General features: G+C 57.6%; 45 protein-coding genes and 1 pseudogene (1 of these 46 running past the window's edge). 16 read left to right on the forward strand and 30 right to left on the reverse strand.

The annotated features are described in order from the left end of the window. Nucleotides 1-16 precede the first annotated feature (16 nt). On the reverse strand, nucleotides 17-1,306 hold the full coding sequence (locus EHO01S_RS14615) for an alpha/beta fold hydrolase (RefSeq protein ID WP_024524662.1): 1,290 nt from the start codon (nucleotides 1,304-1,306) through the stop codon (nucleotides 17-19). Nucleotides 1,307-1,362: 56 nt separating this feature from the next. Beyond that, nucleotides 1,363-2,274, reverse strand: coding sequence for an AraC family transcriptional regulator (locus EHO01S_RS14620; RefSeq protein ID WP_024524663.1), 912 nt, complete (start codon nucleotides 2,272-2,274; stop codon nucleotides 1,363-1,365). A gap of 209 nt (nucleotides 2,275-2,483) precedes the next feature. On the opposite strand from EHO01S_RS14620, the gene yqhD reads away from it, so the two are divergent. Further along, complete coding sequence (yqhD, locus tag EHO01S_RS14625; protein ID WP_024524664.1) at nucleotides 2,484-3,641, forward strand: alcohol dehydrogenase; 1,158 nt, start codon at nucleotides 2,484-2,486, stop codon at nucleotides 3,639-3,641. 64 nt (nucleotides 3,642-3,705) lie between these two features. Here yqhD and alr read toward each other — a convergent pair whose 3' ends face one another. The 6 genes from alr to EHO01S_RS14655 all read right to left on the reverse strand — a co-directional run bounded on the left by alr (nucleotide 3,706) and on the right by EHO01S_RS14655 (nucleotide 9,637). Further along, complete coding sequence (alr, locus tag EHO01S_RS14630; protein WP_024524665.1) at nucleotides 3,706-4,797, reverse strand: alanine racemase; 1,092 nt, start codon at nucleotides 4,795-4,797, stop codon at nucleotides 3,706-3,708. Nucleotides 4,798-4,936: 139 nt separating this feature from the next. Next, entirely contained in the window at nucleotides 4,937-6,349 is a 1,413-nt protein-coding gene (dnaB, locus tag EHO01S_RS14635) for a replicative DNA helicase (RefSeq protein ID WP_024524666.1), read from the reverse strand. Between the two features lie 179 nt (nucleotides 6,350-6,528). Then, nucleotides 6,529-6,915, reverse strand: coding sequence for a NirD/YgiW/YdeI family stress tolerance protein (locus EHO01S_RS14640; RefSeq protein WP_024524667.1), 387 nt, complete (start codon nucleotides 6,913-6,915; stop codon nucleotides 6,529-6,531). Nucleotides 6,916-7,273: 358 nt separating this feature from the next. Then, nucleotides 7,274-7,492: an envelope stress response protein PspG gene (pspG, locus tag EHO01S_RS14645; RefSeq protein WP_024524668.1), complete on the reverse strand. Its 219-nt coding sequence runs from the start codon at nucleotides 7,490-7,492 to the stop codon at nucleotides 7,274-7,276. A 214-nt stretch (nucleotides 7,493-7,706) separates the two neighbouring features. Further along, nucleotides 7,707-8,744 (reverse strand): tRNA dihydrouridine(20/20a) synthase DusA, encoded by a 1,038-nt coding sequence (gene dusA, locus EHO01S_RS14650; RefSeq protein ID WP_024524669.1) that lies wholly within the window; start codon nucleotides 8,742-8,744, stop codon nucleotides 7,707-7,709. Nucleotides 8,745-8,911: 167 nt separating this feature from the next. Continuing rightward, entirely contained in the window at nucleotides 8,912-9,637 is a 726-nt protein-coding gene (locus EHO01S_RS14655; protein ID WP_024524670.1) for a tetratricopeptide repeat protein, read from the reverse strand. 462 nt (nucleotides 9,638-10,099) lie between these two features. Here EHO01S_RS14655 and zur point away from each other — a divergent pair, with 462 nt between their 5' ends. Further along, nucleotides 10,100-10,576, forward strand: coding sequence for a zinc uptake transcriptional repressor Zur (gene zur / locus EHO01S_RS14660; RefSeq protein WP_024524671.1), 477 nt, complete (start codon nucleotides 10,100-10,102; stop codon nucleotides 10,574-10,576). A 23-nt stretch (nucleotides 10,577-10,599) separates the two neighbouring features. Here zur and dinF read toward each other — a convergent pair whose 3' ends face one another. The 4 genes from dinF to dpiB form a co-directional block, all read right to left on the reverse strand. After that, on the reverse strand, nucleotides 10,600-11,934 hold the full coding sequence (gene dinF, locus EHO01S_RS14665; protein WP_024524672.1) for an MATE family efflux transporter DinF: 1,335 nt from the start codon (nucleotides 11,932-11,934) through the stop codon (nucleotides 10,600-10,602). Nucleotides 11,935-12,073: 139 nt separating this feature from the next. Further along, nucleotides 12,074-12,682 (reverse strand): transcriptional repressor LexA, encoded by a 609-nt coding sequence (gene lexA, locus EHO01S_RS14670; protein ID WP_024524673.1) that lies wholly within the window; start codon nucleotides 12,680-12,682, stop codon nucleotides 12,074-12,076. Nucleotides 12,683-12,812: 130 nt separating this feature from the next. After that, nucleotides 12,813-13,499, reverse strand: a complete 687-nt coding sequence (gene dpiA / locus EHO01S_RS14675) for a two-component response regulator DpiA (protein WP_024524674.1) — start codon at nucleotides 13,497-13,499, stop codon at nucleotides 12,813-12,815. Further along, nucleotides 13,492-15,135 carry a sensor histidine kinase DpiB gene (dpiB, locus tag EHO01S_RS14680; RefSeq protein WP_024524675.1) on the reverse strand — a complete coding sequence of 548 codons (1,644 nt, stop codon included), beginning with the start codon at nucleotides 15,133-15,135 and terminating at the stop codon, nucleotides 13,492-13,494. The genes dpiA and dpiB overlap by 8 nt, the downstream gene beginning before the upstream one ends. 385 nt (nucleotides 15,136-15,520) lie before the next feature. On the opposite strand from dpiB, the gene citC reads away from it, so the two are divergent. Genes citC through EHO01S_RS14715 form a run of 7 tightly spaced genes read left to right on the forward strand, consistent with a single transcriptional unit; the run spans nucleotide 15,521 to nucleotide 22,248 of the window. Continuing rightward, nucleotides 15,521-16,597: a [citrate (pro-3S)-lyase] ligase gene (gene citC, locus EHO01S_RS14685; RefSeq protein WP_024524676.1), complete on the forward strand. Its 1,077-nt coding sequence runs from the start codon at nucleotides 15,521-15,523 to the stop codon at nucleotides 16,595-16,597. Next, nucleotides 16,594-16,893 (forward strand): citrate lyase acyl carrier protein, encoded by a 300-nt coding sequence (citD, locus tag EHO01S_RS14690; protein WP_024524677.1) that lies wholly within the window; start codon nucleotides 16,594-16,596, stop codon nucleotides 16,891-16,893. Before citC ends, citD begins: the two co-directional genes overlap by 4 nt. Further along, complete coding sequence (citE, locus tag EHO01S_RS14695) at nucleotides 16,890-17,786, forward strand: citrate (pro-3S)-lyase subunit beta (RefSeq protein ID WP_024524678.1); 897 nt, start codon at nucleotides 16,890-16,892, stop codon at nucleotides 17,784-17,786. The genes citD and citE overlap by 4 nt, the downstream gene beginning before the upstream one ends. Nucleotides 17,787-17,796: 10 nt before the next feature. Beyond that, nucleotides 17,797-19,317 carry a citrate lyase subunit alpha gene (gene citF, locus EHO01S_RS14700; RefSeq protein ID WP_024524679.1) on the forward strand — a complete coding sequence of 507 codons (1,521 nt, stop codon included), beginning with the start codon at nucleotides 17,797-17,799 and terminating at the stop codon, nucleotides 19,315-19,317. A gap of 3 nt (nucleotides 19,318-19,320) precedes the next feature. Beyond that, nucleotides 19,321-19,872 carry a citrate lyase holo-[acyl-carrier protein] synthase gene (gene citX, locus EHO01S_RS14705; protein WP_035370711.1) on the forward strand — a complete coding sequence of 184 codons (552 nt, stop codon included), beginning with the start codon at nucleotides 19,321-19,323 and terminating at the stop codon, nucleotides 19,870-19,872. Beyond that, a complete protein-coding gene (gene citG / locus EHO01S_RS14710) occupies nucleotides 19,850-20,761 on the forward strand; it encodes a triphosphoribosyl-dephospho-CoA synthase CitG (protein ID WP_370447919.1) in 912 nt (303 codons plus the stop codon). Before citX ends, citG begins: the two co-directional genes overlap by 23 nt. A gap of 29 nt (nucleotides 20,762-20,790) precedes the next feature. Then, nucleotides 20,791-22,248, forward strand: coding sequence for an anion permease (locus EHO01S_RS14715; protein WP_035370713.1), 1,458 nt, complete (start codon nucleotides 20,791-20,793; stop codon nucleotides 22,246-22,248). 82 nt (nucleotides 22,249-22,330) lie between these two features. Here the strand turns inward: EHO01S_RS14715 and EHO01S_RS14720 are convergent, their stop codons facing one another. After that, a complete protein-coding gene (locus tag EHO01S_RS14720) occupies nucleotides 22,331-22,699 on the reverse strand; it encodes a diacylglycerol kinase (protein ID WP_024524683.1) in 369 nt (122 codons plus the stop codon). A gap of 125 nt (nucleotides 22,700-22,824) precedes the next feature. Between EHO01S_RS14720 and plsB the strand changes: the two genes are divergently transcribed. Beyond that, nucleotides 22,825-25,281: a glycerol-3-phosphate 1-O-acyltransferase PlsB gene (gene plsB / locus EHO01S_RS14725; protein ID WP_024524684.1), complete on the forward strand. Its 2,457-nt coding sequence runs from the start codon at nucleotides 22,825-22,827 to the stop codon at nucleotides 25,279-25,281. 52 nt (nucleotides 25,282-25,333) lie between these two features. Here the strand turns inward: plsB and EHO01S_RS14730 are convergent, their stop codons facing one another. The 6 genes from EHO01S_RS14730 to malK all read right to left on the reverse strand — a co-directional run bounded on the left by EHO01S_RS14730 (nucleotide 25,334) and on the right by malK (nucleotide 32,799). Continuing rightward, nucleotides 25,334-27,010, reverse strand: a complete 1,677-nt coding sequence (locus EHO01S_RS14730; protein ID WP_024524685.1) for an OFA family MFS transporter — start codon at nucleotides 27,008-27,010, stop codon at nucleotides 25,334-25,336. A gap of 291 nt (nucleotides 27,011-27,301) precedes the next feature. Then, entirely contained in the window at nucleotides 27,302-28,165 is an 864-nt protein-coding gene (ubiA, locus tag EHO01S_RS14735) for a 4-hydroxybenzoate octaprenyltransferase (protein ID WP_024524686.1), read from the reverse strand. Between the two features lie 25 nt (nucleotides 28,166-28,190). Next, entirely contained in the window at nucleotides 28,191-28,697 is a 507-nt protein-coding gene (gene ubiC, locus EHO01S_RS14740; RefSeq protein ID WP_024524687.1) for a chorismate lyase, read from the reverse strand. 549 nt (nucleotides 28,698-29,246) lie between these two features. After that, nucleotides 29,247-30,173, reverse strand: a complete 927-nt coding sequence (gene malM, locus EHO01S_RS14745) for a maltose operon protein MalM (RefSeq protein WP_024524688.1) — start codon at nucleotides 30,171-30,173, stop codon at nucleotides 29,247-29,249. A 109-nt stretch (nucleotides 30,174-30,282) separates the two neighbouring features. Continuing rightward, the gene (locus EHO01S_RS14750) at nucleotides 30,283-31,557 is read right to left on the reverse strand and encodes a maltoporin (RefSeq protein WP_024524689.1); all 1,275 of its coding nucleotides are present in this window, start codon (nucleotides 31,555-31,557) and stop codon (nucleotides 30,283-30,285) included. 132 nt (nucleotides 31,558-31,689) lie between these two features. Then, nucleotides 31,690-32,799 carry a maltose/maltodextrin ABC transporter ATP-binding protein MalK gene (gene malK / locus EHO01S_RS14755; protein WP_024524690.1) on the reverse strand — a complete coding sequence of 370 codons (1,110 nt, stop codon included), beginning with the start codon at nucleotides 32,797-32,799 and terminating at the stop codon, nucleotides 31,690-31,692. A 492-nt stretch (nucleotides 32,800-33,291) separates the two neighbouring features. Between malK and malE the strand changes: the two genes are divergently transcribed. The 3 genes from malE (at nucleotide 33,292) to malG (ending at nucleotide 37,100) form a co-directional block, all read left to right on the forward strand. Further along, the gene (gene malE, locus EHO01S_RS14760; protein ID WP_024524691.1) at nucleotides 33,292-34,485 is read left to right on the forward strand and encodes a maltose/maltodextrin ABC transporter substrate-binding protein MalE; all 1,194 of its coding nucleotides are present in this window, start codon (nucleotides 33,292-33,294) and stop codon (nucleotides 34,483-34,485) included. 138 nt (nucleotides 34,486-34,623) lie between these two features. After that, complete coding sequence (gene malF, locus EHO01S_RS14765) at nucleotides 34,624-36,195, forward strand: maltose ABC transporter permease MalF (RefSeq protein ID WP_024524692.1); 1,572 nt, start codon at nucleotides 34,624-34,626, stop codon at nucleotides 36,193-36,195. 14 nt (nucleotides 36,196-36,209) lie between these two features. Then, entirely contained in the window at nucleotides 36,210-37,100 is an 891-nt protein-coding gene (gene malG / locus EHO01S_RS14770; RefSeq protein ID WP_024524693.1) for a maltose ABC transporter permease MalG, read from the forward strand. A 68-nt stretch (nucleotides 37,101-37,168) separates the two neighbouring features. Here malG and psiE read toward each other — a convergent pair whose 3' ends face one another. Continuing rightward, nucleotides 37,169-37,576 (reverse strand): phosphate-starvation-inducible protein PsiE, encoded by a 408-nt coding sequence (psiE, locus tag EHO01S_RS14775; protein ID WP_024524694.1) that lies wholly within the window; start codon nucleotides 37,574-37,576, stop codon nucleotides 37,169-37,171. Between the two features lie 238 nt (nucleotides 37,577-37,814). On the opposite strand from psiE, the gene EHO01S_RS14780 reads away from it, so the two are divergent. Continuing rightward, a complete protein-coding gene (locus EHO01S_RS14780; protein WP_024524695.1) occupies nucleotides 37,815-39,062 on the forward strand; it encodes a dicarboxylate/amino acid:cation symporter in 1,248 nt (415 codons plus the stop codon). A 68-nt stretch (nucleotides 39,063-39,130) separates the two neighbouring features. Here EHO01S_RS14780 and pgi read toward each other — a convergent pair whose 3' ends face one another. After that, entirely contained in the window at nucleotides 39,131-40,780 is a 1,650-nt protein-coding gene (gene pgi / locus EHO01S_RS14785) for a glucose-6-phosphate isomerase (protein WP_024524696.1), read from the reverse strand. Between the two features lie 834 nt (nucleotides 40,781-41,614). On the opposite strand from pgi, the gene lysC reads away from it, so the two are divergent. After that, nucleotides 41,615-42,976, forward strand: coding sequence for a lysine-sensitive aspartokinase 3 (lysC, locus tag EHO01S_RS14790; RefSeq protein WP_024524697.1), 1,362 nt, complete (start codon nucleotides 41,615-41,617; stop codon nucleotides 42,974-42,976). Between the two features lie 50 nt (nucleotides 42,977-43,026). Here lysC and metH read toward each other — a convergent pair whose 3' ends face one another. The 9 genes and pseudogenes from metH to nudF all read right to left on the reverse strand — a co-directional run bounded on the left by metH (nucleotide 43,027) and on the right by nudF (nucleotide 56,165). Beyond that, entirely contained in the window at nucleotides 43,027-46,707 is a 3,681-nt protein-coding gene (gene metH, locus EHO01S_RS14795) for a methionine synthase (protein ID WP_024524698.1), read from the reverse strand. 274 nt (nucleotides 46,708-46,981) lie between these two features. Then, on the reverse strand, nucleotides 46,982-48,403 hold the full coding sequence (ftsP, locus tag EHO01S_RS14800; RefSeq protein WP_024524699.1) for a cell division protein FtsP: 1,422 nt from the start codon (nucleotides 48,401-48,403) through the stop codon (nucleotides 46,982-46,984). A 45-nt stretch (nucleotides 48,404-48,448) separates the two neighbouring features. After that, the gene (locus EHO01S_RS14805; RefSeq protein WP_024524700.1) at nucleotides 48,449-49,192 is read right to left on the reverse strand and encodes a 1-acylglycerol-3-phosphate O-acyltransferase; all 744 of its coding nucleotides are present in this window, start codon (nucleotides 49,190-49,192) and stop codon (nucleotides 48,449-48,451) included. Nucleotides 49,193-49,282: 90 nt separating this feature from the next. After that, nucleotides 49,283-51,559 carry a DNA topoisomerase IV subunit A gene (gene parC / locus EHO01S_RS14810; protein ID WP_024524701.1) on the reverse strand — a complete coding sequence of 759 codons (2,277 nt, stop codon included), beginning with the start codon at nucleotides 51,557-51,559 and terminating at the stop codon, nucleotides 49,283-49,285. 185 nt (nucleotides 51,560-51,744) lie between these two features. Further along, nucleotides 51,745-53,640: a DNA topoisomerase IV subunit B gene (gene parE / locus EHO01S_RS14815; RefSeq protein ID WP_024524702.1), complete on the reverse strand. Its 1,896-nt coding sequence runs from the start codon at nucleotides 53,638-53,640 to the stop codon at nucleotides 51,745-51,747. Nucleotides 53,641-53,743: 103 nt separating this feature from the next. After that, nucleotides 53,744-54,325: an esterase YqiA gene (gene yqiA, locus EHO01S_RS14820; protein WP_024524703.1), complete on the reverse strand. Its 582-nt coding sequence runs from the start codon at nucleotides 54,323-54,325 to the stop codon at nucleotides 53,744-53,746. 2 nt (nucleotides 54,326-54,327) lie between these two features. Next, the gene (gene cpdA / locus EHO01S_RS14825) at nucleotides 54,328-55,155 is read right to left on the reverse strand and encodes a 3',5'-cyclic-AMP phosphodiesterase (protein WP_024524704.1); all 828 of its coding nucleotides are present in this window, start codon (nucleotides 55,153-55,155) and stop codon (nucleotides 54,328-54,330) included. Between the two features lie 149 nt (nucleotides 55,156-55,304). Next, a pseudogene (locus EHO01S_RS19435) lies at nucleotides 55,305-55,406 on the reverse strand (DUF1249 domain-containing protein); the annotation flags it as partial. Nucleotides 55,407-55,532: 126 nt separating this feature from the next. Next, complete coding sequence (nudF, locus tag EHO01S_RS14835) at nucleotides 55,533-56,165, reverse strand: ADP-ribose diphosphatase (RefSeq protein ID WP_024524705.1); 633 nt, start codon at nucleotides 56,163-56,165, stop codon at nucleotides 55,533-55,535. A gap of 215 nt (nucleotides 56,166-56,380) precedes the next feature. Here nudF and tolC point away from each other — a divergent pair, with 215 nt between their 5' ends. After that, on the forward strand, nucleotides 56,381-57,671 hold the 5' portion of the coding sequence (tolC, locus tag EHO01S_RS14840) for an outer membrane channel protein TolC (RefSeq protein ID WP_024524706.1). Its footprint extends 134 nt past the window's final position; 1,291 of the gene's 1,425 nt are visible here — the first part of the coding sequence; it begins with the start codon at nucleotides 56,381-56,383; the stop codon falls past the right edge of the window.

Genomic DNA, 57,671 nt, shown 5'->3' on the forward strand with positions numbered 1-57,671 from the left:
CTGAGGGAGCCGTTTTTTATCCTGCGAAGACACCGCGCTCAGCCATCATCTCGCGTAGCCGAGTGAACACCGGTCCGGCACGCAGGCCATTGTGCTGATACTCGCTGGTGATCCAGGTTTGCAGATTACCGATTTGTGCCGCGCTCTCCAGCGATAGCGTCACATCGACATACATGTCGTGGTAATACACCGCCGCCATCACTGGCACCGAGTTGTTACGCAGGCGCGTGACATCGTACAACGCAGGCCAGACTTCGCGCTCGGCCAGCAAGGACGCCGCCGCTCGGAAGGGACGCAGCGACTGCATCTGTTCGAACATCCAAGGATAGATCATCTCACCACTCAACAACGGCGAGGCGAGATCAGGCGAAAAGGCCGGTAAGGTATCGCGTACCCGCTGCGCAGCCCAGCGGGTCGCACCGCTGCTATCATCGGCATAGATGCTCTCATGCAATACGGCATACAGTGGATTATCGGCGAAGCCGCTGCGCTGCATTACCTGATTGAGAAAAGTATCGCTCAGCTCTCCCTCGGCGTTGAAGGCCTCGTCGAACAGCCACAATAGGCGCTCATCGCCCTCGCTCATCCCCAGATCCAACCCCAGAGTCAGCAGACGCTCCACGCTGAGCAGATCGCCATCGGGCAGATAGACCGTCTGATCACGCAACAGGGCGACGATGCGGTCGAGTTGCGCGCGCGCCTGAGGATAGCGGCTAAAGAAGCGCTGGTTGCAGCGTGCCAGTTGGCGGTAAGTCGCGCCATAAAGGCGCTCGGCGTCGGGAACGAGCGCAGGTAGGCCCCCGGTGATGTAACAAGCGTGCAATCCCTGCGGCGCCAAAGAGAGGTAGCTAAGGGTAATGAAACCGCCATAGCTCTGGCCCAACGTCGTCCAGGGCCGACCGCCGAAGCAATGCAGGCGTAGGTACTCCGCATCACGGACGATGGCGTCGGCACGGAAATGGCTCAAGTACTCCGCTGCCTGGGACGGGGTCATATCGCGTAATGTGCTGGCTTCGACCCGACTGCTGTTGCCCGTACCGCGCTGATCCATCAAGATCACTCGGTAATCGCGTAACGCCTCCGCCAACCAGCCGCTACGGCTGGTTGGCCGCGGGCACTTACCACCCGGGCCGCCCTGGAGAAACAACAGACAAGGCAACGCCTCCGTCTCACGCGCCAAGTCGCACAGCTCACGGGCGAATAGGGTGATACGCCGCCCGTCATCAGGATCGCGCCAATTCAGCGGCACCTCGACACGGTATTCACGCACCGCCATGCCCGGCAGCTTAAACGCTCGTTCAATCATCTTAAGACACTCCTTGGCTGGCGGGACGCACACCCGTACCGCTCCCGCGCCTTAGCTTACAGTTCCGCGATGGGGAGGCCACCGTTGCGATAGCGACTGGCCTGATCGCTGGGGGTATTGCCGAAAAACCGTTTGTATTCACGGCTAAACTGCGACGGGCTTTCGTAACCCACACGATTCGCCGCCGTGCTGGCCTTCAGGCCATCGTGCAGGATCATCATGCGCGCCTTGTGCAGGCGATAGGACTTAATGTACTGCAACGGCGAGGTGGCCGTCACCGCCTTAAAGTTATGGTGAAATGACGAAATACTCATATTGACCGACTGAGCCAGACTGTCGATGTTCAGGCTACTGGCATAGTTCTGCTCAATCATGCGCAACGCCTTAGCAATCTGGCTAAAATGACTGTGGCGGCTGGCCAAGGCGAATAACGCATCTCCCCCCGTACCACACAGGGCGTGGAATAGCATCTCACGCACGATCTGGGGGCCAAGTACTCGAGCGTGCAGCGGGCTCGCCATCGCCTCCACCAGGCGTTCACAGGCGCACAGCATCGCTTCGTCCAACGCCACCGAGCGTACTCCATCGGCCTGCGGGCGCGCAGTGGTGTGCAACCCGTCACCGATATCCATCAACAGATCCTGTAACATTTGCATGTCAACCCGTAGCGCCAAGCCAATCAACGGCTCCTCCGGCGTAGCAAATGTCTCGCACTCGCACGGTAACGGTAGCGTCATCAGCAAGTAATTGCTGGGATCATAGTGAAATACTCGCTCCCCCAAATAGCCGACTTTACGCCCCTGCAATATAATGATCAGGCTAGGCTGATACATGACCGGCGTACGCGGTTGATGTGCATTGACATAGATGAGGTTAACATGCTCGACCGGCGAGGGCTTGACCCCCGGTTGCTGATGCAGGCGTTGTACCTGCGCGGCCAACTGTTTCCATCTATCGTCGATAACCATGTAACGCTCCCATCAAATTCACTTTATTTGGCAATGATTTTGCCATTTTGATACATTTTTCTACAGCGTCTTGCAGGAATAGGCAAGCAACCAACAGAATTGGGCATTGAGCCGATTGCCCAAGGCGCTCACAATAACACTCAAATTCCATCCCGGTGCTGACGCCGGACATATTCATGCTTTTTAGCAATACGAGTGAGGGTTGCATCATGGAAAACTTTGTTCTTCATACCCCGACGAAGATCCTGTTTGGCCGCGATCAAATTGCCAAGCTGCGCGACGAAATCCCGGAACAGGCACGCGTACTCATCACCTATGGCGGGGGGAGCATCAAGCGTAACGGCGTGTTAGATCAGGTTCACGCTGCGCTTCACGGTCGTCAGGTCTTCGAATTCGGCGGTATCGAGCCAAATCCACACTACGAGACCCTGATGCGAGCGGTCGAGATGGTGCATAACGAAAAAATCGACTACCTGCTGGCCGTCGGCGGCGGCTCCGTCATCGATGGAACCAAGTTCATTGCCGCTGCCGCCGATTACGTCGGTGATCCGTGGCATATCATGGAAACCGTCGGCAGCGATGTCAGCCGTGCCATTCCGCTAGGCGTGGTACTCACCCTGCCCGCTACCGGCTCCGAAATGAACATGGGGGCGGTGATTACTCGTAGCGAAACGGGCGATAAGCTGCACTTTATGTCGCCGCATGTCATGCCACGCTTCGCCATCCTTGATCCGCAAGTCACTTACACGCTACCCGCGCGTCAGATCGCCAACGGGGTGGTCGATGCTTTCGTCCATATCGTCGAACAGTACTTGACCTATCCGGTGGATGCCCGCGTACAGGATCGCTTTGCCGAGGGGCTGCTGCTGACGTTGATCGAAGAGGGGCCGCGTGCATTGCAAGAGCCAGAAAACTATGCAGTACGCGCCAACATCATGTGGTGTGCCACCATGGCGCTCAACGGCCTGATCGGTGCCGGGGTTCCGCAAGACTGGTCGACCCATATGCTCGGCCACGAACTGACCGCCATGCATGGGCTGGATCACGCCCAGACCTTAGCCATCGTGTTGCCGAACGTTTTGCAGCTGAAACGCGATAAGAAACATGCCAAGTTGTTGCAGTACGCCGAACGGGTCTGGAACATTCACAACGGCAGCGACGATCAACGCATCGATGCCGCTATTGCCGCCACTCGGGCATTCTTCGAGCGGATGGGTATCAAGACCCACCTGAGCAATTACGGCCTGGATGGCAGCAGCATCCCCGCCCTGCTCGATAAACTGCAAGCGCATCAGATGACCGCCTTAGGGGAGCATGGCGACATCACGCTGGAGCAGAGCCGCCAGATCTACCAAGCCGCTCGCTAAACGGTCACACCAAATGCAACGGGCCGGCAATTGCCGGCCCGCTCTTTATTTCCACCACGGCGTATCACGCCTCGTCGCCGATATACTCCATAGCAACGCGTGAGGTTAGCTTGGTGATCAGCTCATAGGCGCTGATGCCGGTGCACGCCGCCACCTTCTCGACCGGCAGTCCCGGCCCCCACATGATCACCTTATCGCCTACCCGATCCTGCGCCTGTGGCCCGAGATCGACAGAGATCATATCCATCGAGACCCGTCCGACGATCGGCACTTCACGTCCATTGATCAGCACCGGCGTTCCCGACGGTGCGCTGCGCGGGTAACCATCGCCATAACCGATCGCCACCACACCGAGTCGGGTATCGCGCTCGGCCACCCAGGTGCCACCATAGCCGACGGGTTCGCCAGCCTTATGTTCGCGTACCGCGATCAGGCTAGACTGTAGGGTCATCGCCGGTTGCAGACCGTAATGGTCGGCAGCCAGAGCCAGATCCGCTTGCGGTGAGACGCCATACAGGATGATCCCCGGGCGGACCATGTCGCGATGCGACTGCGGCCACAGCAGAATGCCGCCAGAGGCGGCGATGGATTGCTCGCCCGGCTTACCCTGGACGAAGGCGTCGAAGCAGGCCAGTTGGGCCTCGGTACGCCCACACAGCGGCTCATCGGCTCGGCTGAAGTGGCTCATAAAGTTTACCGGCTGTGCCACATTGGGACAGGTACAAAGCCGCTGGTAGAAAGCTTCAGCCTGCTCTGGGCGTACCCCGAGGCGATGCATACCGGTGTCCAACTTCATCCATACCTTAACCGGGCGTTCTAACTGGGCCTGCTCCAACGCCTGCAACTGCTCTTCGCTGTGCAGCGCGGTTTCGATATTATTCGCCACCAAGACCGGTAAATCGCTGGCGGAGAAAAACCCCTCCAATAGCAGGATCGGTTTGACGATCCCACCGGAGCGCAGCATCAGGGCTTCGCCGATACGCGCCACACCGTAGCAGTCGGCCTGATGCAGAGTATTGGCGGTCTCCAACAGACCATGTCCATAGGCATTGGCCTTCACCACGGCGATAAGACGACTGTGCGGCGCAAACGTGCGGATCTGCTGAAAGTTATGTCGCAGAGCGCGGCGATCAATGAGGGCGGTTGCCGCTTTCATGTTGCTTCCTTGATTCCATTAATGAGCTGAGTTAACGATCGGGTCGGGCGTTCGGCGCCCGGCTCATGAAATTATTCCCACTGGCCGCACACGCACCGGCCTAGGGTGGATGCATCTGGCCGCCTAGGCGATCAGGCGATTAATCTTCATCGTTATAGGCCGGGCCGGCGTAGTTATCAAAGCGCGACCATTGGCCGTTAAAGGTCAGACGTACCGTGCCGATGGGGCCGTTACGTTGCTTACCGAGGATGATCTCGGCGATCCCTTTCAGATCGCTGTTCTCGTGATAGACCTCATCACGGTAGATAAACATGATCAGGTCGGCGTCCTGCTCAATAGAGCCGGATTCGCGCAAGTCGGAGTTGACCGGGCGCTTGTCGGCTCGTTGCTCCAACGAACGGTTGAGCTGCGAGAGCGCCACCACCGGCACCTGTAGCTCCTTAGCCAACGCCTTGAGGGAACGGGAAATCTCGGCGATCTCCAGAGTACGATTATCCGACAGCGACGGCACGCGCATCAGTTGCAGGTAGTCGATCATGATCAGGCTAAGGCCGTCGTGCTCGCGGAAAATGCGCCGCGCGCGCGCGCGCACCTCCGTCGGCGTCAAGCCTGAGGAGTCGTCAATGTACATATTGCGCTTCTCCAGCAGCAACCCCATGGTACTGGAGATACGTGCCCAATCCTCATCATCCAACTGACCGGTACGGATGCGCGTCTGATCGACGCGAGACAATGACGCCAACATACGCATCATGATCTGTTCGCCGGGCATCTCCAGACTGAAGATCAATACCGGTTTCTCCTGGGTCATCGCCGCGTTTTCGCACAGGTTCATCGCGAAGGTGGTCTTCCCCATCGACGGACGTGCCGCCACGATGATCAGATCGGACTTTTGCAAACCGGCGGTCTTCTTGTCCAGATCTTGATAGCCGGTGGAGACCCCGGTTACCCCATCATGCGGGCGCTGATACAGCTGTTCGATGCGCGAGACCGTGTCTTCCAGGATGCGGTCGATACTCTTCGGCCCCTCATCCTTGCTGGCACGGTTTTCGGCGATCTGGAACACGCGTGACTCAGCTAGATCCAGCAGATCTTCACTGCTGCGCCCCTGTGGATCATAACCGGCGTCGGCGATCTCATTGGCAACGGCGATCATTTCACGTACCACCGCCCGCTCACGCACGATGTCGGCATAGGCGTTAATGTTGGCGGCGCTAGGGGTATTCTTCGCCAGTTCAGCCAGGTAGGCGAAACCGCCGACATTCTCCAGATGACCCTGCTGCTCCAGCGATTCAGAAAGGGTGATCAGATCGATTGGCCGCCCCTGTTCCAGCAGACGCTGCATCTCGCCAAAAATCAAGCGATGCGGACGGCTATAAAAGTCATTGCCCACCACACGCTCGGCCACATGATCCCAGCGCTCGTTATCCAGCATTAAACCGCCCAGAACGGACTGTTCAGCCTCCAGAGAATGCGGAGGTAGCTTGAGGCCCTCCATCTGGCGATCGCGGGGAGTCTCGCGGGATTTGTTGCCGGGATTATTGCCTGCCATAGTGGAAATGCTTTACCTGTTGTGAGCTTTAGACGCGCGACAGTATAACCAATGCCAGCGCCGGACGCATGGAGTAAGTCGTAAGCAACAACAAGAGAAGCACGAGGAGAGCGGAGAGGCCCGCACCGAACGGCGCGGGCCGGTTAGTATGGCGAGCCGCGAACGACGCCACATCAGGATCAGCGCAACACCTCCACGCGATCCACATCGACGCTGACGCGCTCAGCGACATCCTTATCCACCGAGCCGTACAGGCGCAGGCGCGTCTGCGGCGTGGCGCTCACCCCCCACCATGCCTCCTGATCGATCTCGACCATCACATTCCCTTTCGCGTCTTGAAACAGGTAATGCTCGCCCCCCAGACTGCTCACGATACGCCCTTCCAAGACAACCGGTTTATCGTCCTGCATCCAGCTATAACCATTAATCTCAGCGCTATTTACCGCCCCGGTGACGGGGCCGCTAAATCCCCCTGGGCCATAATTCGGCGCGCTGTTGTTGGTGAACGCGGCGCTGGCATTAACGCTAACCAGTAAGACCAGTGCACTGAGGCTGAACTTATACATAGCTATCATCGAAATCCTATTTTTATATTAATAACAAGACGATGTAATTATCCCCACTCATCCTTAACAAATTATTAAGCCGCACGACGAACGCACTGGAAATTATCTGATTTTACTGCCCTGACATCAGCACCATGACACCGTTAGGCGATGTAAAATTAAATCCAGCCAGGTCATATGATGCGAGGACGTCGCTCACGCCAAGCGGCGTATCCTTACGCCTAATTAATTTTTTATGAAAATACTATTACGTTAATTTATTTTATAAATTAATTAATAAAGACGGCGGGAAATATGACGGGAGAGGCCAACAAAATAATCAATCGATGCGCCTCGACTCAGGTCTAGGCGCACACCATTAGCGTGATTGTTGCGGTTTCTGCCAGGCGCGGTATAGCCATACGACGACCAAGAGTAACGCCAGCCAGGGTAATAGCTTAATCGCCAGCACAAACAGGCCACCAAACAGCCAAAACAGTATGGCAAACACCGCCAATACGATGAACACGCCCAGCAACGAGATACCTGCCAGCAACATCAACACCACGAATCCCAGAAACAACATCACTTCAAACATCGCACGCGCTCCACTTAGCGTCCTCAGATATCATGGCTGGATGAATTCAAAAATCGTGCCAAGCTGAGTATATTCATTAACTCATTGAGTTCACAACTATCTGGCCGATATGGACACGACAGAGAACGCTCTGGCATGGTCAGGCTCACCAATGATTAGGCAATTTGACTGGCGGTCATCCGCCCCACGCAGTCCACGGCGGCGGACTCCGGAATTATGCCTCCCGCCGCTCGACGAAACGCAACGCCTGTTCGACCACCGAACAATCCGCCCCCGGACGGTGAGCGTTTTCGCTCAGGTGACGACGCCACTGGCGTGCGCCGGGGATCCCTTGGAACAAGCCGAGAATATGGCGAGTAATGTGGCCTAGGTAGGTCCCCTTGGCCAGCTCACGCTCAATATAGGGATAGAGCGCGCGCACCACCGCGATGCTGTCGGGCACCACGGCCTCGGCAGCGAACAGTTGGCGATCGACCTGTGCCAGCATGCCGGGATTATGATAGGCCTCACGTCCCACCATCACCCCATCGACATGACACAGGTGCGCCTGCGCCTGCGCCAGACTCGTCACCCCCCCGTTGAGGGCGATGGTCAACTGGGGAAAATCCTGCTTGAGCCGATACACCCGCGGGTAGTCCAACGGCGGCACCTCGCGATTCTCCTTGGGACTCAATCCCGACAGCCACGCCTTGCGCGCATGGACGATAAAGGTATCGCACTCCCCCTGCCCGGCAACGGTGCCGATAAAGTCACACAGAAACGCATAGCTGTCCTGCTCATCGATGCCGATGCGGGTCTTGACCGTCACCGGGATCGATACCACATCGCGCATCGCCTTAACACACTCCGCTACCAGTTGCGCCTCCCCCATCAGACAAGCGCCAAAACGGCCATTCTGCACCCGATCCGACGGGCAGCCGACATTCAGGTTGATCTCATCGTAGCCACGCGCTTCCGCCAGCGCCGCACAATGGGCCAGATCCGCCGGATTGCTGCCGCCCAACTGCAACGCCAGCGGGTGCTCCTCTTCGTTATAGGCCAGATAGTCGCCCTTACCGTGGATGATGGCGCCGGTGGTCACCATCTCGGTATACAGCAGCGTCTGACGGCTCAGTAAACGGTGAAAGTAGCGGCAATGACGATCGGTCCAATCGAGCATCGGCGCGATGGAGAAACGCTGAGAAGAAAATTTCCTCGAGCCCTTACGCTCATGGGGTACGGTCGCTGGTTCAATGTGTTGTGCCTGAGTCATTACTCGCTGTCTTCCACTATCATGCAGAGTCTAATTGCCTACCGTCGCCCCAGGGCGCCGGATGCCGCCCGGGGATCGCGCGGGCGGCGATTCTAGCATATCCGCACAGAAAAACCGCAGCGCGCCGATCCCTCGCAAGCAGGCCACGATCCGCAGCGCCTCAGCAACTAGCCCTCCCACCTGCTGCCGCTAAATCGCGATTCGCTCCCTTCCCCCTCGCCCCACGCGCCCTCACGCGCATCGCCGCGGCTATCGCTCGGCAGCAGGAAAATATCCCGGATCAAATCGGTACGGTTAGGATCGAGCCCCAACTTTTTGCTCAAGGCCCGCTTACAGTAGACCACGGCCTGCTCATGCATCCCCAGCAGGCGAGCGGTAGTAGCGATATTATTCCGATAATAAAGACTGATGAGTACCGAGGCTTCACGCAGGGTCACACCCCGCTGATACAGTGTCATAAAACCGAACGCATTCAGGCGCTCCCGTAGCGATCCCCGCTCGCCGCTGTAGACTGGCACTCCGCGCGAATAGGGCAAAAAACACAGATCCAGCGGGTGAAAATTACGCCGCTGCGTATGACGATAAAACGAATCGTAGCTAAAAGCGTAGGTTCCGGGGAAAAAACGGCTAACCAGCTGGGTTAGGTAACTCTCTCGTCGGTTGATGATGATCACCGGTAGCGCACTATGGCGACGAATATCATCCATGGCATGCAATAAGCCTTCACGCCGCCGATCGGTCATCAACAGCATACCGGGCGGGGCGCTCGCGGCATCCCCCCACGCAGGCAACTGCGAAAAATCGGCCAAGGGCATAATCGTATAATGCCGCTGATAAATCGCGCAGACGGCCTGGCGTAAAGGCCAATTGTCGATCGCCACGATGAGATCCATGTCCGTTGTTATCCTTTCCGTCGTCTGCGCACGGCAAGCGTGCATGCGGTGCCACACCTTCGCCGATATAACATTCTACTTGGCGTTCCGAGCCATGACGTCATGTCACAGCACGATCCCGTTTCCACCTCACGCTCACGCTCGACAGATCCAGGCAGAAAACCGGCATTCAGGCAGGACAGGAAAAATTACCGTGTCATCCGACGCTCGTCTGCCCACATGGTGAGGCACCAATGATATTTAGGACAAGCAAACAGCATAACTGACCCTCAACCGGTGACTGACGCTAGTCCCACGGTCGGATACATTGCGGTTATCTATGTGTGAAGGGGGAAAACGGTGAACACGTGCTCCATCGCCACGCTCCCGCGCGACTGACGCAACGTCGACGATGGCACCCATTACAGGGACTCGCCTAACTGTGATAAAATAACGTCACGCTACTGGCAGGAAACCGTACTCATGACCACCCCGACTTTGCAGCGACTGTTAACCCAGGCCGAACAACTCTGCCGACAGAGGAATGTCCGCCTAACGCCACAGAGGATGGAGGTGCTGCGCCTTATGGCCGCCCAGCAAGGCGCCATCAGCGCCTATGATCTGCTCGATCTGCTGCGCGTCTCCGAGCCTCAAGCTAAACCGCCGACCATTTATCGCGCACTCGACTTCCTGCTGGAACAGGGCTTCATTCACAAGATCGAATCCACCAACAGCTACGTGATGTGCCACCATCTCGACGAGCCTAGCCATATCTCGGCGTTACTCATCTGCCACCGTTGCGGTCAGGTGCATGAACGCCCAGCGGATGCCCTGCAACAGCAGTTGGCGATCTTGGCACAACAGGCCGGCTTTAGCGTACAACACAGCGTGATCGAGGCACACGGCCTCTGCCATGACTGCACGCAAACCCCAACGGAAACCGAAGCGACGTCAGGCTGAGGCCGTACAACACCCGCACACTCCTACGGTGCCACGGCGGGGGAAAACCAGCTGCCCGCGCGCCAGCAACGCCGCCAGATCAGCCACAACGACAGCCCTCGCAGTGTGAGAAAGACCGCCAATGCCAACCACAACCCCTGATTGCCCAGCCAGGGCACGCTCAGCAACGCCACGCCATAGCCTAACGCCGCCAGCACCATGCTGTTACGCATATCGGCGCCACGCGTCGCGCCGATGAAGAGCCCATCTAACAGGTAACACCACACCCCGAGTAACGGCAATACCATCTGCCAGGGCAGGTAAACCCGCGCCAATGCGCGCACTTGTGGCAAGGTAGTCAATAGATCGATGATGGCGCGGCCAAATAGACCATAGCTGACCGCAAACAATAGGGCGACCAGGCCGGCCTGACGACAGGCGGCGCGCCACACCTGTTGTAATCCAGCGGTATCGCGCGCGCCATAGGCGCGTCCCGAGTGCGCCTCAACCGCATAGGCGAAACCGTCAAGAGCGTAAGCGGTGAAAGTCAGCAGATTCATCAGCACCGCATTCACCGCCACCACGCCAGCGCCTAGGCGGGCGCCGATCACCGTCAGCGAGGCGAAGCAGATCTGCAACAACAGAGAGCGCAACATGATATCGCGGTTCAACGCCAGCAGGCGGCGCAGATCGCCACGCCAAGCGTGCTGGAAATGCACGCGTCGTAACCCACGTTGTCGCATGACGTGTAGCAACAACGCCCCCCCCAATAATAACGTGGCGTAGTCGGCGATCAGCGTAGCCCAGGCCGCCCCGGCTACCTTCCATCCCAAACCGACCACCAGCCAGAGATCCAATACGATATTGACCAGATTTCCCGTGACCAGCAGTATGACCGGCGCTCGGGCATACTGTACCCCCAATAGCCAGCCGAGGATCACCAGATTGGCCAAGGTGGCTGGCGCGCTCAACCAGCGAATGCGCATGAATAGCTGGGCCTGTGCCTGAATCGCCGCCTCGGCACCGACCATCCGTAGTACCAGGTCGCTCAACGGGCCACGCAACGCGACGATCACACCACCAGCCAGTAACGCCATGATCAGCGGCTGCACTAACGCCCGAGCCAGGGCGGGACGATCATCCGCACCGTATGCCTGGGCACATAGCCCGGTGGTACTCATACGCAAAAACAGCAGTAACATGAACAGAAAGGTCGTCGCCATGCTGCCCACCGCCACCCCACCTAGGTAAACGGGTGAGTCCAAATGGCCGATCACCGCCGTATCCACCAAGCCGAGCAGCGGTACCGAGACATTGGAGAGGATCATCGGCAGCGCTAAGCGCCATAATGCCTTGTCCGCTTGCGGAAAACCTTGCATCACACCCCCTTATCGCTGCGGGCCGCCTATGCCCACGATGAGACCCATAAAAAACCCCGCGTACTCGATGTCCGCGGGGTGAGAAAATGACGAAACGCATCGGCCTAACCGAGCCGGGAAGGGCCAAGGCCGACGTGATTTAGATCCAGTCGCCGTTACGGATCACGCCGACCGCCAATCCCTCGATGGTAAAATTCTGCTCGCGCAGATCAACCACGATAGGCTGAAAGTCGCTATTCTCTGGTAGCAACTGCACCACATTACCTTGTTTTTTCAAGCGTTTTACTGTGACTTCGTCTTCGATGCGCGCCACAACCACCTGGCCGTTGCGCACATCCTGCGTCTTGTGTACCGCCAGCAGATCGCCATCCAGGATACCGATGTCTCGCATCGACATCCCATTCACCCGCAAGAGAAAATCAGCGCTGGGTTTAAACAACGACGGATCAACCTGGTAATAGCCTTCGATATGTTGCTGCGCCAACAAGGGTTCACCTGCCGCGACTTGACCGATCAACGGCAGACCCGACTCGTCCTCCATCAGTAGACGAATACCACGGGAAGCCCCTGAGACAATCTCGATCACCCCTTTGCGCTGTAACGCTTTCAGGTGTTCCTCTGCCGCATTGGGTGAGCGGAAGCCGAGGCGCTGGGCGATCTCGGCACGCGTCGGCGGCATGCCGGTTTGCTCGATATGATCGCGAATCAGATCATAGACCTGCTGCTGCCTGGCCGTTAATGCTTTCATTCCGCCCCCTGTTCGTTTATACAGTTTTGCTGTGAGTATATACAGGTGGCGGATAATTTAAAACCGTGAAATACATAAAACAACGCGCTCTGGGTGCGATCCCGCGCGAACCTCTGCCGGAGTAGGAACATCAATTCTTACTCTGCGCACGATAGATTCGCTGTGGGCGCCCCACCTTACCGTAGACAATCTCTGCCACAATCTGCTGGCGCGCGGTGCAGAACTCCAAGTAACGACGCGCCGTAGTCCGACTCAACATCAAGCTCTGCGCCACGCTCTCTGCGGTGTGGCGCGCTTGCTCATCGACGAATAGGGCCTGTACCTTCTCCAGCGTCAACGCATCGATGCCCACTGGCAGATCCTCTTTACTGTCGCCACGCGCATAAGCGTTATACATGCTATCGATCTGACGTTGGCTGGCATTCTGATGCCCGCTGAGCATGGCATGACGCTGCTGATAACGCTCCAATGTCTGGCCTAACCGTTCGTAAGCGATGGGTTTAATTAGGTAATCGAAAGCACCACCGCGCACCGCCTCGGAAACCGTGTCCATATCGCTGGCAGCGGTCGTCAGTACCACACCGCCGGGATAGCGTTGTTGAGCCAACTCATGCAGTAGCTGTACACCGACACCGTCGGGCAAATAATTATCCAACAGGACTAAATCCGGGTGAAAGCTTTTAATCATCGCCCGGGCTTGCGCCAGATTACCGGCCAGCCACAGTTGGTCGCAGCAAGGGTGATTACGAATAAACTCCGCGTGCATCTCAGCCAGCGGAGTCTCATCCTCGACGATTAATATATTGATTTTATTCATGCTCACTCTTCACCTTCGGGATAAATACAGAAAATAGGGTGCCATAGGGCTGGTTATCCTCCAGCGTAATGGTGCCACCGCAACGTCCCACATAGCGGGCGATAAGATAGAGGCCGATGCCATGTTCCCCCGGCTCCTCTACCTTGCTACTGACGCCCTGCTCAAAAATTTTATCTTTCAACGTATCCGGCACACCACATCCTTGGTCAGCCACCTCGATAATGACCTCCGCCCCCTCATCCGACAAGTACACCTCAACACACCCATTGCCTGCGGGGTTCTTCAGACTGGCATCGAAGGCGTTATCCAACAGGTTGCCGATTACCGCCGCAAATTCTGTACTATCTAAACCGGCGGGCAGGGCATGCAACTGGCTACCTTCGACAATCGTCAAGGTCAGCCCCAACTCGCGCGCCCGATGCACTTTACCAAATAACAGGCCGGCGACCACCTTATCGCTAAAGGCATCACGCAAATGATCGATCAGTTGCTGTTGCTCCTGCGAGGCACCACGCACCATCTCTAATGCGCGGTCATATTCCTTCATCTGTAACAGCCCGCTGAGTGTCGACATCCAGTTGAGATGCTCATGACGCACGGTGCGTAGGCTATCGACATACTGCCGGATCTGTGTCAATTGTGCATTCAGCGTATTAATATCATCTTTACTACGGAAACTAATGATCGCGCCAAGCAGTGTATCGCCGTCGCCAGAACGGATGGTGGCCCGGTTGGCTATCACATTCAGACCATTAAAGGTCAGAATCGCGTCGCGCCGATCCTCATCGATACGATCGGTAAAGAAAGCCGCTGGCGCAACGACCTGACTAATTGGCAGCCCCAGCCACTGGCGTCCAGGGGCGCTCAGCCCCAACATTTTGCGGGCATTGCGGTTTATTGCCGTGATCTGCCCCTCAGGATCGACCGCGATCAAGCCCTCGAACACCGCGCCAAACAGCGCCTCCATCTGACGCACCACTTGCGCTATCTGGCGGGGCTCCATCCCCATCATCTGACGACGGATATGGCCGGCAAATAACCAAGAGAGCAGCATCATCAACACCAGAACCCCGACAAAGACTCCCGCCATCGGCAGCAAGAAGTCGAGCCGCCAACTGTCGATCTTGCTCACCAGATAGCCGAGGGAGACGACGCCGATCACTTTTCCTTGGTGATCGAAGATGGGCGTCTTGGCGCGCATCGCCATGCCCAACGAGCCTTTGCCGGAAATGAAGTAACTCTCTCCGCGTTCGAGAGCGCCCGGCTTGTTAAATTGCATCTTGTAGCCGATCTTGGCCGGATTCGGATGGTACAAGCGAATCGCGTTACGATCGCCGATGACCACATAATCGAAGTCGGTCCCCGATCCCAAACGATCGGCAATCTGCGCCAGACGGTGAATATCGCGATCCTTCACCCCCGCGATGATGCTATCCATCGAAGCGATAATCTTGGCCTGATTCATCGCCATGTCCCGCACCTGTCTCGTCATGTAGTCTTCAAAACTCGCAGACAAGTATTTCCCCAATGCGGCGAACAGACAGCAAGAAACTAACAGGAGCAGGAGGAAGATACGTAATGGGAACGCCATGCGACGGAAAAAATTGACCGCGTTACTCTTTGGCATTCTTACCATCGTCATCTCACCTTTTAATACATTTCGATTACCTTTAATCCCCTCAAATGTAACCGATTTGTTTCCAGTTAAACTGTTCATAATGTTTTTCTACGTCGCAGATTATCGCTATTAAACTAATTACGCAAATAAAAACCAGCGAATAAAATTCTTTATTTAAAATTACGAAAATAAAAACTATTAAGGTAATTTAAAACTGCTTTCCGTTTGTGAATTAGGTCAAAAACTCCTGGCTAATTACTAACTAGGATTAATTTAACCACAGCCGATGGTAATAAAAACAGGTGAAAAGTTTTATTACTATAGGTTGAACATGAAAAGTTAGTAAGTTGATAAAAGATACATTTATTTAACTTAGCCATGCTAATGCAGCGCAGGGATCCCTATGTTCAGCAATACTGTTTTCACCCAGGTTAAGCGCTCTGAGCAAAAAAGGATTGCCGCTATCACTCAGTTTCTGCGTGAAAATGGGCTTAATATAGATACTTCTGTAGAAGTATTTATTTGCGCGAAACGCGATAACAAAATTATCGCCTGCGGTGGTCTCGCTGGCGATATCATAAAATGCGTCGCCATCAGTGCATCAGCCCGTGGCGAGGGATTAGCCCTTACGCTGGCGACCGAACTCGTCAATTTGGCTTATGATTTAGGTCGAAACAATCTTTTTATTTATACAAAAGAAGAAAACGAAGCGATGTTTCGCCAATGCGGATTCGCCACCATTACCCGCGTACCTGGGATTATGGTGTTGATGGAAAACAGTAAAGTCCGCTTACAACGTTATGCCGAAAATTTAGCAACGCTACGCCACCCCGGGAAAAAAATTGGCGCTATCGTGATGAACGCCAATCCGTTCACCAACGGGCATCGCTATCTCGTCCGCCAGGCGGCCAGTCAGTGCGACTGGTTGCACCTCTTTCTGGTTCGCGAAGACACCTCGCGCTTTTCTTATGAGGATCGTTTGGCGCTGGTTCGTGAAGGGGTGGGTGATATCACCAACCTCACGCTACACTCCGGCTCCGAATATATTATCTCGCGCGCCACCTTCCCTTGCTATTTCATCAAAGAGCAAGGCGTGGCCGACAACTGTTACACCGAAATCGATATCAAGATATTCCGGCAGTATCTGGCGCCAGCGCTGGGCATCACCCACCGCTTTGTCGGGACAGAACCCTTCTGCCCGGTTACCGCCAAATACAATCAGGATATGCGTTACTGGCTGGAGACACCGGCGTTGCCCTACCCGCCGATCCATCTGGTTGAAGTGGCTAGGCTGACCTATCACAACACCCCCATTTCTGCCTCCTGGGTACGCAAGCTGCTGGTACGCAAAGATCTTCCGGCAATCACCCCACTGGTACCCGAAGCGACCCGCGCCTATCTGGCGCGCCTGATCGCCACGATGCCCGCGGGTGTCGAGCGCCGCCCCCAGGAATCCGTCTTAGTTACAGGTGACAAATGAAAATAAACCACGCAGCCGTCGCAGGCACCCTTGAGTCGAGCGACGTGATGGTGCGCATCGCGCCCATTGAAGACGACCAGGCCCTCGACCTGCAAATCAGCAGCAGCGTCGAAAAACAGTTTGGCGACGCTATCCGCGCCACCGTAATGGAAGTGCTCAACCAGCACCAGATCCGAGGCGTACAGCTGATCATCGACGACAAAGGCGCTCTCGACTGTGTCCTACGCGCCCGTCTGGAAACGCTGTTGGCGCGTGCCGCCGACCTGGTCAGCTTGCCTTGGGAGGATCGCGCATGACACCGCAACAGAAAACCCGTACCCGCCGCAGCATGCTGTTCGTGCCCGGCTCCAACGCCGCCATGCTAAGCAACGCCTTTATCTATAAGGCCGATGCCTTGATGTTCGATCTGGAAGACTCCGTGGTACTGCGTGAGAAAGATGCCGCACGTCGCCTGGTCTACCATGCACTGCAACATCCGCTGTACCACGACATTGAAACCATCGTGCGCGTCAACGCCTTGGACTCCGAGTTCGGCGTCGCCGACCTGGAGGCTGTCGTCCGGGCCGGGGTCGATGTGGTACGTCTGCCCAAGACCGATAGTGCCGAAGATGTTATCGCCATCGAAAATGAGATCGCGCGCATCGAACGGGCCTGTGGACGTGAAGTGGGTAGCACCGGTCTACTGGCCGCGATCGAATCCGCCCAAGGTATTACCCAAGCCGTCGCCATCGCCCACGCCTCACCCCGTCTCATCGGCATCGCGCTCGGTGCCGAAGACTATGTACGCAACCTACGTACCGAGCGTTCCCCGGATGGGATCGAACTGCTGTTCGCCCGTTGCAGCATTCTGCAAGCCGCTCGCTCGGCCGGCATCCAGGCCTTTGACACCGTCTACTCCGACGCCAACAACGACGAGGGCTTCCTGCGCGAGGCCGCCCACATCAAACAGCTGGGCTTTGACGGTAAGTCACTGATCAATCCGCGTCAGATCGAGTTGCTGCACAACTTGTATGCCCCGACACAAAAAGAGGTTGATCACGCGCGCCTGGTCGTTGACGCCGCCGAAGCCTCCGCGCGCGAAGGGCGCGGCGTGGTTTCCCTGAACGGCAAGATGGTCGATAGCCCGGTTATCGAACGCGCGCGTCTGGTGCTTTCCCGCGCGGCGCTTTCCGGCATCCGTGAAGAATAAGGCGATAAAGATGACACAAGATACCCAACGAAACGCCCGCGTAACCGCCTTTAGCCAGCAGGATGGCGCGTTGCCGGCATTTAACGACGTCCGCAAGGCAGATTATCAGCAACAGCGTCCGCGCGATCGCAAACTGTGTGCGGATCTGCAAGAGGCTATCCGGCGCAGCGGACTGCGCGATGGCATGACCATCTCCTTCCATCACGCTTTCCGTGGCGGCGATTTGACCCTGAACCAGGTGATGGATGCCATCGCCGCCATGGGATTCAAAGATCTGACCCTGGCCTCCAGTTCCCTAAGTGACTGCCATGCGCCATTGGTCGGCCATATTCGTAACGGCGTGGTGCGCAAGATCTACACTTCCGGGCTGCGTGGCCCGCTGGCCGATGCCATCTCCCATGGTCTGCTCGACGAGCCGGTTCAGATCCACTCCCATGGTGGTCGCGTTCACCTGATCAATAGCGGTGAACTGAACATCGACGTCGCCTTCCTCGGGGTACCCGCCTGTGACGCCTTCGGTAACGCCAATGGCTACACCGGCAATGCCTGCTGCGGCTCGCTGGGCTATGCGCGCGCCGACGCTGAGGCCGCCAATAAAGTCGTCCTGTTGACCGAAGAGATCCTGCCTTATCCGCACAACCCGGCTAGCCTGAGCCAAGATCAAGTCGACCTGATCGTCCAAGTCGACCATGTCGGCGATGCCAGTAAGATCGGAGCCGATGCCACCCGTATGACCTCCAACCCGCGCGAGCTTTTGATCGCCCGAAGCGCAGCAGAAGTAATCGCTCACTCCGGCTACTTTAACGAAGGCTTCTCGTTGCAAACTGGCACCGGCGGTGCCTCACTGGCGGTCACGCGCTTCCTCGAAGACAAGATGCGCCGCGCCAACATCCGCGCCGACTTCGCTTTGGGCGGCATCACCTCTACCATCGTCGATCTGCACGAAAAGGGCTATATCCGTAAGTTGCTCGACGTACAGAGTTTCGACCGCGCCGCCGCGGGCTCTCTGGCACGCAATCCGAACCACATCGAAATCAGCGCTAACCAGTATGCAAACTGGAGTTCCAAAGGCGCCGCCGTCGATCGGCTTGACGTGGTGGTGCTGAGTGCGTTGGAAGTGGACACTCACTTCAATGTTAACGTACTGACCGGATCCGACGGAGTACTGCGCGGCGCCTCCGGTGGTCACTGCGATACCGCCATCGGCTCTGCGCTCTCCATCATCGTGGCGCCGCTGGTACGCGGACGTATCCCGACTATCGTCGATAACGTGCTGACTTGCGTCACGCCGGGCTCCAGCATCGACATCCTGGTCACCGACCACGGTATCGCCGTCAACCCGGCGCGTCCGGAGCTGGCACAGCGCCTCAGCGATGCCGGCATGCCGCTGGTCAGCATCGAGTGGCTACGTGATCGTGCCCTCTCTCTGACCGGTAAACCGAAGCCGATCGCCTTTACCGATAAGGCGGTCGCCGTGGTGCGTTATCGCGACGGCTCCGTCATCGACGTGGTTCGCCAGGTCAAGGAATAAGCGATGATGCCCCTGCTCCCCGATTTGGCGACCAGCCATACCGTCACACTACCGGAACTGCTCCTCAGCCGTGAATGCAGGCAGTCTCGGCAAGCGGCATGGCTGGCACGCCATACCTGTACGCTGATCTCCTTCACCGTGGTCGCTCCCGGCCCGGTCAAGGACAGCGCCCTGACCCGCCGGATCTTCAATGCCGGCATCGACGCGCTAAACCAACTGGCGCAGCGTCAGGCATGGACTATCAGGGAGCAGTGCTCACTGGACTTAGCCACCGGCCCGGAAGGGCTGATGGCCATCGCCGCGCCAGCCGACGCGGTCAAACGGGCCACCATGGACTTAGAGCAGGCCCACCCGCTGGGCCGGCTATGGGATCTCGATGTGTTGACCCCCAGCGGACAGATTCTGTCGCGCGGCGACTATCAGTTGCCCGTGCGCCGCTGCCTGATTTGCCAGCGTCCCGCCGTGTTGTGCGCCCGTGAGCGCCGCCACAGCGTGATCCAACTCATCGCTCATATGGAGGCATTAGTTAATGATGCCGCACCTATCGCTCTCTAACACCTCAGCGAATACGCTCGAACGCCTCTGTGCCCACGCAGGCGAACTGGGTTGGCGTGCCATGCTGGCCGAAGTCAACCTGACGCCGAAGCCAGGCCTGGTCGATCGTCACAACAACGGCGCTCACTATGACATGGCGCACAGCGACTTCTTGCGCAGTGCCGATGCCATCGCGCCGTGGCTGCCCCGCTTCGTCGAATACGGCGCCAACAGCGCCGCCCTGCAAGCCAGCGATGCGTTACCTGGATTGCGGGCGATCGGCCAAGCCTGTGAAGCAGACATGTTCCGCGCCACCGCCGGGGTCAATACCCATAAGGGCAGCATCTTTTCTCTCGGCTTACTGTGCGCCGCCATGGGGCGTAGCCACCAGCACGGCCTCGCCCTCACCCCCGAACGCTTATGCAGCTATGCGGCGCAATTCTGCCGCGGCCTGGTAGCTCGGGAGCTGGTCGCGTTGCCTGCTGGACAGGCCAGCACGGCCGGCCAACGTCTTTTTGTCTCTCAAGGCATCAGCGGTGCCCGCGGCGAAGCCGAGGCGGGCTATCCCCTAGTGATACAACTGGCGCTTCCCCATTACCGGCAGTTGCTGACCACCGGACGTGATCCGGAATTGGCCTTGCTCGAAACCCTGCTGCTGCTAATGGCCCATAACCAAGACACCAATGTCGCGGCGCGGGGCGGTATGACTGCCCTGCGCTGGATGCGGCAACGCGCCGCCGCATTGCTGGCAAGCGGTGGCATCCGCACGCCAGACGATCTGCTGGCGCTACAGCGTTTTGATGAAGAGTGCATCGGCCGCCATCTGAGCCCGGGCGGCAGCGCGGATCTTCTGATCCTGACCTGGTTTCTGGCTCACCTCTGTTACCCGATTTTGCAAGCTGAACATTAAAAATATCATCCTTACCGGAGTCATCAGTTATGTCCAAAGAGAAAATAGGGAAACTACTCGCGCCCCTCGTGGTGATGGGGATTATGTTTATGATCCCAGTCCCCGATGGCATGCCGCCGCAGGCTTGGCATTACTTTGCCGTGTTTGTCGCCATGATCGTCGGCATGATCCTCGAACCCATCCCGGCAACCGCTATCAGCTTCATCGCCGTGACCATCGTGGTCCTCGGCAATCAGTTCTTGCTGTTCAACCCCAGCGAATTGGCCGATCCTGCCTTTAACGCCAGTAAACAAGCGTTGAAATGGGGGCTAGCTGGCTTCTCTAGCACCACCGTGTGGTTGGTGTTCGGCGCCTTCATTTTTGCCTTGGGATATGAGGTCAGCGGCCTGGGGCGGCGTATCGCGCTGTTACTGGTCAAATTCATGGGTAAGCGAACGCTCACTCTTGGTTACGCCATCGTCATCATTGACATCTTGTTAGCCCCTTTTACACCGTCCAATACCGCGCGTACCGGTGGCACCGTCTTCCCGGTGATCAAAAACCTGCCGCCGCTGTTCGACTCTCACCCCAACGATCCCTCCTCACGTCGCATCGGTAGCTACCTGATGTGGATGATGGTGATCAGTACCAGCATCAGCTCCTCCATGTTCGTGACCGGGGCTGCGCCGAACGTGCTGGGTATCGAATTCGTGAACAAGATCGCCGGCATCCAGATCTCCTGGACTCAGTGGTTCTTAGGCTTCCTACCGGTCGGTTTGCTGCTGCTGGTGGTGGCACCGTGGCTCTCCTACGTGCTGTATAAACCGACCGTTACCCACAGTGAACAGGTCGCGACCTGGGCCGGCGGCGCGCTGAAAGAGATGGGGGCCTTGACCCGTCGCGAAATCACGCTGATCTGCCTGGTGCTGTTGAGCCTGGCGCTATGGGTCTTCGGTGGGAAATTCATCAACGCCACCGCCGTGGCGTTGCTCGCCGTCGCCCTGATGCTGGCGTTGCACGTGGTGCCTTGGAAAGACGTCACCAAGTACAGCGGCGCCTGGAACACCTTGGTCAACTTGTCTACCTTGGTGGTGATGGCTAACGGCCTGACCCGTTCCGGCTTCATCGAGTGGTTTGCTAAAACCATGAGTGTTCATCTGGCTGGATTCTCGCCGACCGCGACGGTGATCGCTCTAGTACTGGTGTTCTACTTCGCCCACTATCTCTTCGCCAGCCTGACGGCCCACACCGCAACCATGCTGCCGGTGATCCTGGCGGTCGCTCAGAGCATTCCGGGCGTGCCGATGGATCAACTGTGCCTGTTGTTGGTGCTGTCCATTGGTCTGATGGGCTGTTTGACGCCATACGCGACGGGCCCGGGGATCATCATCTACGGCTGTGGCTACGTGAAGTCGAAAGACTACTGGCGTCTGGGGGCTATCTTTGGGGTGATTTACATTACCGCTCTGCTGGCCATCGGTTGGCCGATCATGGCGCTGTGGAACTGAGGCGCTAGCACACACCCTCACAAGTTAACGCATCGAACCCCCTGCCCAGCGCAGGGGGTTATTTTTTTATCGGGCTCGACCATCAAGATCCGTAATGGCTCCACAAAATGCTGCCCCAAGCGAACAACGCCAACCATAAGGCGATAAACACCGCCGCCGATCCCATATCCTTGGCTCGACCAGACAGTTCGTGACGCTCGCTGCCGATACGGTCGACTACCGCCTCGATGGCGCTGTTGACAATCTCCAGGATCAGCACCAATGTCACACTGCCGATCAATAGGAAACGTTCCACCACCGAGACGTCGAGCCAAGCCGCCAGCAATACTGCCGCCAGCAATAACAGACTCTCCTGACGGAAGGCCGCCTCATGACGCCAGGCTGCCTGTAGCCCTTTTACCGAGTAACCAGCCGCCTTGATGATACGAGTAAAACCTGTAGTACTATTCATAAAGGATCCATAACAGTAAGCGTTGCCGGGCATTTTAGCTGCTTCCCGTGATCCCGGCACCACAGATCTCAGGGCCGCTTTCTGGTATCCTTGCCGCGCATTGCTAACAAGAGGCTGATACTTTTATGTCCGGATGGCGTAAAATATATTACAAGCTGTTGAATTTACCGCTTAAATTACTGGTTAAGAGCAAGGTCATTCCCACCGATCCGATCGCCGAGTTGCGTCTGGATACCACTCGGCCAGTGTTCTATGTCTTGCCCTATAATTCCAAGGCTGACCTACTGACCTTGCGTGATCGTTGTCTGGCGCTCGACCTGCCCGATCCGCTGGACGACAATGAGATCGACGGCGCCATCCTGCCGCGTTACGTCTTCGTTGATGACGGCCCGCGCGTTTTCCGCTACTACGCCCCGAAACAGGCCTCGGTCAAGCTGTTCCTCGATTACCTGGATCTGCATCGTAATAACCCATCGCTGGACATCCAGATGGTGCCAGTCTCAGTGATGTTTGGCCGCGCACCGGGCCGCGAAGATCACAAGGGCGCTCCGCAGCTACGTCTGCTCAATGGCATTCAAAAATTCTTCGCCGTACTGTGGCTGGGACGCGACAGCTTTGTGCGCTTCTCCAATACCGTCTCCCTGCGCTATATGGCCGATGAGCACGGCACCGACAAGACCATCGCCCAGAAGCTGGCGCGTGTGGCGCGTATGCACTTCTCCCGTCTACGCCTGGCCGCCGTCGGCCCGCGTCTGCCCGATCGCCAAGCGTTGTTTAACAAGCTACTCGCCTCCAAGGCTATCGAGAAAGCCGTCGAAGACGAAGCGCGCAGCAAGAAAATCTCTCGGGAAAAAGCCCAGCAGAATGCTGTGGCACTGATGGAAGAGATCGCCGCCAACTTTACTTATGAAGCGGTTCGTCTCTCCGATCGTGTACTGAGCTGGACCTGGAACCGCCTGTATCAGGGGATCAACGTCCATAACGCCGAACGCGTCCGCCAGTTGGCACAAGATGGTCATGAGATCGTCTACGTCCCCTGCCATCGCAGTCACATGGACTATCTGCTACTTTCTTACGTACTCTACCATCAAGGACTCGTGCCGCCGCATATCGCTGCTGGCATCAACCTCAACTTCTGGCCGGCGGGGCCGATCTTCCGCCGCCTCGGCGCTTTCTTCATCCGGCGGACCTTCAAGGGCAATAAGCTCTACTCCACGGTATTCCGCGAGTACCTCGGCGAGCTGTTCAGCCGTGGCTACTCCGTCGAATACTTTATGGAAGGTGGGCGCTCACGTACCGGTCGTCTGCTAGAGCCGAAGACCGGCACCCTGGCGATGACGCTGCAAGCCATGCTGCGCGGCGGTAAACGCCCGATCACGCTGGTACCGGTCTACATCGGCTACGAGCACGTGATGGAGGTCGCCACCTATGCCAAAGAGTTACGCGGCGCGACCAAAGAGAAGGAGAGTCTGCCGCAGATGGTGCGCGGGTTGCGTAAGCTACGCAACCTGGGCCAGGGTTATGTCAACTTCGGGGAGCCTATCTCGCTCAACGTCTGGCTGAATCACCACGTGCCGGAGTGGCGCGAGGCGATCGACCCGATCGAGGCGCAGCGCCCACATTGGCTCACCCCCAGCGTCAACAGCATCGCTACGGAAGTGATGGTCAACATCAACAAGGCGGCGGCGGCAAACGCCATGAACCTGTGCGCCACGGCGCTGCTCGCCTCACGCCAACGGGCGTTAACCCGCGAGCAACTGTTGGAACAGTTGGAATGCTACCTGCAACTGTTGCAGAACGCCCCCTATGCCCCCGATGCGACACTGCCAGCACACGATGCCCAGGCGTTGTTGGATCACGCCCTGCAAATGAATAAGTTCGAGGTCGAGCAGGATAACATCGGCGATCTGATCATTCTGCCGCGTGAACAGGCGGTATTGATGACCTATTACCGCAACAACATCCAGCATATGCTGGTGCTACCGTCGCTGGTCGCTAGCATGGTGATCCACCATCGCCAGATCTCACACGCCGAGCTACTGCGCCAAGTGGCGGTGATCTACCCGATGTTGAAGCAAGAGCTATTTATGCATTATGCGCCGCAGGCGCTGCCGCAGGTGCTGCGCCCGATCATCGATGAGCTGTGCCGCCAACAGTTAATCTGCCTTCAGGATGACATGCTGAGCATCAACCCGGCACGCATCCGTACTCTCCAGCTACTTTCGGCCGGGGTACGCGAGACGTTACAGCGCTATGCCATCACCTTCTCCCTGCTAAGCGCCAATCCCAGCATCAGCCGTGGTGCCCTAGAGAAGGAAAGCCGCATCCTGGCCCAACGACTCTCAGTGCTGCACGGCATCAATGCACCGGAGTTCTTTGACAAGGCGGTGTTCGCCACCCTGGTGGCGACGCTACGCGCCGAAGGCTATATCAACGATGTCGGCGACGCAGTACGCGAACAGACACGGGAGATCTACAATCTGTTGGCGGCGCTGTTAACCCCCGAAATCCGCCTGACCATCGAAAGCGTCAGCCTCGCTGCACTGGAGGAGAGCGACGGCAACCAGGACGCCAACAGCTAACCTCTCTCGACACGCTCGGCCTCGCCGGGCGTGTACTTTCTCTCCTCTGGACCTAACCGAATAACTGACTGGCCTGTAACACGGTGATCCAACATCCCCAGAGTAATGGCAACCCAACCGCTACCCAGGCAAGCACCACCCAGGGATGGCTGCGCCTATCCGCCGCCCAACACAGTTGGGCATGGGGATCGATCTTATACAACGAGCGCGCCTGTGCCAGTTGAGCCTCACTCATGGCATGACGCCGATCGACTGGGCGGATCAGCAGATTACAGATCAAACCGGCCAGTAACAGCCCTGCCAGAATATACAACGTCACCGAATAGGCTTGAGCCCGAGCGACACCGTGCGCCAACTGATATTCACGCAAGTAATTAACCAATACCGGACCGATAATGCCGGCGGCAGACCAAGCGGTTAACAGGCGACCATGGATCGCGCCGACCATCTGAGTGCCGAACAGATCGGCCAGATAGGCGGGTACCGTGGCGAAGCCGCCACCATACATCGAGATGATTAAACAGAAAGCCAGCACGAACAAGGCGACGCTACCGAGCGCCCCCAGTGACGGCAAAGCGCTGTATAACAGTGCGCCAAGGGCGAAAAACAACAGGAAGGTCGACTTACGCCCGATGCGATCGGAGAGCGCCGCCCAGAAGAAACGCCCACCGATATTAAACAGGCTTAACAGGCCGGTGAAACCGGCGGCGATAGCGGCCACTTGGGCTAACTGACCCGCCGACAGCTCGGCGAAACGCTGTTCCGTACCAAGCAGACGTCCCGCGAAGACCTCCTGCAACAGCGGTGAGGCCATGCCGATGATCCCGATTCCGGCGGAGACATTGAGGCACAATACCGCCCATACTAACCAGAATTGTGGCGTCCGCCAGGCCACACTGACATGCACCTCACAGGAGTGGGACGCCATGCGCCCCTTGCCGCTCGTCACAGCGGGAGCCTGCCCAACCGGATGCCAACCGATCGGCGGAATACGGTACGCCAACGCCCCACACAGCATGAAGACCAGGTAGATCAGCGCCAAGGTCAGAAAGGTCTGCCATACACCCTGACCGCCCGAGGCGGCATAAACGCCCATTAGAGTATTGGCTAAGGGAGCGCCGACCATCGCACCGCCGCCAAAGCCCATGATCGCCAGTCCCGTCGCCATGCCACGTCGATCGGGGAACCAGCGGATCAAGGTCGATACCGGCGAGATGTAGCCCAGCCCCAAACCGATGCCACCGATGACGCCGGAGCCCAGCCAGATCAGCCACAACTGATGCAGATACACGCCCAACGCAGACAGCAGCAGGCCGCCACACCAACACGCGGTTGCCACCAGCCCCACCTTACGCGGACCAGCCTTCTCCAGCCAACTCCCCCACAATGCCGCCGAACAGCCGAGGAAAATAAAGAAGAGAGTATAGGTCCATCCCAGCATGGAGATGCGCCAGTCGCACTGGGTGGTAAATAGCTCGCGCCAGGCAGGCATCTGCGCTGGGCAGGTCAACGGCTGCGCACCACCCAATACCCGCGATAGCGGCAACCAAAAGACAGAAAAGCCATAGGCCATACCGATACACAGATGGATGGCCAAGGCTGCTGGAGGAACCAACCAGCGGTTAAACCCCGGCCGGGCGATGATACGCGCCTTGCTGAGGAAGCCGGGACGATGCGCCGGCACGGCCCCATCCACCAACGTCGTCGCTAAGGCATTCTCGACACTCATGATGCATCTCCTGTTCTGAATCGTGCGCCAACGCACTGCGAGATAGAGTCAACAGAGTTAGCAGGAGGCGTACCATTACTGTTCAAAAATCGTTCAACAGCGGATGAAGGTATCGCTTTGTGACAAGTAACAAAGAAAGATGAAATGTTAAATTACAGTTTCATCACTGTCTCGCACGGCTACGCGGCAAACGCGCGCAAAAGCTATCAATGTGGGTCAACGCACGGGAAATAATGATAATCGAGAAGCGATTATGAGAATCACGGCGGGCCGTAGCCCGCCGCGCGAGGATCACAGCGCTAGCCAAATCGCCAGAAACAGGATCAGTCCGACATAGTTGTTGCTCATGAAGGCCTGAAAACAAGCGGGACGGGCGCGCTGCACGATCAAGCGCTGCTGGTAGACGAACATCCCGCCCACCAGCAACAGCCCCCAATAATAGGGCGCGCCAAGCTGATTCAAACTGCCCACCAACGACAGTAGTAGTAGGGTCATCAACTGAAGCAGACCGACGATCAGACGATCATAACGACCGAACAGGATCGCCGTCGACTTGATGCCGATACGCAGATCGTCGTCACGATCCACCATCGCATATTGGGTATCGTAAGCCACGGTCCAGCAGATATTGGCGGCGAAAAGTAGCCAGCAACTCAATGGCAAGCTCTCGCTCACGGCGGCATAGGCCATCGGTATCGACCAGCCGAAAGCCATCCCCAGAACGACTTGCGGCAGATGAGTAAAGCGCTTCATGAAGGGGTAGATCCAAGCCAGCGTCAATGCCGCTACCGACAGCCAAATCGTCAAGGCATTCAACGTCAACACCAAGGCGAACGACAGCGCCACCAGCAAGACAAAGAGCGTTTTAGCCTCACGCTCGGAGAGCGCCCCGCTGGGCAGCGGTCGCTGGCAGGTACGTTTCACATGACCATCAAAGTTGCGATCGGCAAAGTCATTAATGACGCAACCCGCGGCGCGCATAAAGAAGACACCACTGGTGAAGACGAATAATAACTTCCCGCCAGGAAGCCCTCCCCCCGCCAGCCATAGTGCCCAGTAGGTCGGCCACAAGAGCAACAGCGACCCTATCGGCTTATCGATTCGCATCAGACGGCAATACGCCAACCACTTGCCTTGGGTCATGAGTCCCTCCACACCTTACTCCCTCCGCTCATGGATATTATCGGTCATATATGGGGGCATCCGCTAAAAAAAGCTCCGTCAATAACAACAGTTGGCCGGAAACACGCAGACGACTACAACGCGCCCACAGCGTCCCCTGATGACCGACCAGGATCGCCTCGCGTTGTAAGGGGATACCGCTGAACAGGTAGCGTCCCAATGGTGTATTCCCCAACCGGCGCAGCGCCTGCCCCTCCCCCGTCAGCGTCTGCGCGGGTATCAAGGTGCGGCCGAACAGCCACGCCACCCCATCGCCGCACAACTGAACTTCACGCAACCAGTAACCATCGCCCTCCGGCAATTGCGCGCGCTCATGGCCTCTCAGTTGCGTAGCCGTCACCCATGCTTCGCGCAGTACCCTCACCTCAAGCCGCATGCAATGTTGCTCTAAACGGCGGGTCATCGATCCCGGCTCAGCCAACCAGCTATGATATTCGGGGGGCAACGCGACCTGATCCAGCGGTTGCCAGCGCGTCACCCGCAATGGCTCCAATTGTTCCGCCATGCCGTACATCTCATCCTCACGCCCTACACTCCAAGGCGGCATCCAGTCAGCCAAGAATTGCGCATCAGTGTACCCCAGATTAGGCAGATGAGGCAGCGTTGCCGCAATCTATGCCCCTGCGTCGCCCCGCCTCCGGAGAAAAGAACGCCCCCGCGGATCCCGGTGACGGGATGAGCGCGTGAGTATAGCAACGATGGCGCAGCCCAGACGGATCAGACACGGCGCATAATAGCGTGAAACTAGGGCGAGACGGGCGTGCGCAGGCAGCCTGCGCTAAACAGCGTTAAACCTGGCGCAAGACGAGGGGGAGCGCGTCCATTACCTAACGATAACCGCGAGGGAGCAGCACGCCCCCTGTTACCCTGTTCTGGTGCTGGCGGCTCAATACGCAGCCCCTATGGCCCGCACGCAAATAAGAAATGACAGACGCGACAGCGACGCCGCATGATTGACTGGCTACCTGCGGCATAAAAAAAGGTGCGCGCAGGCGCACCAGTCATCCAGCCACATCCGTAACGTAGTGTGGTAGGAGGGCAGCCCTCCCACCGGTTAACCCTTGCCTTTTACGCTGCGGATAAAGGTTTCTCGGGCCGTGGTCGATCCGAGACGCTCCGCTTCATTCATCAAGCGTAACGCCTTGTCGATATTGCCCTGACGCACCGCGCTACGAATGCTCCGGTCGAAGTAGGCCGCGGTCTCCGCCAACATCGGTTCACTCGGCGCGGCTACGCTGGTCTGGGTATTCCCTGGAACGCCGTTCGCCCACGGCTGGCCGCCGACCACCACATCGGCCGGGGCGTCGCCACTCGGCAACAAGGCGCCGATCATCACATTGCCGCTTTGCCGTTCGACACGGGCCTGAATGTTCAACACCCCTTGCGCCGCATGGCTAGCATAGGGATCGGGAATATCCGGCACCGCATTGCCAACACCGGCCGCATAGGCCTTAGCTGGATTGATCATCTGCGTCTTCGTCGTGAGATCCTGGCGTGTGGTGTAGATCAATAAGTAGATCTGCTGCTGCCCCAACACCGGCGTCAGCTTCATCGTGCCCTCCAAGCGGTCACCGCTCATCACACCGGGCTGACGGTAGGAAAAATAGCTGCCCGGATAGTAAGCCGCCGGGCGTAGATGCTGGTCGAGCACCAACACATTGGGCACATAGAGCTGCTTATTATGCAGACGGCTGCTCAGCGTGATTTCTAACGAACCACGGTTCGCCGGTAAGGCCAAGGCCGCAACCGCGCCCTGGATCTCACCCTGATTGAGGGTTTGACTCTGTGGCCCCAAGGTGATCGTGGTATCTGTCGGCGGGGTCAACGGCTGCCAATGCAGCGCTTGCAACGTGGTGTGACTTAATTCGGGAGCGGCGGCGACATCCGTCGGTTGCAGGGTGTCGGCCAGCGTCGGCAGGCTGACGCACAGCGCACAGGCCAACAGCACGCCGCGAGTGATGCGGTTTACGGTATTTTTCATCGTTATTATCCCTCTGTCATACGCAGAACGTACTTACGCGCCGGCCGGTATCAGGCAAGCGATACCGGCCGGGCAATCTGAGCGGCGTACCAGACGCCGCATCAGCCTCTTACCACCAAGCTTCCATCTGGGCACCGAAGGACCAGCCCGGTACGCCTACCCCACGGTTATCCCCCGGTTGGGTGTTGACCTGAATCCCTTGCTCATCAGTTTTCCAGTCATTCTTACCGTTGGCATAGGTGGCGAAGAGACGGATCGCCGGACGGGACCAGACGCTATCGCCCGCCTGCCACTGCTGCGCCAGTGTCAACTTATACAGCTCGTTACGCGCGCCGGTTTTCTGCGACTTCACATTGTCATAGCCCGCTTCGAACAGGGTGCTCATGATCGGCGTCCACTTGTACATCGGACGCACACCGGCGGTGTACCAGGTCGACCCATTCTGCACATCGTGATCGACGTTCTGATACATGGCGACATACATCAGGCCCCATTTGTCGTTGAAGTCCATTGCGCCATGGTTGAGCACGCGGATCATATGGCCATTGTCATTCACACTGGAGCCGCTGGAGTGGCCGCTGTTACTGGCGGTCATCGAGTCGGTGGCGTACTGCACCACGAACTTGTTGAACCCCCCCCACAGTGATTGGGTATGTTCGGCGGTGAACATATAACCGTCTTTGCTGGCGCCCGGTGCCAGGTAATAGCCGTCATCAACGTTAGCGCGACCGTAATCGAAGCCTAACTCCAGTGAACCGCCCGGGTTGGTCTGTAGGCCAGCCAAACGGATATCGTAAACATCGTTAGCGGTATCCTGAACCTTTCTCTTATTACTCTGATCCAAGAAGTAGGAGTAAGAGCCACCGGACTCGGTATTACGGGTTACCGCCAAGGACAGTTTACCGAAGCCGAGATCGATGTTTTCCAGACCGGCACCCGGACCGGAGATATCCCAGTAGTAGAAGTCGATCATGTGGACGTCGTGACGCTGGTAGTAACGCTTACCGGCCCATAGGGTGGAACCGGGCAGCCAACTGATCACGTTCTTACCTTGTACGTTAATCTCACGAAACGCCGGATTGGTACTTTCCCAGTCATTCGCCTGATCGATACCGTAGGCGACGTTGCTATCCAGGTAGAAACTCTGATCGCCGCTCTTCCACAACTCTTGGCCCAGTTTCAGCTCGGCATAGGTATCGCACTCGTTACCCAAACGGTATTTAGAGCCAGCACCCGCTGCTTGAAAACACTTCTGATCTCCACCCTTGGAGCTCCAACCGATACCGGAACGGGCATACCCGTGGAAGTCGACCGCCATCGCTTGCGACGACAGGACGACGCTGGCCACGGCCAATGCCAGCGGCAGTTTGCGCATATTCATCATTGTTCTCCTGTTTAAGGGATGCCTCACGGCGTTTTATTACTTTTCAATGCGTTATCACGGGGTTTGCACTAAGCGTCTCTCTCCTTCTTCGCGCCCCCACCCTCCGCCCCTTGCCATGGCGGAACTCGGTCATTAGACCCCCGGCTCCTGGTACAAGCGCCGACAGGCGCTACCATCCTCACGGAACAGATGACAACGCTCCGCTGGCAGACCAATGGCTAGCGTGGCGCCCTCATCGACCAAGGCCACGTCGTTCTGGCGATACACCAGGTTTTGCCGCAACGCCGGGATCTGAATGTGGATCTGGGTTTCATTACCTAACTGTTCGACGACTTGCACCTCTCCGGAGAGCGTCACTTCGGCTTGCTCGCTCGGTACCAGATGCTCGGGACGGATCCCCAACGACAGATTGCTACCAGGGCGCAGCCCTTCACCTTCCACCGGTAGCCAGATAAGCTGGCGGTTGGGCAGTTCAACCCGAACCTGCGCCATCTGCGCCTCGTTGACCTTGACGGGCAAGAAGTTCATCTTGGGGGAGCCGATAAAACCGGCGACAAAGCGGTCGGCGGGGTAGTGATATAGCTCAAGGGGGCGGCCGACCTGTGCGATACGACCTGCGTCCAAGACCACGATCTTGTCGGCCAAGGTCATCGCCTCGACCTGATCGTGAGTGACATAAATCATGGTGCGTTTCAGGCGCTTATGCAGGCGAGAGATTTCGATGCGCATTTGTACACGCAACGCGGCATCCAAGTTGGAGAGCGGCTCATCCAGCAGAAAGACGTCCGGCTCTGCCACCAGGGTCCGTCCAATCGCCACACGCTGGCGCTGACCGCCTGAGAGCGCCTTGGGACGCCGATCCAACAAGTGGGCCAGTTGCAGGATCTCGGCCACCTGATTCACTCGTTGTTGGATCACCGTCTTGCTGACACCCGCCAGCTTGAGGCCGAAAGACATGTTGTCGGCTACCGACAGGTGGGGATAGAGGGCGTAAGATTGGAATACCATGCCGATACCGCGCTTCGCCGGCGCTACATCATTCATGCGGACGCCGCCAATATGCAGATCGCCAGAAGTAATATCCTCCAGACCGGCGATCATACGCAGCAGCGTCGACTTACCGCAGCCCGAGGGCCCGACGAACACCACAAACTCACCATCGTCAATATCCAGGTTGATATCCCGGGAGATCACGGCCTCACCGTACGCCTTATACACATTACGCAGTGATACGTTCGCCATGCGCCGCTCCTGTCCGTTACAAAGTGGTGGCTACAGCGCGCCTCGCAAAGGGAGAGGCGGAAAGAGAAACACACTGCGCCTTATTGAATGCTGTCGATGGTGCGTGAAAAACGTCCATGCGGGGATCATCCATCCGCGTTTTTTTGCTGGTGGAGGGGGTAGGAGGATAGCGGCTGGCGCGGTACGGCGTGCAATGCGCTTCTGGTGACGGAATCGTGATCCTGGCTGCAAAATCGCGCCAGAGATTTTGCGCTATCCCCCACATATAACCAATTTGTGTTAAGCAGATCACAAGAAAGGCCGACAGGGCGTAGAGCGGGGGAGGATGAGAATTCGCGGATGCTCGCTGACTATGACAGCACATCGGAGCTCCCGCTTCCCGGTCATAGGCCGACACGAGGCTACAGCCCCATGAACGCAGCGTACGATGTGGCTCCGCCGCTTAGCGGCCCGCGCTCGTCATTTCCCCGACAGGACTACAAGGACTGCACTATGACAAAGAAATCCACGCTAAAAACCATCGCGCTCGGCGCCCTGGCCACGCTGCTCGTTTCCGGGCCGGCGTTAGCCAAGATCGAAGAGGGTAAGCTGGTCATCTGGATCAACGGTGACAAGGGCTACAACGGGCTGGCCGAGGTGGGTAAGAAATTCGAACAGGATACCGGTATCAAGGTAACGGTCGAGCACCCCGATAAGTTAGAAGAGAAATTCCCGCAAGTCGCCGCCACCGGTGACGGCCCAGACATCATCTTCTGGGCACACGACCGTTTCGGCGGTTACGCGCAGTCCGGCCTGTTGGCTGAAATCCATCCCTCCAAGGCGTTCCAAGATAAGCTCTATCCCTTCACCTGGGACGCGGTACGCTATAATGGCAAACTGATTGCCTACCCGATCGCCGTCGAAGCCTTGTCGCTGATCTATAACAAGGATATCTTGCCGAATCCGCCGAAGAGCTGGGAAGCGATCCCGGCGCTGGATAAGAAGCTACGCGCCGAAGGCAAGAGCGCCATCATGTGGAACCTGCAAGAGCCTTACTTCACCTGGCCGCTGATCGCCGCGGATGGGGGCTATGCCTTTAAATACACCAACGGCCATTACGACATCCAGAATGTCGGCGTCGATAACGCGGGCTCCCGCGCCGGCCTCCAGTTCCTGGTCGATCTGGTGAAGAACAAGCACATTAACGCCGATACCGACTACTCCATCGCCGAAGCCGCCTTTAACAAAGGACAGACCGCGATGACCATCAACGGGCCGTGGGCCTGGTCCAACATCGAGAAGAGCGGTATCAACTATGGCGTCACCCTACTGCCAACCTTTAAAGGCCACCCCTCAAAACCCTTCGTCGGCGTGCTAAGCGCCGGGATCAATGCGGCCAGCCCGAACAAAGAGTTGGCGACGGAGTTCATCGAAAACTACTTGCTGACCGACAGTGGCCTGGCGATGGTCAATAAAGACAAACCGCTGGGCGCCGTAGCGCTGAAGTCTTATCAGCAGGTGCTGGAGAAAGACCCGCGCATTGCGGCCACCATGCAGAACGCCCAGAAAGGTGAAATCATGCCAAACATCCCGCAGATGAGCGCTTTCTGGTACGCCGAACGGGCAGCGATCATCAATGCGATCAATGGTCGCCAAAGCGTCGCTCAGGCCCTGGAAAGCGCCAAGGAGCGTATCACCAAAAAGTAAACCGTGGCTGACCCGCCGCCCGCGCGCCTGTCCCCCGCAGGCCGCGACGGCGGGATCATCCCCATCGCATTAACCGCTGCCAAAAGCGCCCTTTCGGCGCGCCGTCTCCGGTGTGGCAAGTAGAATGAGGGCGTGCCCATGTCACTATCCCAAACTGAATATCCCGCCGCCGAACCCCGTCGGCTCTGCCTACGTAATGGGTTAAAATGGCTGGCGGTCGGCATACTCACGCTAGTAACCGGCTACCTGACCGTGGTTATGTATTCCCAAGGGGAATACCTATTCGCCATGCTGACCCTGATCCTGTTGGGAAGCGGGCTATATATCTTCGCCAATCGCCGCACCTATGCCTGGCGTTATGTCTATCCGGGAATGGCCGGGATGGGGCTATTCGTCCTGTTTCCCTTGATTTGCACCATCGCGATTGCGTTTACCAACTACAGTAGCACCAACCAGCTTAGCCAAGAACGCGCCCAATCCGTCCTGTTGCAACGCATGTTCACCAGCGGGCAAGTCTACGCCTTTCACCTCTATCCTGACGGTGCCAACTGGCGCCTGTTGCTGAATGATGCACAAAGTGGTCAACACTACCTTTCCGCACCTTTCAACTTGGCCCAAGATGATCAACATATCGCTATGACGGCGGTCGATCAGATACCGCAAGGTCAAGCGGCGACGCTACGTGTCGTCACCCAGCACCGCCAGTCGCTGAATTCCCTGGTCGCCCTGTTGCCCGATGGCGCTCAGTTGCGTATGAGCTCGCTACGCCAGTTCGCCGCCAGCCGGCCACTCTACACCCTCGGCGAGGATGGCCAGAGTCTGACGGATAACCAAAGTGGCATCACCTATCGCCCCAACCTCGAGAGCGGCTTCTATCAGGCAGTCAATGCCGAAGGTGACTGGCGCAGTGAGCGCCTTAGTCCGGGCTTCACCGTCTCGACGGGGTGGAAAAACTTCCTACGGGTGGTCAACGATGAGGGTATCCGCCAGCCTTTCATCAGCATCTTTATCTGGACAATCATCTTCTCCGTGTTGACGGTAGTGTTCACCGTCGCCGTTGGTATGGTGCTGGCCTGTGTGGTGCAGTGGGAGTCGCTGCGTGGACGCGCATTCTACCGCGTACTGCTGATCCTCCCCTATGCGGTACCGGCGTTTATCTCGATCCTGATCTTCAAGGGGCTGTTCAACCAAAGCTTCGGTGAGATCAACATGATGCTCAGCCAGTTGTTCGGCATCCGCCCGGCCTGGTTCAGCGATCCGCTCACCGCCAAGTGCATGATCCTGATCGTCAACACCTGGCTGGGCTACCCCTACATGATGATCCTGTGCATGGGACTGCTCAAGGCGATCCCGGAAGATCTGTATGAGGCCTCGGCGATGGATGGCGCGGGCCCACTGCAAAACTTCTTCCGCATCACCTTACCGATGCTTATCAAGCCGCTGACACCGTTGATGATCGCTAGCTTCGCCTTTAACTTTAACAACTTCGTTCTGATTCAGTTGTTAACCAATGGCGGCCCGGACATGCTCGGCACCTCAACACCGGCCGGTTATACCGACTTGCTGGTCAGCTACACCTACCGTATCGCCTTCGAAGGCGGCGGTGGACAAGACTTTGGCTTAGCGGCCGCCATCGCTACCCTGATTTTCCTGTTAGTCGGCGCGTTGGCTATCCTCAACCTGAAAGCCAGTAAAATGAATTTTGACTAAGGAGGCGTCTGACTATGGCCATGGTTCAACCCCAATCCCTGCGCTATCGCCTGTGGCTGACTCATCTGCTGATGATCCTGTTCATCGCGTTGATCATGTTCCCGCTGCTGATGGTCATCGCCATTTCACTGCGTCCCGGCAACTTCGCGACGGGCAGTCTGATCCCAGACACCATCTCCTGGGAGCACTGGAAATTGGCGCTGGGCATCAGCGTGACCGGGCCGGACGGTAGTGTGACACCGCCCCCCTTTCCGGTACTGTTGTGGCTATGGAACTCGATCAAGGTCGCGGTCAGCACCGCCATCGGCATCCTGGCCCTCTCGACCACCTGCGCCTACGCCTTTGCCCGCATGAAGTTCCGCGGTAAGTCCTCACTCCTGAAAGGAATGTTGATTTTCCAGATGTTCCCGGCGGTACTGTCGTTGGTGGCGCTGTATGCCCTGTTCGATCGCATCGGCCAGTATGTGCCGTTCCTCGGCTTGAATACCTTAGGTGGGGTGATCTTCGCCTACATGGGAGGTATTGCGCTGCATGTCTGGACCATTAAAGGCTACTTTGAAACCATCGACGGTTCACTGGAAGAGGCGGCGGCATTGGACGGCGCGACGCCGTGGCAGGCATTCCGTCTGGTGCTATTGCCGCTCTCAGTGCCGATCTTGGCGGTGGTGTTCATTCTCTCCTTTATCGCCGCCATTACCGAAGTGCCGGTCGCCTCGCTACTGCTGCGCGACGTCAACACTTACACGCTCGCGGTCGGCATGCAACAGTACCTCAATCCACAAAACTATCTCTGGGGCGATTTCGCCGCGGCAGCCGTCCTCTCGGCCCTGCCGATCACCGCCGTCTTCTTGCTGGCACAACGCTGGCTGGTGGGCGGACTGACCGCCGGAGGTGTGAAAGGTTAAGCGTTACCCTTAAAAAAGCAGTAACCTGTGTGCGTAACTGGCGGCCTACGGGCCGCCCTTTTTTTACCTTATTCGCGCTTCAGCCGATCGGTATTGGCCAAATACAGGGCAATCACCAAGACCAGAATGGCAAAAGCGTAGATCAACGTATCATTCGGGCTCTCATGATCGACGATGATCAGGCGAATGATGGCCGTGATACCGATGTAGATAAAGTAGCGTAGGGGAAAATGGTAGCCCGATTGAAAATACTTCACGATCAGAGCAATAAATTCGAAGTAGAGGAAATAAATAACAATCCCTTCCACCAGCATGTAGGTCGAAGCGTTCTGATTAGCATCGAACAAGACACCCGCCAGGGTGACGGTCTCCTTGCCCAAAAAGATCACCAGAATCGCCGCCAACGCCATCAAGCCGATATTCAGGATCCCTTGTAACACCATGGCCACCCGGTTGGCGCGTTCAGTTGCCGGCATAAGTTAACTCCTTGCTTGCAAAAGCCTATAGCGTGAGCTAGTTAACAATATTGCCGTTTGGCCGTCTATCCCCTGACGACAAAAAAAGTGCGCTCCGGGGGGACGCCGCCGCCGATGTCCGTCATACAGAAACTTGGCGCACCGGATAACAGGGTTGATAATGATGAGAAGCCACATGGCATAACAAAGACCGGCGCAGTGCGGCGGAACATAACCGTTCGACAGGGATACCCATACAATGCATATACTCCGACACTACTCGTTCACCCTCTGCCTGCTGCTCGGCATCCTCATCGGCGGGCTGGCCGGTGTCCTATTCGGCGAGCGAGCGACCCTGGTGCAACCCATCGGCGAGTTATTCCTGAATCTGATGTTCGTGGTGATCGTACCGCTGGTGTTCCTCAGTATCGCCGCCTCCATCGCCGAGATGCGTCAAATGTCACGCCTGGGCAAGATTATGGGCACCGTTTTCTCGGTATTCATCGCCACCGCCCTGTTGGCTGCGCTGATCGGTTTCACCGGTACCCATCTGTTTAATCCCTTCCATAATGTGGACACTCAGGCGTTGATCGCCCATCTACCGGCGGCGCCGCAGGTGCAGAGCAAAGGGATAGGCGAGGTGATCGTCTCGACCTTTACCGTTCCTGACTTCCTCCAACTGTTTACCAAATCTAATCTGCTGCCGCTGATCGTCTTCGCCATTCTGTTCGGACTCGCGACCGCGCTGAGCGGTGAACCGGGACGCCCGGTCGCCCAATTCCTCAGCGCCGGAACCACCGTGATCTTGAAGATGGTGAAGATCATCATGTACGCCGCGCCACTAGGGTTAGGCTGCTATTTCGCCGCCACCGTCGGAGCGCTAGGGCCGCAGATCATCCATGGCTACCTGAACGCTTTCCTGCTCTACCTGGTGTTGACGGTGATCTACTTCTTCGGGGCCAATACCCTGTATGCCTTCATCGCCGGCGGTCGTCCCGCCATCCGCCTGTTCTGGGGCAACGTGTTTACCCCGGCGATCACCGCTATCGCCACCGCCTCTAGCGCCGCCTGTATTCCGGTCAACCTGGTGGCGAGCAAAAAGATGGGCGTACCGGCTGACATCGCCGAGACGGTGATCCCGCTGGGTGCCAATACCCATAAGGATGGTTCGGTGATCGGCGGCATCATCAAGATCGTCTTCCTGTTTACCCTGTTTGGTCGCGACATGAGCGACCCGATGAGTATTGCGGCGATCATCAGCGTTGCCTTCCTGGTCGGTGCGGTGATGGGGGCGATTCCTAGCGGCGGCATGACCGGTGAACTGATGATCTGCGCCGTGTTCGGCTTTTCACCGGAGTTGGTCGGCACCATCATGATCATCAGTACCATCATCGACATTCCGGCGACCCTACTCAACTCCACCGGTAACACGGTATGCGCCATGCTGGTGACCCGCTTCGTCGAGGGCAAGGCCTGGCTACAACGCCGGTTGGTCACGATCGAGTAAGGCCGACGCTAGACATAAAAAACCCGGACGAGTCCGGGTTTTTCTTTGGCGGCAAAGCGAAGACGGTATTATGCCCGCCAAGCCTTGAAGCGATTGATCAACGCATTGGTCGAGCTGTCATGGCTCTGTACCGGCTGCGTATCATCCAGTTCCGGCAGGATGCGGTTCGCCAACTGCTTACCCAACTCGACGCCCCACTGATCGAAGGAGAAGATGTTGAGAATCGCCCCTTGGGTAAAGATCTTATGTTCGTACAGGGCGATCAACATCCCCAGGCTATACGGGGTGATCTCGCGCAGCAGGATGGAGTTGGTCGGGCGGTTACCTTCGAAGACCTTGAACGGTACGATGTGCTCCACCTGCGCCGCACTCTTACCAGTCTTGGCGAACTCCTCTTCGACCGCTTCGCGCGACTTCCCGAAGGCCAGCGCCTCGGTCTGAGCGAAGAAATTGGACAATAGCTTGCTGTGGTGATCGCCCAACGGGTTATGGCTGATAGCCGGGGCGATAAAATCGCACGGGATCAGCTTAGTCCCCTGGTGGATCAGCTGATAGAAGGCATGTTGGCCGTTGGTACCCGGCTCCCCCCAGATGATCGGGCCGGTCTGGTAGTCCACGACCTGGCCGTTACGATCGACATACTTACCGTTGGACTCCATGTTGCCTTGCTGGAAGTAGGCCGGGAAGCGGTGCATATACTGGTCGTAGGGTAGGATCGCCTCGGTTTCAGCACCGAAGAAGTTGTTGTACCAAATGCCGATCAGCGCCAACAACACCGGCAGGTTATCCTGCAACGGCGCCGTCGCGAAATGGCGATCCATGGCGTGGGCACCACTCAATAGCTGTTCAAAGTTGTCATAGCCAATGCTCAGCGCGATGGACAGCCCGATAGCAGACCACAGGCTGTAACGACCACCGACCCAGTCCCAAAACTCAAACATGTTGGCCGTATCAATACCAAATGCCGCTACCGCCTGATCATTGGTGGAGAGCGCGGCGAAGTGTTTGGCCACATGGCATTCATCGCCGGCCGCCTGGAGGAACCAGTCACGCGCGCTGTGGGCGTTAGTCATGGTCTCCTGGGTGGTGAATGTCTTGGAGGCCACCAGGAACAACGTGGTTTCCGGGTCCAAACGCCGCAGCGTCTCGGCGATGTGAGTGCCGTCCACGTTGGAGACGAAGTGCATGTTTAGGTGGTTTTTATAGGGACGCAACGCTTCGGTCACCATGTAAGGCCCAAGATCGGAACCGCCGATGCCGATGTTCACGACGTCAGTGATTGCCTTACCGCTATACCCTTTCCACTCGCCACCGATTACCCGGGCGCAGAACTGCTTCATCTTGGCCAGCACGGCATTCACCTGCGGCATCACATCTTTACCGTCGACATAGATAGGCGTGTTGCTACGATTACGTAGCGCCACATGCAGCACGGCGCGATCTTCGGTACGGTTGATCTTCTCACCGGCGAACATGGCGGCGATCGCCGCGGAGAGATCAGTTTCACGCGCCAAGGCTTGCAGCTTTTCCAGGGTCTCTGCGGTGATACGGTTCTTGGAATAATCGACCAGCATCTGATCGGCGAAGGTGGCAGAGAACTTAGAGAAACGGTCAGCATCCGCGGCGAACAGATCGCGCATATGCACGGACTTCATCTGTTCGAAATGCTGCTGTAGCGCTTGCCAGGCAGCGGTACGGGTCGGATTGATATTTTTCATAGCGACGCCTTTTACTTGAGTAACGGTCGGTGGTTTCCGAGGCGCAGTGCAGACGCGACAGCCCCTCGCTCATTCCGGATAATCGCCGCTCCCGGGGAACACAGGGATGACGGCATAGGGCACCGGTTCATCTTTTCCTACATGCGTTAAATTGTATCCAATTCGCGCCATGTTGCGACCCCTTTTATGGCGATCAGCCAAAACTCTCAACCCTGATACTGCCTGAGACTGACTCCATTCAGCAAGTTGTGTTTGCCTCGCCAGGAACACAACGCACAATGACGCTAAAGATGACCTTTTCCCCCTACCGACCGCGCGGCGGAACGAGAAATGCAAAGAAAATGCGGCGCTGCTTTTTTCACCGACCTCATTAGCCAAGGTAATCCCTATTACGCCATCGACCACGTGAACTAATTAGCAACCGTTTGTTTTATTTTCTTATATTTCAATAAATTAAAATGAATAATCAGTAAAGGTAATATTCATGGCGTTAAATTGAAAATCACTCATCCCCCTGCCATTGACACACTCATCATAAGTGGTTATTTCTAAAAAACGCCCTGTACATCCCGTGTACAGGCCCAGATGTTATCTCTGCACCGTGACACCGCGATGCGATCTGCCTGTTTCTGTGGTCGATCGCGGCGCCGCAATCTGGGTCCCAGTGGGCGACGACCTCCTACCCCCGTCAGCACGGGAATCAATGGTAAGGTGGAATCATGGCGAAGCCGTGGCGATGCCACGGCCCACCCGGTTAGCGCGCGCCCTGCGTCGGGCTAATGGACTGTGAGGCCGGCTAATAGGAACACCGGCCACCCTGACACGAGGCTCAACATGCAACAGACAATCATCGCGAAATTTGGCGGCACCAGCGTGGCGAATGCCGATGCCATGCTGCGCTGCGCCGATATCATCCTGTCCAATCCCGCGGTACGTGTCGTGGTACTTTCCGCCGCTGCCGGGGTCACCAATCAGCTAATCGCTCTGGCGGAGGGGCGCGATGCCGCCGAACGGCAACGCTTGATCGACGAGATCGCCCGGATTCACTTGGAGATCCTCAGCGCCCTGCCCGGCAGTGCGGTTGTCCGCAGTGAAATCGCCAGCATGCTGGATAACATCGCCATGCTGGCCGAGGCCGCCTCCCTGGCCACCTCGGCGGCGTTGACCGATGAGCTGGTTAGCCATGGCGAACTAATGTCGACACTGCTGTTCAGCGAATTGTTACGTACCCGGGGCGTCGCCGCCGAATGGTTTGATATCCGCAAGATCATGCGTACCGACGATCATTTCGGCAAGGCCGAACCCGATCAGGAACAACTGCAAGCCCTGGCACAACAATACTTGGCGCCACGCTTGGCTGCATCCTTGATCATCACCCAAGGATTCATCGGCAGCGAAAGCAAGGGGCGCACCACCACCCTGGGACGCGGCGGTAGCGACTATACCGCAGCCCTGCTGGGCGAGGCACTCAATGCCTCCCGAGTCGACATCTGGACCGATGTGCCGGGGATCTACACCACCGATCCGCGCATTGTGCCCGCCGCGCGGCGTATCGACGAGATCGCCTTTTCCGAAGCGGCGGAGATGGCCACCTTCGGTGCCAAGGTTCTCCATCCCGCCACCTTGCTGCCAGCGGTGCGCAGCGATATTCCGGTCTTCGTCGGTTCGAGCCGTGATCCCGGCGCGGGCGGCACGCTGGTGTGTAATAAGAGCGAGCAACCGCCGCTGTTTCGCGCGCTGGCACTGCGCCGCCAGCAGACTCTGCTGACGCTGCATAGCCTCAATATGCTGCACGCACGAGGCTTTCTGGCCGAGGTGTTCGGCATCTTGGCGCGCCATCAGCTATCTGTCGATCTGATCACCACATCTGAAGTCAGCATCGCCCTCACCCTCGACACTACCGGCTCCTGTACCGGCGGGGCCAGTCTACTGACCAGTGCCCTACTGACGGAGCTCTCTTCGCTATGCCGGGTCGAAGTGGAGGAAGGATTAGCGCTGGTAGCGCTGATCGGTAACCAGCTCAGCAACGCCTGTGGCGTCGGCCGCCAGGTTTTCGGCGTCATGGAGCCGTTTAATATCCGCATGATCTGCTACGGCGCCAGCAGCCATAACCTCTGTTTCCTGGTGCCGGGTGAGACCGCCGATTCCGTAGTACAGACCTTGCACGCCAACCTTTTCGAGTCCTCCGCCGCCTAAATGCGCAGAGCCGGCCTCTTGGCCGGCTCTCTCGTCGCTACACTACCTCTTCACGCTGGGTCATAACCCAGATTCGGCGCTAGCCAATACTCGGCCTGCGCCAACGTCATCCCCTTACGCGCCGCATAGTCGGCTACCTGATCGCGTTGGATGCGAGCCACGGCGAAATACTTGCTTTCTGGATGACTGAAGTACCAACCGGAGACCGAGGCACCTGGCCACATGGCATAGGACTCCGTCAGGCGCATACCACACTGAGCCTCAACGTCTAACAGACGCCACAGCGTGGCCTTCTCGCTGTGCTCCGGGCAGGCAGGGTAACCCGGTGCCGGTCGAATGCCACGGTAATTCTCGCGGATCAGCTGTGCGTTATCCAACGCCTCATCGGCGGCATAGCCCCAATGGATCTTACGCACCTGTTCATGTAAGTATTCGGCGAAAGCCTCCGCCAGGCGATCAGCCAACGCCTTCACCATGATCTTATGATAGTCGTCATGTTGTGCCTCGAAGATCTGCACCAAGCGATCTTCCTCCAAACCGCCGGTCACGGCGAAGGCGCCGATATAGTCGGCGATACCGCTCTCCTTGGCGGCGACAAAATCCGCCAGGCAATAGTTAGCCCCGCTAGGCTTACTGCTCTGCTGGCGCAGATGATGGCTGACCGCCAACACCTCACGCCGGGTATCATCACGGTAAATCAGCACATCGTCACCGCAGCGGTTGGCGGCAAACAGGCCGAACACGCCGCGCGGCGTCAGGCTAGCGTCCGCCTCCAGGTTATCCAGTAGACGGTTGGCGTCCACCAACAGGCGTCGCGCCTCTTCACCGACCACCTCGTCCTCAAGGATGCGCGGGTATTTCCCCGCCAGCGACCAGGTGAGGAAGAATGGCGTCCAGTCGATATAGCGGCGCAACGTGGCGATCCCCGGTTGTACCGTCTGTACCCCGAGCCATGATGGACGCGGTGGCGTATAGTGGGTCCAATCCGCTGCGAAGGCGTTGGCGCGTGCCTGCGCTAACGCCAATGGCGGGGTGCGCGGCGTGCGGCGCCCATGCTGAGTGCGAGCAGCCTCATATTCATCACCGATCCGCGCGAGCAACGCTGGCCGCTGCGCCTCGGACAGCAGGGCCGCCACTACGCCAACGGTACGCGACGCATTTTGCACATAGATCGTCGGTCCGCTGTAAGCCGGGGCAATCTTCACCGCCGTATGGGCCTTGGAGGTGGTCGCACCGCCGATCAACAACGGTAGCGTGAAGCCCTGGCGCGTTATCTCGCTGGCCACGTTGACCATCTCATCCAGCGAGGGGGTGATTAACCCCGAGAGGCCGATAATATCCACCTGCTCCTCGCGCGCCACGCGCAGGATCCGTTCGGCAGGTACCATCACCCCCAGATCGATGATCTCGTAGTTATTGCACTGCAACACCACACCGACAATATTCTTGCCGATGTCGTGTACGTCACCTTTCACCGTGGCCAGCAATACCTTGCCGGCGCTGCTCGCACGCTGCTTACTGGCCTCGATAAACGGTGACAGGTAGGCCACCGCTTGTTTCATTACCCGCGCCGACTTGACCACCTGCGGCAAGAACATCTTGCCGTCACCGAACAGGTCACCGACCCGATTCATGCCAGCCATCAGAGGCCCCTCGATCACCGCGATCGGGCGTTCGGCTTGCTGACGCGCCTCCTCGGTATCTTGCTCGATAAACTCGCTGATACCCTTAACCAAGGCATACTCGAGACGCCGCGCCACCGGCCAGTCGCGCCACTCCGCCCGCTGCGCCTCGGCACCGCTCTCCGGCGCACCACGGTAGCGTTCTGCGAGCGCCAGCAGTTGCTCGGTGGCCTCTGGCCGCTGATTGAGAATCACCGCCTCCGCCGCCATGCGCAGATCGTCCGGTAGGCTATCGTAGATCGCCAATTGACCGGCGTTGACGATGCCCATATCCATGCCATTGCGGATGGCGTGGTAGAGAAAGACTGCGTGGATCGCTTCGCGCACCGTTTCATTACCGCGAAAAGAGAAGGAGACGTTGGAGACTCCGCCAGAGATCAGGGCGTGCGGTAGTTGTGCCTTAATCTCGGCACAGGCCTCGATAAAGTCGAGCGCGTAGTTGCTATGCTCCTCAATACCAGTCGCGACAGCGAAAATATTGGGATCGAAGATGATGTCTTCCGGCGGGAAGTCGATACGCTCGGTCAAGAGTTGATAGGCGCGGCGACAGATCGCCACCTTACGCTCCCGGCTATCCGCCTGCCCTTGTTCATCGAACGCCATCACCACCAGCGCGGCACCGTAACGCCGTACCTGACGGGCATGGGACAGAAATGCCGCCTCCCCCTCCTTGAGGGAGAGCGAGTTGACGATCCCCTTGCCCTGAATGCATTTCAGTCCGGCCTCGATCACCGACCAGCGCGAAGAGTCGATCATCAGAGGTACCCGGGCGATATCCGGCTCACCCGCGATCAGATTGAGGAAACGTACCATCGCCGCCTCGGCATCCAACATCCCCTCATCCATGTTGATATCGATGATCTGCGCGCCGTTCTCCACCTGTTGGCGCGCGACCGCCAATGCCTCATCGTAGTTATTCTCCTTGATCAGGCGCTTGAAGCGCGCCGAGCCGGTGACGTTAGTACGCTCACCAACGTTGACGAACAGGCTCTGCGCGTCGATGGTCAACGGCTCTAATCCCGCCAAGCGGCAGGCACGGGCCGGAGCCGGACGCGTTCGTGGGGTGAGATCACGTACCGCCTGGCTGATGGCGGCAATATGTTCGGGGGTGGTGCCGCAACAGCCGCCGACGATATTCAGATAACCTGCCTGTGCCCATTCGGCGATCTGCTGCGCCATCGCCTGCGGTGACAAGTCATACTCACCAAAGGCATTGGGTAACCCGGCATTGGGGTGGGCGCTCACGTAGCACTCGGCGATGCGCGATAACTCCGCAACATATTGGCGTAACTCCGCCGGCCCCAGGGCGCAGTTCAGGCCGATCGAAAGGGGACGGGCGTGACGCAGCGAATGGTAGAATGCCTCGGTGGTCTGGCCGGAGAGAGTACGTCCAGAGGCGTCAGTAATCGTGCCAGAGATCATCACCGGTAACGTGACCCCCAGCTCGGCGAACTCACACTCCAAGGCATACACCGCCGCCTTGGCATTCAAGGTATCGAAGACCGTCTCGATCATCAGCAGATCAACGCCGCCCTCGATCAATGCACGTGCCGACTCACGATAGGCGGCGACCAGTTGATCGAAGGTGATGTTACGATAGGCGGGATCATTGACCGCGGGTGAAATCGACGCTGTACGGTTGGTCGGCCCAAGGATGCCGGCGACGAAGCGCGGTTGATGCGGAGTACGCGCCGTCCATTCATCAGCGCAGGCACGCGCCAAACAGGCGGCCTGGTAGTTGATCTCTGGGGTCAGCGCCTCCATGCGATAGTCCGCCATAGCGATACGTGTCGCGTTAAAGGTGTTGGTCTCCAGAATATCGGCGCCGGCCTCTAAATAGGCGTAGTGGATGGCGCTGATGATGTCGGGCCGGGTCAGCACGAGTAAGTCATTGTTCCCTTTTAGATCGCAAGGCCAATCGGCGAAGCGATCGGCGCGGAAATCCTGCTCACTCAACCCATAGCGCTGGATCATGGTGCCCATGCCGCCATCCAACAGCAAAATCCGTTTTTCTAAGCGGCGGCGCAACCGTTCAAGCGTCGTATTCACTCTCACTCCTTGTCCTATTATTGGCAGCGGTCTGCCTCGTCTCCCCGACGGTTTATGCAGCAAAACCCCGTTTTTTCCATCCTAGCACAGCTATTAGTCAGAGTGGCGGCGCGCCAGTTGAGGCTTTTTCATCTATGACCCTAGCGGGTCGCCCAGCGCGATAACAGAAGCAAAAGCAGAAGCAGAAGCAGAAGCAGAAGCAGAAGCAGAAGCAGAAGCAGAAGAAATGAGCGCTGCCCGGCCTGTCAAACACAAGCCGGGATTAGCGCGCGGCTTATTGCGCGGGCTGGACCACCATCTGGCCGACGCTGCCGCGATCGGCCAACTCCAGGGTGCCGCTGTAGAACAGGAAAGGGAAATGCGGCGAAGAGGGTTGCGGGAAATAGACCAACAGCGATACCTCACCGTCGACCCACACGCTATCCTTCCAACCGCGATCCTCAACCAACGGCGGCGCATTATTGACACTCTTCACCAAAAACTGCGCGCCCTGGATGTAGAATGATTGAGGCGTATCGGCGCGCACCGTCCAGCGCTCCCAAGTCCCTTGACGTGCCTGGATATCGATGCGACCTGCATCCCACAAAGCACCGTTGATCCCTGGATGCGAGGCGCTACCCAACATGATACTGCGGTTGTTGACCACATCCCCTTCCGCTAACGGCTCAGCGCCCAAACGTGCCGGTAAGGTATCGGTCATCAACGGCAATAATCCGGTCGGACGTAGGGTCAATACCCGCGTAGAGACCAGTATCGACGAGGGCTCGAATAACCCGCGTAGGCGATCCATGATCCCCGCCGCTTCACCGGCGGTGATGGTTACCTCCTCGCCCTTACTCATATCGATCAATACCTCTCGTCGCTCGCCGGGCGCCAAGGGCAGGGTCTCCGCCTGAAGCGGGGCCGGTAGTAGCCCCTGATCGCTGGCGATGACAAAGAAAGGGCGGCCATCGGAGAGCTGCAACAGATAGCGCCGCGAGTTCGAGGCATTGAGCAGACGCAGACGCACCCAACCGCGCGACACCTCGACATAGGGATCCTGCACCCCGTTGACCAGCAGAGTGTCACCGAGGAAGCCGCCCGAGGCGGGCGGGTCGTATTCTGGGACACCGAAGTTATCGAGACGCTTGTCCTGGAGGATCACCGGGAAATCATCCACCCCGTAGTGGTTGGGTAATGGTGCATTCTTGCTGTACTGATCCTCCACCAGCCATAGGCCAGCCAGACCGTTGTACACCTGCGCGGCCATATGGCGCGGAGTATTCGCGTGATACCACAGTGTGGCCGCCGATTGGCGAATGGGTAACACCGGAGACCAATCCACCCCGGGCGCCATTTGACGCGCGGGCCCCCCCGCCAGCGGACCAGGCACCAGCAGGCCGGCGACCTCCATCGCTACCGCCTCGTTCAGGCGATTACTGTAAATCAGCTTCACATCATCGCCGCTGTGTACGCGCACCGTCGGCCCTAGGTAAACGCCATTGACGCCCCAGGTACTGACCTTACGCGTCCCCATGAAAGCCCAATGCGTTCGCTCCAACGACAGGAACAACGGCTGACCTCGGCGTGACTCCAACAGCGGGGGCACCGGCAGAACGGCCTGCGCCCCGCCACTCGCCCGAGCCTGTAACGGCAATCCGCTGGCGCAGAGCGCCAACCCGGAGGCCTGAATAAACCGACGTCGACTGAGTGACATAACTTCTCCCGTAAATCCAAAAAGGGCACCGTGCAGGCGATCCGCTTAAACGCGTTTCGCCGCCTGAGCCTCACGCTCCGCCACTTCGGCATCCAACTGTTTTATCTTGTCGGCCATCACAGTGCGGCAATGCTCGGCCAGCTCACGTACCTGATCCTTACGCCAGCCGCTGGTATCGATCGGCGGCAACATCTCGACGATCACCACGCCATTATTCCACCGATTGAGCTTCACCTTGTCGTGCGTGTTGGAGACACAGATAGGGATGATCGGTACTCCAGCCGCCAGCGCCGCGTGGAAAGCACCGGTCTTGAATGGCATCAGCCCGCGCCCACGGCTACGCGTCCCTTCCGGGAACATCCAGAAGGAAATGCGGCGGGCACGAAACTGCTCGACCACCGCCGCGATGGTATTGTGTGCCTTGGCGCGATTATTCCGGTCGATCAGCAGGTTACCGGTCAACCAATACAGTTGGCCGAAAAAGGGGATCCACACCAGGCTCTTCTTACCGACGGTTACCGTATTGGGCTGCACCGCGTTGGAGGCGGTGACCATGTCGTAATTGTTCTGGTGGTTAGCGATGTAGATAGCATTGCCATAGTTTGCCGCATCGGGTGGCAGGCGCGTTTCTACTTGCAGGCCGAACAGCGGCGACAGGCGACCGAACCAGTGACCAAAGCGCGCCACATGACGCGGGTTGCGCGGGCTGAAGAGACAATACAGCGAACCGACGATACAGATCACGATACATAACAGCGTAATCAGGATGACCCGAAGAATAAATAGCATAACAACCCTCAATAAACAGAATAGCGGGCGGTACGCTCCGTCGCACCCGCCCACTCAAGCCGCACTCAGACGGCCTGAGTATGACTTGTCTTACTCGTCGCCGTCCGCACCGAGACGCAACGGTGTGGCGGCTTCTACATCGACCCGTTCGACACGCTGTAAGCCTCGCGGCAACTGTGTTCCTTTGCGCCCGCGTTCGGCGCGGAACTTTTGTAGATCCTGCGGCTTCATCACCAGTTTACGCTTACCAACATGTAACGTCAGCGCGCTCTGCGGCGCCAGTACCAGCAGCCATTTCAGGGTATCCTCACCGGCAGCGGCTTGGGCGGCGGGGATGGAGATAATCTTGTTCCCCTTGCCCTTCGACAACTGCGGCAAGTCATGCACCGGGAACATCAGCATGCGCCCAGCCTGAGTGATGGCCAACAGCATGTCCTCATCGCCGTGGATCTCCAGCGGCGGCAGCACCTTGGCATTCTCCGGTAGGGTCAGCATCGCCTTACCGGCGCGGTTACGCGCCACCAGATCGCTGAAGGTGCAGACGAAGCCATAGCCAGCGTCGGAGGCCATCAACAGCTTCTGGTTCTCCGCCGCCATCAGTACATGCTCGATAGTCGCTCCCGGCGGCGGCGTCAGCTTACCGGTCAGCGGTTCGCCCTGACCACGCGCCGACGGTAGGGTGAGCGGGTCAAGAGCATAACTACGGCCGGTGGAATCAATAAATACCACCGGTTGGTTGCTCTTGCCGCGCGCCGCGGCGCGGAAACCATCCCCCGCCTTGTAATTCAGCCCGCTCGGATCGATATCGTGCCCCTTAGCACTACGTACCCAGCCGCCTTCAGACAAGACGATGGTCACCGGTTCGCTCGGCACGAAGTCATGCTCGCTCATCGCCTTAGCTTCAGCCCGTTCGTGCAGCGGAGAACGACGTGCATCACCATAGGTCGCGGCATCGGCGATGATCTCTTTCTTAATCAGGGTGGCAAGCTTACGCTCGGAGGCCAGCAGCGCCTGGAGACGGTCACGCTCCTGAGCCAGGTCATCCTGCTCGCCACGAATTTTTATCTCTTCCAGACGGGCCAATTGGCGCAGTTTCAACTCCAGGATGGCCTCGGCTTGCGTCTCGCTGAGGCCAAAACGCGCCACCAGCTCCGACTTGGGATCGTCCTCAGTACGAATGATGTGGATCACCTCATCGATATTCAGGAAAGCGATCAGTAAGCCTTCTAGAATGTGCAGGCGCTTGAGTACCTTCTCCAGACGGTAGTTGAGGCGACGGCGTACCGTCTCGCGGCGGTAGCTCAGCCATTCGCTGAGGATCTCACGCAGATCCTTGACTGCCGGTCGGCGATCCAAGCCGATCATATTCAGGTTGATACGGTAACTTTTCTCCAGATCGGTGGTGGCGAACAGATGGTTCATCACCTGATCAAGATCGACGCGATTCGATCGTGGCACGATCACCAGACGCGTCGGATTCTCATGATCTGATTCGTCACGCAGATCCTCCACCATCGGCAGCTTCTTGCTACGCATCTGGCTGGCTATCTGCTCCAACACCTTGGCACCCGAAGTCTGATGCGGTAGGGCGCTGATGACGATCTCACCCTCCTCCTTCTTCCATACCGCGCGCATCCGTACCGAGCCGCGCCCGGTGCGGTAGATCTTGCGGATCTCGTCGCGCGGCGTGATGATCTCCGCTTCGGTGGGAAAATCCGGCCCCTGAATGTGTGTCAGCAGATCATCCAGTGAGCTATCTGGGTTGTCCAACAACGCCACCAGGGCGTTAGCGACCTCGCGCGCGTTGTGCGGCGGGATATCCGTCGCCATACCGACGGCAATACCGGTGGTGCCGTTCAACAAGATGTTAGGTAGGCGCGCCGGCAGGAACTTCGGCTCCTGCAAGGTTCCGTCGAAGTTAGCGACATACTCAACCGTGCCCTGCCCCAATTCACTGAGTAAGACTTCGGCATAGCGCGACAGGCGGGATTCGGTATAACGCATGGCGGCGAAAGATTTGGGATCGTCCGGCGCCCCCCAGTTCCCCTGACCATCCACCAAGGGATAACGGTAGGAGAAAGGCTGCGCCATCAGCACCATCGCCTCGTAACAGGCGCTGTCGCCATGCGGATGATATTTACCCAGCACATCGCCGACGGTACGTGCCGACTTCTTGAATTTCGCGCTGGCGTTCAGCCCCAGCTCAGACATCGCATACACGATGCGACGCTGAACCGGCTTCAGCCCGTCGCCGATAAAGGGCAACGCTCGGTCCATGATGACGTACATGGAATATTGCAGATAGGCGTCTTCAGTAAACGCTCGGAGCGCTACACGCTCACTGTTGTCATGAGTCAGATCGCTCATTGGTCATCCTCTGGGCGCGGCCATGGTCCGCCTGGACCGACGACTGCAAGAAAATCATGCAATAGCCGCGATAGTAACGTATTTTTTCTCCGCCTGTCACAGCACGCCACACAGGTATGCCGCCATGCGAAAGAAAACAGAACAGGCCACCCGCAGGCAGCCTGTCGGATAGCAGGCAGGACGCTTTACACATCCAACTCAGCCAAGTTGCCGTTCTCTTGCAGCCAGTTACGGCGATCCTCGGCACGTTTTTTGGCCAGCAACATGTCCATCACCGCCACGGTACGCTCCATCTCCTCGTCGTCGATGGTCAACTGCACCAGACGGCGCGTATTAGGATCCAATGTCGTTTCGCGTAGTTGCAGCGGATTCATCTCGCCCAACCCCTTGAAACGCTGAACATTCGGCTTACCTTTCTTACGCTTCAGCTGCTCCAACACCCCAGCCTTCTCCTCTTCGCTCAGGGCATAGAACACCTCTTTGCCGAGATCGATGCGGTACAGCGGCGGCATGGCGACATAGACATGGCCGGCTTGCACCAACGGGCGGAAGTGACGTACAAACAGCGCGCACAGTAGTGTGGCGATATGCAGCCCATCCGAGTCCGCATCGGCCAAGATACAAATTTTGCCATAACGCAGTTGGCTCAGATCGTCGCTGTCCGGGTCAATGCCGATGGCGACCGAGATATCATGCACCTCCTGCGATGCCAGTACCTCATCGGAAGAGACCTCCCAGGTATTCAGGATCTTCCCTTTCAACGGCATGATCGCTTGGTATTCGCGGTCACGCGCCTGCTTGGCGGAGCCACCCGCCGAATCCCCTTCCACCAGGAACAGCTCGGTGCGCGCTAAATCTTGGGCGCTGCAATCCGCCAACTTACCCGGCAGAGCCGGACCACTGGTCAGCTTCTTACGCACCACCTTCTTCGCCGCCCGCATGCGGCGCTGGGCGCTGTTGATGGCCAACTCGGCCAATTGCTCGGCGGCCTGAACGTTTTGGTTCAACCACAGGCTGAAGGCGTCTTTGACCACCCCGGAAACAAATGCCGCACACTGGCGTGAAGAGAGGCGCTCTTTAGTCTGGCCGGCGAATTGCGGATCCTGCATCTTGACGGATAACACGTAGGCACAGCGTTCCCAGATGTCGTCGGCGCTCAGTTTCACCCCGCGAGGTAACAGATTGCGGAACTCGCAGAACTCACGCATCGCGTCCAGTAATCCCTGGCGCAATCCGTTGACATGGGTGCCTCCCTGTTGCGTCGGAATCAGGTTCACGTAGCTTTCGGTCAATAACTCGCCGCCCTCAGGCAACCACAGCAGCGCCCAATCTACTGCCTCACTCTCTGTGGCGAAGGTGCCGGTGAATGGCTGCTCCGGTAACGTCACCAAACCATTGACCGACTCCATCAAGTAGTCGGTCAAGCCGTCTTGATAGCACCAACGCTGCTCACTGCCGTTGACCAGATCACGAAACAGGATCTCGACGCCAGGGCAAAGGACGGCCTTGGCCTTGAGCAGATGACTCAAACGCGAAACGGAGAAACGCGCCGAGTCAAAGAACTGCGCATCTGGCCAGAAATGGACGCTGGTGCCGGTGTTACGCCGCCCAACCGTCCCGGTGACATGCAATTCCTCCACCTTCTCGCCGTTTTCAAAGGCCATCTGGTAGATCTGGCCGTCACGGCGCACGCTGACCTCAACCCGGCGCGACAGGGCGTTGACGACCGAGATCCCCACGCCATGCAAGCCACCGGAGAATTGGTAGTTTTTATTGGAAAACTTGCCGCCGGCGTGCAGCCGGCACAGGATCAACTCGATAGCCGGCACCCCCTCTTCCGGGTGGATGTCGACCGGCATTCCGCGTCCGTCGTCAATCACCTCTAGGGATTGGTCGGGGTGCAGAATCACCTCGACTCGCGTGGCGTGGCCTGCCAGCGCCTCGTCAATGCTGTTATCAATCACCTCTTGTCCCAAGTGATTGGGACGGGTGGTATCGGTATACATACCCGGACGACGGCGCACGGGTTCAAGGCCGCTGAGCACCTCGATGGCGTCGGCGTTATAACTGGATTGAGTCATCTTATGAGTCGTAAAGTCGATGTTTGTCAATCAGATGGGAAAAGCAGGAGATACCGCCAGCGCGTCCCCTGCTTTACCCACCCGTCTCGTGTGGCCTGCGGAGCTACTCCGCGCTCAGCCCCAAAAAGTCTATGATTTGCGGGAAGAAACGTTCTATTCCTACGAAGGCATGATTGCCTCCCTCTTCGAGCGTCTGGCGACAGGGAGTGTAGTAAGCCACGGCTTGGCGGTAATCCAATACCTCGTCACCACTCTGTTGTAGCAACCAGAGCAGATCCGGCGACTCCAGAGGCTCGACCTGCATCACCTTCAAATCAAAGACGTGGCGAGACTCTAGCACATATTGCTGCCCGGTGTAGGGGTTCTCATTCTGCCCCAAATAGTCCAATAACAACTCAAAGGGGCGTACCGCCGGATTAATCACCACCGCAGGCAGAGTGAAACATTGGGACAGCCAGGTCGCATAGTAGCCGCCGAGCGAGGAGCCCACCAGTCCAAGCGGGCGACCTGCGCGCTCCATCACCAGTTCCTCCAGCAGTTGCGCCGCATCCGCAGGGTAAGGCGGCAACTGTGGCACCAGCATGGTGATCTGAGGGTGATGTTCGGCCAGCCAACGTTGAAGAGCCGTCGCCTTAGCGGAGCGGGGAGAACTGTTAAAGCCATGCAAGTAAAGAAGAGTAGGCATCATCAATAGCCGTCAGCATCCAAATCCGGCCTAAATTCGTTACCGGCCAGGCGGTGTACCGCCGTGGTCACTCGCCCGTCTGGATGCAGATCCAGATAGCGCCAGCCCGGAGAAATGGTATCGATAGTAAAATTGGTACATAGCGGTTTGAATTGGACACAAGTCGACGGCGTCGCCAATAGACGGCAACCATTCCAGTCCAGATCCAACTCCTGATGGATGTGGCCGCACACCAGTGTATTCACCTGGGGATGACGCCGCACGATCTCATCCAATGCATGGGCGTTACGCAGACTATGTTGATCCAGCCAAGTGCACCCCGAGGGCAACGGATGATGATGCAACAATAGCATGGTATGACGCTGCGGCTCGCTAGCGAGCGCCTGTTCAAGCCATTCAAGCTGATAGTCACTTAATTCGCCATGCGGCACGCCAACCACCTGACTGTCCAGCAACACGATTTGCCAGCGCTCCCCCAGTAGGGCACGTTTACTGGCCTGCACGCCAGCCTGCGCCAACGTATCGACCATCGCCGGCTGAAAATCGTGATTCCCTGGCAGCCACAGGCAAGGCTTTTGCAACGTGGCAATGCCTTCCGCAAAGTGTTGATAGGCTGCACTAGAGTGGTCCTGCGCCAAATCCCCCGTCGCGACGATAAGATCGAAGGGATGAGCCTCCGCACGGATCGCCGCTAACACGGCCTGATAGCTGCGGTAGGTATTGACCCCGAGCAGAGTTTCTTGCGGCCCCGCAAACAGATGGGTATCGGTAATTTGCAATAATCTGACCGGCGCCCCACTCGCTACGGCCAGATGAAACAGGCTTTCCAAATAACGTCCTTTATGACTTGAGTCTGTCAGAACCTGCAAAATGGCAGTTACATGGCTAAATCGCAATGAACGGTTTAAAAAGAGCTCGGCTCCCGCCCTGCGCCAGCGCTTACGCCCACAGATGCAGCGATCTCGTGCGCAGAAACTCAGTTAATTTGATGCTTTTCATCGCACTGATGCAACTTTTTATTCTGGTAATCATAACGTGCTTCGCAGCAGAAGATCTGCTGTACCGCACACAATTCCATCACTCACCTCGTGTGTGGCGCGGTAAGCGCTGCTCGACCCACGCAATCGCATCGAAGCTGCATAGTAACGATTGAGGTATGATCACAGCAATCCCACAAGCGTCTGAATTTACGCCGCGGTCTCACACCTCAATCCTGCCAGGCTGCGCGCAACGCGACGTGATTGAGGGCGAGCCACTGCAAGGCGATCACCGAAGCGGCGTTATCGATGACGCCTTGTTCGACCCAGCGGTAGGCCTGCTCCCGGCTCACCACATGCACTCGAATATCCTCATGCTCTTCGGCTAAGCCGTGTACCCCCGAGGCCGTGCTTGCGTCGACTTCACCCACGACGATCGAGAGGCGCTCGCTAGTACCGCCAGGGCTGGCAAGGTAACTCAATACCGGACGACAACGTCCCACACTAATCCCCGCCTCCTCCAACGCTTCGCGACGTGCCACCTGCTCGACGCTTTCGCCCTCTTCGATCATCCCAGCGACCATCTCCAGCAACCAAGGGGTCGCGCTGCTATCGTAGGCCGGGATGCGTAGTTGTTCGATCAATACCACCTCATCACGCCGTGGATCATAGGGCAGTAACACGGCCGCATGTCCCCGCTCAAACACCTCGCGCACCACCTCGCCGCTCATCTCACCATTAAAAAGACGGTGGCGAAAACGGTAGCTGTCGAGCGAAAAAAAACCACGGTAGCGAGTTTCCCGTGCAATAATTTCCACATCATCTTTGCTGAAGGTGACGGGGCTGGGTTTGTCGAGACACATAACGTAATATCCTTACTGATTGAAAGTGCATCGGACCTGAACACATCCAGCCGCAGCCAACGGTGTTGCCGTCCGTACGCCTAAAAATCGTTGTGATTTAGCAAGAATGGCACATTCGGCCACCAGCCTCAGCGGAGGCTCTCTGGTAAAATTATCAGTCTATGACGTTAGGTCTGTGCCACGCTAACCATTTTTCTGCATAACAAGGAATGCAAATGAAGAAACTGCTCCCTCTTCTTATTGGCCTAAGCCTCAGTGGCTTCAGTGCATTAAGTCAGGCAGAAAACCTGATGCAGGTGTACCAACAGGCTAAAGAAAGCAACCCAGACCTGCGCCAGGCCGCCGCCAACCGTGATGCTGCATTCGAAAAAATCAATGAATCACGCAGCCCACTGCTGCCACAACTCGGATTGGGTGCAGACTATACTTACACCAACGGCTTCCGCGACAGTTCTGGCCTGAACTCCAATAATTACGGCGCGACGCTGGCGCTGACGCAAACTCTCTTCGACATGTCCAAGTGGCGCCAATTGTCATTGACCGAAAAGCAGGCCGGTATTCAGGATGTCTCCTACCAGTCATCCGAGCAAACGCTGATGCTCAATACCGCCACGGCTTACTTCAATGTGCTACGCGCTATCGATCAGTTGACCTATACCGAGGCCAACAAACAAGCTATCTACAACCAGCTCGATCAGACCACCCAGCGCTTCAATGTCGGCCTGGTGGCGATCACCGATGTACAGAACGCCCGCGCCCAATACGATCAGGTGCTAGCCCAAGAAGTAACAGCGCGCAACAACCTGGATAACGCGCTGGAGGCTCTGCGCCAAATCACCGGCCAATACTATCCGCAGCTTTCCGCCCTGAATATCGATCGCTTCAACACCCAGCGACCGCAGGATGTCAAGGCACTGTTGCAAGAGGCGGAGAAACGCAACCTGCAACTGTTAAGCGCACGGTTGAACCAGGATCTGGCACGCCAGCAGATCAAATATGCGGAAACCGGCTACATGCCGACCCTGAACCTGACCGCCTCTACCGGCGTCAGCAATACCGACTATAACAGCCTGTCCAATGCCCAGAAGATGCAGAACCCGAACGGCAGCAGCAGTTATCAGGGGCAGAACACCATTGGTCTGAGCTTTAACCTGCCGCTGTACTCCGGGGGCGCCACCAACTCACAGGTGAAACAGGCACAGTACAACTTCGTCGCCGCCAGCGAGGCGTTGGATGGCGCGCACCGCAGCGTAGTGCAGAATGTCCGCTCCTCCTTTAATAACATCTCAGCCGCCATCAGTGGTGTCGCCGCCTATAAGCAGGCCGTCGTCTCCGCGCAAAGCTCGTTGGATGCGACTCAGGCTGGCTATCAGGTGGGCACACGCACCATCGTCGATGTGTTAAACGCGACCACCGCGCTGTATAACGCCAAGCAGAATCTGGCCAATGCGCGCTATGACTACTTGATCAGTCAGTTGAACATCAAGTATGCCTTAGGGACCCTCA

The sequence above is a fragment of the Edwardsiella hoshinae NBRC 105699 = ATCC 33379 genome (assembly GCF_000474215.1).
In the GTDB taxonomy this organism is placed as follows: domain Bacteria; phylum Pseudomonadota; class Gammaproteobacteria; order Enterobacterales; family Enterobacteriaceae; genus Edwardsiella; species Edwardsiella hoshinae.

What these genes read in the sequence shown, in the direction of transcription:
- dusA (WP_024524669.1), bottom strand. Translation starts at nt 8,744, where the DNA reads ATGACTCAGGCACAACACATTGAACCAGCGACCGTACCCCATGAGCGT.
- EHO01S_RS14615 (WP_024524662.1), bottom strand. Translation starts at nt 1,306, where the DNA reads ATGATTGAACGAGCGTTTAAGCTGCCGGGCATGGCGGTGCGTGAATAC.
- citF (WP_024524679.1), top strand. Translation starts at nt 17,797, where the DNA reads ATGACACAAGATACCCAACGAAACGCCCGCGTAACCGCCTTTAGCCAG.
- lysC (WP_024524697.1), top strand. Translation starts at nt 41,615, where the DNA reads ATGCAACAGACAATCATCGCGAAATTTGGCGGCACCAGCGTGGCGAAT.
- ubiC (WP_024524687.1), bottom strand. Translation starts at nt 28,697, where the DNA reads ATGGCGGAACAATTGGAGCCATTGCGGGTGACGCGCTGGCAACCGCTG.
- citG (WP_370447919.1), top strand. Translation starts at nt 19,850, where the DNA reads ATGCCGCACCTATCGCTCTCTAACACCTCAGCGAATACGCTCGAACGC.
- psiE (WP_024524694.1), bottom strand. Translation starts at nt 37,576, where the DNA reads ATGCCGGCAACTGAACGCGCCAACCGGGTGGCCATGGTGTTACAAGGG.
- EHO01S_RS14750 (WP_024524689.1), bottom strand. Translation starts at nt 31,557, where the DNA reads ATGATGAATATGCGCAAACTGCCGCTGGCATTGGCCGTGGCCAGCGTC.
- alr (WP_024524665.1), bottom strand. Translation starts at nt 4,797, where the DNA reads ATGAAAGCGGCAACCGCCCTCATTGATCGCCGCGCTCTGCGACATAAC.
- nudF (WP_024524705.1), bottom strand. Translation starts at nt 56,165, where the DNA reads ATGTGTCTCGACAAACCCAGCCCCGTCACCTTCAGCAAAGATGATGTG.
- malK (WP_024524690.1), bottom strand. Translation starts at nt 32,799, where the DNA reads ATGGCGAACGTATCACTGCGTAATGTGTATAAGGCGTACGGTGAGGCC.
- malM (WP_024524688.1), bottom strand. Translation starts at nt 30,173, where the DNA reads ATGAAAAATACCGTAAACCGCATCACTCGCGGCGTGCTGTTGGCCTGT.
- EHO01S_RS14620 (WP_024524663.1), bottom strand. Translation starts at nt 2,274, where the DNA reads ATGGTTATCGACGATAGATGGAAACAGTTGGCCGCGCAGGTACAACGC.
- EHO01S_RS14715 (WP_035370713.1), top strand. Translation starts at nt 20,791, where the DNA reads ATGTCCAAAGAGAAAATAGGGAAACTACTCGCGCCCCTCGTGGTGATG.
- dnaB (WP_024524666.1), bottom strand. Translation starts at nt 6,349, where the DNA reads ATGGCAGGCAATAATCCCGGCAACAAATCCCGCGAGACTCCCCGCGAT.
- ftsP (WP_024524699.1), bottom strand. Translation starts at nt 48,403, where the DNA reads ATGTCACTCAGTCGACGTCGGTTTATTCAGGCCTCCGGGTTGGCGCTC.
- plsB (WP_024524684.1), top strand. Translation starts at nt 22,825, where the DNA reads ATGTCCGGATGGCGTAAAATATATTACAAGCTGTTGAATTTACCGCTT.
- dpiA (WP_024524674.1), bottom strand. Translation starts at nt 13,499, where the DNA reads ATGAATAAAATCAATATATTAATCGTCGAGGATGAGACTCCGCTGGCT.
- pgi (WP_024524696.1), bottom strand. Translation starts at nt 40,780, where the DNA reads ATGAAAAATATCAATCCGACCCGTACCGCTGCCTGGCAAGCGCTACAG.
- citE (WP_024524678.1), top strand. Translation starts at nt 16,890, where the DNA reads ATGACACCGCAACAGAAAACCCGTACCCGCCGCAGCATGCTGTTCGTG.
- citC (WP_024524676.1), top strand. Translation starts at nt 15,521, where the DNA reads ATGTTCAGCAATACTGTTTTCACCCAGGTTAAGCGCTCTGAGCAAAAA.
- yqhD (WP_024524664.1), top strand. Translation starts at nt 2,484, where the DNA reads ATGGAAAACTTTGTTCTTCATACCCCGACGAAGATCCTGTTTGGCCGC.
- malG (WP_024524693.1), top strand. Translation starts at nt 36,210, where the DNA reads ATGGCCATGGTTCAACCCCAATCCCTGCGCTATCGCCTGTGGCTGACT.
- EHO01S_RS14640 (WP_024524667.1), bottom strand. Translation starts at nt 6,915, where the DNA reads ATGTATAAGTTCAGCCTCAGTGCACTGGTCTTACTGGTTAGCGTTAAT.
- EHO01S_RS14730 (WP_024524685.1), bottom strand. Translation starts at nt 27,010, where the DNA reads ATGAGTGTCGAGAATGCCTTAGCGACGACGTTGGTGGATGGGGCCGTG.
- parE (WP_024524702.1), bottom strand. Translation starts at nt 53,640, where the DNA reads ATGACTCAATCCAGTTATAACGCCGACGCCATCGAGGTGCTCAGCGGC.
- dpiB (WP_024524675.1), bottom strand. Translation starts at nt 15,135, where the DNA reads ATGGTAAGAATGCCAAAGAGTAACGCGGTCAATTTTTTCCGTCGCATG.
- citX (WP_035370711.1), top strand. Translation starts at nt 19,321, where the DNA reads ATGATGCCCCTGCTCCCCGATTTGGCGACCAGCCATACCGTCACACTA.
- pspG (WP_024524668.1), bottom strand. Translation starts at nt 7,492, where the DNA reads ATGTTTGAAGTGATGTTGTTTCTGGGATTCGTGGTGTTGATGTTGCTG.
- lexA (WP_024524673.1), bottom strand. Translation starts at nt 12,682, where the DNA reads ATGAAAGCATTAACGGCCAGGCAGCAGCAGGTCTATGATCTGATTCGC.
- EHO01S_RS14780 (WP_024524695.1), top strand. Translation starts at nt 37,815, where the DNA reads ATGCATATACTCCGACACTACTCGTTCACCCTCTGCCTGCTGCTCGGC.
- dinF (WP_024524672.1), bottom strand. Translation starts at nt 11,934, where the DNA reads ATGCAAGGTTTTCCGCAAGCGGACAAGGCATTATGGCGCTTAGCGCTG.
- yqiA (WP_024524703.1), bottom strand. Translation starts at nt 54,325, where the DNA reads ATGCCTACTCTTCTTTACTTGCATGGCTTTAACAGTTCTCCCCGCTCC.
- malE (WP_024524691.1), top strand. Translation starts at nt 33,292, where the DNA reads ATGACAAAGAAATCCACGCTAAAAACCATCGCGCTCGGCGCCCTGGCC.
- zur (WP_024524671.1), top strand. Translation starts at nt 10,100, where the DNA reads ATGACCACCCCGACTTTGCAGCGACTGTTAACCCAGGCCGAACAACTC.
- EHO01S_RS14655 (WP_024524670.1), bottom strand. Translation starts at nt 9,637, where the DNA reads ATGGATCTCATCGTGGCGATCGACAATTGGCCTTTACGCCAGGCCGTC.
- EHO01S_RS14805 (WP_024524700.1), bottom strand. Translation starts at nt 49,192, where the DNA reads ATGCTATTTATTCTTCGGGTCATCCTGATTACGCTGTTATGTATCGTG.
- parC (WP_024524701.1), bottom strand. Translation starts at nt 51,559, where the DNA reads ATGAGCGATCTGACTCATGACAACAGTGAGCGTGTAGCGCTCCGAGCG.
- EHO01S_RS14720 (WP_024524683.1), bottom strand. Translation starts at nt 22,699, where the DNA reads ATGAATAGTACTACAGGTTTTACTCGTATCATCAAGGCGGCTGGTTAC.
- citD (WP_024524677.1), top strand. Translation starts at nt 16,594, where the DNA reads ATGAAAATAAACCACGCAGCCGTCGCAGGCACCCTTGAGTCGAGCGAC.
- malF (WP_024524692.1), top strand. Translation starts at nt 34,624, where the DNA reads ATGTCACTATCCCAAACTGAATATCCCGCCGCCGAACCCCGTCGGCTC.